General features: G+C 64.4%; 47 protein-coding genes. 13 read left to right on the top strand and 34 right to left on the bottom strand.

The window, feature by feature from the left end:
• A partial coding sequence (locus AC0L2F_RS32670; protein ID WP_473251193.1) for a hypothetical protein occupies positions 1-194 on the top strand: 194 nt, incomplete at its 5' end.
• Positions 195-201: 7 nt separating this feature from the next.
• On the opposite strand, the gene AC0L2F_RS32665 is transcribed toward AC0L2F_RS32670, so the two are convergent.
• Entirely contained in the window at positions 202-1,203 is a 1,002-nt protein-coding gene (locus tag AC0L2F_RS32665; protein WP_007603918.1) for a 2-hydroxyacid dehydrogenase, read from the bottom strand.
• Between the two features lie 330 nt (positions 1,204-1,533).
• On the opposite strand from AC0L2F_RS32665, the gene AC0L2F_RS32660 reads away from it, so the two are divergent.
• A complete protein-coding gene (locus AC0L2F_RS32660; protein WP_007603917.1) occupies positions 1,534-2,064 on the top strand; it encodes an SH3 domain-containing protein in 531 nt (176 codons plus the stop codon).
• A gap of 141 nt (positions 2,065-2,205) precedes the next feature.
• Here AC0L2F_RS32660 and irrA read toward each other — a convergent pair whose 3' ends face one another.
• Entirely contained in the window at positions 2,206-2,697 is a 492-nt protein-coding gene (gene irrA, locus AC0L2F_RS32655; RefSeq protein WP_035973469.1) for an iron response transcriptional regulator IrrA, read from the bottom strand.
• A gap of 355 nt (positions 2,698-3,052) precedes the next feature.
• Here irrA and fabA point away from each other — a divergent pair, with 355 nt between their 5' ends.
• From fabA to fabI, 3 genes are all read left to right on the top strand, one after another.
• The gene (gene fabA / locus AC0L2F_RS32650; protein ID WP_007603915.1) at positions 3,053-3,574 is read left to right on the top strand and encodes a bifunctional 3-hydroxydecanoyl-ACP dehydratase/trans-2-decenoyl-ACP isomerase; all 522 of its coding nucleotides are present in this window, start codon (positions 3,053-3,055) and stop codon (positions 3,572-3,574) included.
• Positions 3,575-3,613: 39 nt separating this feature from the next.
• Positions 3,614-4,837: a beta-ketoacyl-ACP synthase I gene (gene fabB / locus AC0L2F_RS32645; protein WP_007603913.1), complete on the top strand. Its 1,224-nt coding sequence runs from the start codon at positions 3,614-3,616 to the stop codon at positions 4,835-4,837.
• A 138-nt stretch (positions 4,838-4,975) separates the two neighbouring features.
• Positions 4,976-5,776 carry an enoyl-ACP reductase FabI gene (gene fabI, locus AC0L2F_RS32640; protein ID WP_035973468.1) on the top strand — a complete coding sequence of 267 codons (801 nt, stop codon included), beginning with the start codon at positions 4,976-4,978 and terminating at the stop codon, positions 5,774-5,776.
• Positions 5,777-5,829: 53 nt separating this feature from the next.
• Here the strand turns inward: fabI and AC0L2F_RS32635 are convergent, their stop codons facing one another.
• From AC0L2F_RS32635 to AC0L2F_RS32625, 3 genes are read right to left on the bottom strand one after another with little or no spacing between them, the layout of a single operon-like run.
• The gene (locus AC0L2F_RS32635) at positions 5,830-6,426 is read right to left on the bottom strand and encodes a glutathione S-transferase family protein (protein ID WP_473251192.1); all 597 of its coding nucleotides are present in this window, start codon (positions 6,424-6,426) and stop codon (positions 5,830-5,832) included.
• Entirely contained in the window at positions 6,423-6,887 is a 465-nt protein-coding gene (locus tag AC0L2F_RS32630; RefSeq protein WP_063992158.1) for a GNAT family N-acetyltransferase, read from the bottom strand. Before AC0L2F_RS32630 ends, AC0L2F_RS32635 begins: the two co-directional genes overlap by 4 nt.
• 7 nt (positions 6,888-6,894) lie before the next feature.
• On the bottom strand, positions 6,895-7,821 hold the full coding sequence (locus AC0L2F_RS32625) for a hydrogen peroxide-inducible genes activator (protein WP_473251191.1): 927 nt from the start codon (positions 7,819-7,821) through the stop codon (positions 6,895-6,897).
• A gap of 114 nt (positions 7,822-7,935) precedes the next feature.
• On the opposite strand from AC0L2F_RS32625, the gene katG reads away from it, so the two are divergent.
• Positions 7,936-10,104, top strand: coding sequence for a catalase/peroxidase HPI (katG, locus tag AC0L2F_RS32620; RefSeq protein WP_473251190.1), 2,169 nt, complete (start codon positions 7,936-7,938; stop codon positions 10,102-10,104).
• A gap of 76 nt (positions 10,105-10,180) precedes the next feature.
• Here katG and pnp read toward each other — a convergent pair whose 3' ends face one another.
• From pnp to rimP, 8 genes are all read right to left on the bottom strand, one after another.
• Positions 10,181-12,334 (bottom strand): polyribonucleotide nucleotidyltransferase, encoded by a 2,154-nt coding sequence (gene pnp / locus AC0L2F_RS32615; protein ID WP_007603907.1) that lies wholly within the window; start codon positions 12,332-12,334, stop codon positions 10,181-10,183.
• Between the two features lie 376 nt (positions 12,335-12,710).
• Positions 12,711-12,980, bottom strand: coding sequence for a 30S ribosomal protein S15 (gene rpsO, locus AC0L2F_RS32610; RefSeq protein WP_007598346.1), 270 nt, complete (start codon positions 12,978-12,980; stop codon positions 12,711-12,713).
• A gap of 3 nt (positions 12,981-12,983) precedes the next feature.
• The gene (gene truB / locus AC0L2F_RS32605) at positions 12,984-14,102 is read right to left on the bottom strand and encodes a tRNA pseudouridine(55) synthase TruB (RefSeq protein ID WP_473251189.1); all 1,119 of its coding nucleotides are present in this window, start codon (positions 14,100-14,102) and stop codon (positions 12,984-12,986) included.
• Entirely contained in the window at positions 14,099-14,542 is a 444-nt protein-coding gene (rbfA, locus tag AC0L2F_RS32600; RefSeq protein ID WP_007603905.1) for a 30S ribosome-binding factor RbfA, read from the bottom strand. Before rbfA ends, truB begins: the two co-directional genes overlap by 4 nt.
• Positions 14,543-14,697: 155 nt before the next feature.
• Positions 14,698-17,403, bottom strand: coding sequence for a translation initiation factor IF-2 (gene infB, locus AC0L2F_RS32595; protein ID WP_007603902.1), 2,706 nt, complete (start codon positions 17,401-17,403; stop codon positions 14,698-14,700).
• A gap of 70 nt (positions 17,404-17,473) precedes the next feature.
• Complete coding sequence (locus AC0L2F_RS32590) at positions 17,474-18,157, bottom strand: RNA-binding protein (RefSeq protein ID WP_473251188.1); 684 nt, start codon at positions 18,155-18,157, stop codon at positions 17,474-17,476.
• A gap of 22 nt (positions 18,158-18,179) precedes the next feature.
• On the bottom strand, positions 18,180-19,790 hold the full coding sequence (gene nusA / locus AC0L2F_RS32585; protein WP_007603900.1) for a transcription termination factor NusA: 1,611 nt from the start codon (positions 19,788-19,790) through the stop codon (positions 18,180-18,182).
• Between the two features lie 2 nt (positions 19,791-19,792).
• Entirely contained in the window at positions 19,793-20,572 is a 780-nt protein-coding gene (gene rimP, locus AC0L2F_RS32580) for a ribosome maturation factor RimP (RefSeq protein ID WP_473251195.1), read from the bottom strand.
• A gap of 358 nt (positions 20,573-20,930) precedes the next feature.
• Here rimP and AC0L2F_RS32575 point away from each other — a divergent pair, with 358 nt between their 5' ends.
• A complete protein-coding gene (locus AC0L2F_RS32575) occupies positions 20,931-22,013 on the top strand; it encodes a DUF2336 domain-containing protein (RefSeq protein WP_473251187.1) in 1,083 nt (360 codons plus the stop codon).
• Here AC0L2F_RS32575 and AC0L2F_RS32570 read toward each other — a convergent pair.
• From AC0L2F_RS32570 to murJ, 16 genes are all read right to left on the bottom strand, one after another.
• Complete coding sequence (locus tag AC0L2F_RS32570) at positions 22,010-22,720, bottom strand: tRNA (guanine(46)-N(7))-methyltransferase TrmB (protein WP_473251186.1); 711 nt, start codon at positions 22,718-22,720, stop codon at positions 22,010-22,012. The two genes, AC0L2F_RS32575 and AC0L2F_RS32570, sit on opposite strands and share 4 nt — an antisense overlap.
• Complete coding sequence (locus AC0L2F_RS32565) at positions 22,717-23,874, bottom strand: M20 family metallopeptidase (RefSeq protein ID WP_473251185.1); 1,158 nt, start codon at positions 23,872-23,874, stop codon at positions 22,717-22,719. Before AC0L2F_RS32565 ends, AC0L2F_RS32570 begins: the two co-directional genes overlap by 4 nt.
• An 85-nt stretch (positions 23,875-23,959) precedes the next feature.
• Positions 23,960-24,373 (bottom strand): helix-turn-helix domain-containing protein, encoded by a 414-nt coding sequence (locus AC0L2F_RS32560; RefSeq protein WP_007603895.1) that lies wholly within the window; start codon positions 24,371-24,373, stop codon positions 23,960-23,962.
• Between the two features lie 210 nt (positions 24,374-24,583).
• A complete protein-coding gene (gene lnt, locus AC0L2F_RS32555) occupies positions 24,584-26,197 on the bottom strand; it encodes an apolipoprotein N-acyltransferase (RefSeq protein WP_473251184.1) in 1,614 nt (537 codons plus the stop codon).
• Positions 26,194-27,312: a hemolysin family protein gene (locus AC0L2F_RS32550; RefSeq protein WP_063996518.1), complete on the bottom strand. Its 1,119-nt coding sequence runs from the start codon at positions 27,310-27,312 to the stop codon at positions 26,194-26,196. Before AC0L2F_RS32550 ends, lnt begins: the two co-directional genes overlap by 4 nt.
• Position 27,313: 1 nt before the next feature.
• The gene (gene ybeY, locus AC0L2F_RS32545) at positions 27,314-27,823 is read right to left on the bottom strand and encodes an rRNA maturation RNase YbeY (RefSeq protein ID WP_007603891.1); all 510 of its coding nucleotides are present in this window, start codon (positions 27,821-27,823) and stop codon (positions 27,314-27,316) included.
• Between the two features lie 61 nt (positions 27,824-27,884).
• Positions 27,885-28,943 carry a PhoH family protein gene (locus tag AC0L2F_RS32540; RefSeq protein WP_473251183.1) on the bottom strand — a complete coding sequence of 353 codons (1,059 nt, stop codon included), beginning with the start codon at positions 28,941-28,943 and terminating at the stop codon, positions 27,885-27,887.
• Between the two features lie 4 nt (positions 28,944-28,947).
• On the bottom strand, positions 28,948-30,336 hold the full coding sequence (gene miaB, locus AC0L2F_RS32535) for a tRNA (N6-isopentenyl adenosine(37)-C2)-methylthiotransferase MiaB (RefSeq protein ID WP_007603889.1): 1,389 nt from the start codon (positions 30,334-30,336) through the stop codon (positions 28,948-28,950).
• Positions 30,337-30,528: 192 nt separating this feature from the next.
• The gene (locus AC0L2F_RS32530; RefSeq protein WP_473251182.1) at positions 30,529-31,209 is read right to left on the bottom strand and encodes an HAD family hydrolase; all 681 of its coding nucleotides are present in this window, start codon (positions 31,207-31,209) and stop codon (positions 30,529-30,531) included.
• Positions 31,210-31,665, bottom strand: a complete 456-nt coding sequence (locus AC0L2F_RS32525) for a Fur family transcriptional regulator (protein ID WP_007598312.1) — start codon at positions 31,663-31,665, stop codon at positions 31,210-31,212.
• Between the two features lie 38 nt (positions 31,666-31,703).
• Positions 31,704-32,189 (bottom strand): ribosomal protein S18-alanine N-acetyltransferase, encoded by a 486-nt coding sequence (gene rimI, locus AC0L2F_RS32520; protein WP_473251181.1) that lies wholly within the window; start codon positions 32,187-32,189, stop codon positions 31,704-31,706.
• Positions 32,186-32,881, bottom strand: a complete 696-nt coding sequence (gene tsaB / locus AC0L2F_RS32515) for a tRNA (adenosine(37)-N6)-threonylcarbamoyltransferase complex dimerization subunit type 1 TsaB (protein ID WP_473251180.1) — start codon at positions 32,879-32,881, stop codon at positions 32,186-32,188. Before tsaB ends, rimI begins: the two co-directional genes overlap by 4 nt.
• A gap of 135 nt (positions 32,882-33,016) precedes the next feature.
• On the bottom strand, positions 33,017-33,586 hold the full coding sequence (locus AC0L2F_RS32510) for a NifU family protein (RefSeq protein WP_473251179.1): 570 nt from the start codon (positions 33,584-33,586) through the stop codon (positions 33,017-33,019).
• A gap of 172 nt (positions 33,587-33,758) precedes the next feature.
• The gene (locus tag AC0L2F_RS32505) at positions 33,759-34,253 is read right to left on the bottom strand and encodes a universal stress protein (protein ID WP_473251178.1); all 495 of its coding nucleotides are present in this window, start codon (positions 34,251-34,253) and stop codon (positions 33,759-33,761) included.
• Between the two features lie 114 nt (positions 34,254-34,367).
• Positions 34,368-35,435 carry a tryptophan--tRNA ligase gene (gene trpS, locus AC0L2F_RS32500; protein ID WP_473251177.1) on the bottom strand — a complete coding sequence of 356 codons (1,068 nt, stop codon included), beginning with the start codon at positions 35,433-35,435 and terminating at the stop codon, positions 34,368-34,370.
• An 81-nt stretch (positions 35,436-35,516) separates the two neighbouring features.
• Positions 35,517-37,073, bottom strand: coding sequence for a murein biosynthesis integral membrane protein MurJ (gene murJ / locus AC0L2F_RS32495; protein ID WP_473251176.1), 1,557 nt, complete (start codon positions 37,071-37,073; stop codon positions 35,517-35,519).
• A 125-nt stretch (positions 37,074-37,198) separates the two neighbouring features.
• On the opposite strand from murJ, the gene AC0L2F_RS32490 reads away from it, so the two are divergent.
• Positions 37,199-38,200 (top strand): adenosine kinase, encoded by a 1,002-nt coding sequence (locus AC0L2F_RS32490; protein ID WP_473251175.1) that lies wholly within the window; start codon positions 37,199-37,201, stop codon positions 38,198-38,200.
• A gap of 115 nt (positions 38,201-38,315) precedes the next feature.
• Here the strand turns inward: AC0L2F_RS32490 and AC0L2F_RS32485 are convergent, their stop codons facing one another.
• Together AC0L2F_RS32485 and AC0L2F_RS32480 are read right to left on the bottom strand one after the other, a co-directional pair.
• The gene (locus tag AC0L2F_RS32485; protein WP_473251174.1) at positions 38,316-40,010 is read right to left on the bottom strand and encodes an AMP-binding protein; all 1,695 of its coding nucleotides are present in this window, start codon (positions 40,008-40,010) and stop codon (positions 38,316-38,318) included.
• A gap of 78 nt (positions 40,011-40,088) precedes the next feature.
• A complete protein-coding gene (locus tag AC0L2F_RS32480; RefSeq protein WP_473251173.1) occupies positions 40,089-41,282 on the bottom strand; it encodes a serine hydrolase domain-containing protein in 1,194 nt (397 codons plus the stop codon).
• A 347-nt stretch (positions 41,283-41,629) separates the two neighbouring features.
• Between AC0L2F_RS32480 and AC0L2F_RS32475 the strand changes: the two genes are divergently transcribed.
• Positions 41,630-41,950, top strand: coding sequence for a hypothetical protein (locus AC0L2F_RS32475; protein ID WP_007603877.1), 321 nt, complete (start codon positions 41,630-41,632; stop codon positions 41,948-41,950).
• Between the two features lie 123 nt (positions 41,951-42,073).
• On the top strand, positions 42,074-43,567 hold the full coding sequence (locus tag AC0L2F_RS32470) for an NAD-dependent succinate-semialdehyde dehydrogenase (protein WP_063996513.1): 1,494 nt from the start codon (positions 42,074-42,076) through the stop codon (positions 43,565-43,567).
• A gap of 214 nt (positions 43,568-43,781) precedes the next feature.
• Here AC0L2F_RS32470 and AC0L2F_RS32465 read toward each other — a convergent pair whose 3' ends face one another.
• The 3 genes from AC0L2F_RS32465 to AC0L2F_RS32455 form a co-directional block, all read right to left on the bottom strand.
• Positions 43,782-45,998 (bottom strand): SLC26A/SulP transporter family protein, encoded by a 2,217-nt coding sequence (locus AC0L2F_RS32465; protein WP_473251194.1) that lies wholly within the window; start codon positions 45,996-45,998, stop codon positions 43,782-43,784.
• Between the two features lie 397 nt (positions 45,999-46,395).
• Positions 46,396-47,310, bottom strand: a complete 915-nt coding sequence (locus AC0L2F_RS32460; protein WP_473251172.1) for a phosphoribosylaminoimidazolesuccinocarboxamide synthase — start codon at positions 47,308-47,310, stop codon at positions 46,396-46,398.
• A gap of 77 nt (positions 47,311-47,387) precedes the next feature.
• Positions 47,388-48,305: a pirin family protein gene (locus AC0L2F_RS32455; protein WP_473251171.1), complete on the bottom strand. Its 918-nt coding sequence runs from the start codon at positions 48,303-48,305 to the stop codon at positions 47,388-47,390.
• A 274-nt stretch (positions 48,306-48,579) separates the two neighbouring features.
• On the opposite strand from AC0L2F_RS32455, the gene AC0L2F_RS32450 reads away from it, so the two are divergent.
• The 3 genes from AC0L2F_RS32450 (at position 48,580) to AC0L2F_RS32440 (ending at position 51,670) form a co-directional block, all read left to right on the top strand.
• Positions 48,580-49,641, top strand: coding sequence for an AraC family transcriptional regulator (locus AC0L2F_RS32450; RefSeq protein WP_473251170.1), 1,062 nt, complete (start codon positions 48,580-48,582; stop codon positions 49,639-49,641).
• Between the two features lie 146 nt (positions 49,642-49,787).
• Positions 49,788-51,215, top strand: coding sequence for a serine hydrolase domain-containing protein (locus AC0L2F_RS32445; RefSeq protein ID WP_473251169.1), 1,428 nt, complete (start codon positions 49,788-49,790; stop codon positions 51,213-51,215).
• A 143-nt stretch (positions 51,216-51,358) separates the two neighbouring features.
• Positions 51,359-51,670: a transposase gene (locus AC0L2F_RS32440; RefSeq protein WP_473251168.1), complete on the top strand. Its 312-nt coding sequence runs from the start codon at positions 51,359-51,361 to the stop codon at positions 51,668-51,670.
• The last annotated feature ends 13 nt before the right edge of the window (positions 51,671-51,683 follow it).

Below are 51,683 nucleotides of genomic sequence, written 5' to 3'. Positions count from 1 at the left end.
AAACAATTGATCGTCAGCCATCATCTGCCCCTGCTTCGCCCCGTCATCGAATCATAGCAAAGCGGCTACGGCAAATGGTGCTGAGTACGCTCAGCCATCTCGCGGACGGCGAGATCGTGGGTGTGGCCGGATGCCGTTTAGACGAAAGATTCTCACCCTCTCAGGATGAGGCAGGAGAGCTTGTCGCGCAGTAAGTTGAACTCACAGCATGCTCGGCAGCACGCGATCCGGCGGCTTGTGCGCGTCGAGGAAGGTGCGGATGTTGATGATCACCTTCTCGCCCATCTCGACGCGGCCCTCGATCGTGGCCGAGCCCATATGCGGAAGCAGCGTCACCTTGCCGGCCTTGGCGAGCCGCACCAGCTTCGGGTTCACCGCGGGCTCGTGCTCGTAGACGTCGAGGCCGGCGCCGCCGATCTCGCCGCCTTCGATCAGCTTGATCAGCGTGTCCTCGTCGGTGACCCCGCCGCGCGCAGTGTTGACGATGTAGGCGTCCTTGCGGATCAGCTTCAGCCGGCGCGCCGACAGCAGATGGTAGGTCGCCGGCGTGTGCGGACAGTTCACCGAGATGATGTCCATCCGCGCCAGCATCTGGTCGAGGCTTTCCCAATAGGTCGCGCCCAGCTCTTCGGCGATCTTCGGCGCCACCGGCCGGCGGTTGTGGTAGTGGATCTGCAAGCCGAAGGCGCGGGCGCGACGCGCGACCGCCTGGCCGATACGGCCCATGCCGATGATGCCGAGGCGCTTTCCGCCGATGCGATGGCCGAGCATCCATGTCGGCGACCAGCCCGGCCAGGGTTTTCCTTCCGTCAGGATCGAGGCGCCTTCGATCATCCGCCTGGGAACGGCGAGGATCAGCGCCATGGTCATGTCGGCGGTGTCTTCGGTCAGAACTTTCGGCGTGTTGGTGACGGTGATGCCGCGGGCATGCGCGGCCTCGACATCGATGTTGTCGACGCCGTTGCCGAAATTCGCGATCAGTTTCAGCCTGCAGTCGGGCTGGTTGACGATATCGGCGGAGATGTGATCGGTCACGGTTGGGACCAGCACGTCGGCCGTGCGTGCGGCTTCCGCTATCTGCTCGCGCGACATCGGCGTGTCGTCGAGATTGATCCGCGCGTCGAACAGCTCGCGCATCCGGGTCTCGATCGAGTCCGGAAGCTTGCGCGTCACCACGACGAGGGGCTTTTTCTTCACCGACATGTCCTGCCCTCATGAGGCGTTGCGAGCCGCCTCTGTCGCCAAAGGCCGGCCGTTGAGGCCTCATTAACCCGGTTGTTCGACACTGCGTTTGCCGTGTCGTCCCCGGCGTTTCCTTCAAGCTCTCCCGACATTTCCGGCCGGAAAATCGGGACAAACCGGTTGTTCAGACGTCCGTCCTCTCTAGCAGAAGGCCGGGCCAAGACAAGAACCACGGGTAAAGGGCTCGGGAACACCCGCATGGGGCGGGTCACAGGGGCGACAGCGGCCTGGTTTTGGAATTTTGAAGTGAGGGGGCCCGGCTCGGCCGGACCTTCGACAGGAGACGGGTTGATGGCGTTGGGGCGTTTTTGTTCGGTGATGGCGCTCGTTTGCACCTGGTTGAGCGCTTCGGTCAGTCCCGGGCATTCGGCAAAGGACAGCACACCCCAGACTGCCTCGGGCCTCCCGGTGCCGCGCTACGTCAGCCTGAAATCGGATCACGTCAACGTCCGCGCCGGCCCGACCAAGGACAATGACGTCGCCTGGGTCTACACCCGCTCCGGCCTGCCGGTCGAAATCACAGCCGAGTTCGAGAACTGGCGCCGGGTCCGCGATTCCGAGGGCGCCGAGGGCTGGGTCTATCACTCGCTGCTGTCGGGCCGCCGTACCGCTGTCGTCACCATGAAGCACAAGGACGAGCTCGCGCCGATCTACGATCGCGCCGATCCCGACAGCGCGGTTGCGGCCAGGCTCCAGGCCGGCGTCGTCACACAGGTGAAGAAGTGCAGTGCAAACTGGTGCCGCGTCAGCGGTAACGGCTTTGACGGCTGGATCCAGCAGGAGCGCCTCTGGGGCGTCTACTCGGACGAGCAGGTGAACTGACGGGGGGTGGGAGCGGAGCTGTTGCTCCACCGTCATGCCCGGGCTCGTCCCGGGCATCCACCCGCTTCTCGACCAGTCCAAAAACGTGGATGGCCGGGACAAGCCCGGCCATGACGACGAATTCAGCAGTTTTAGACGATCTCAGCGCTTCTTGCGCAACCGTACGACCATGTCGATGCGGGCGATCTCGTAACCCGCCGGCACCTCCGGCATCTTGGACAGCGCCAGATGCGGATCCTCGATGTCGACCAGCTCGTGGCTGTTTTCGAGATAGTAGTGATGGTGAGTCGTGACGTTGGTGTCGAAATAGGTCTTGGTGCCGTCGACGCTGACCTGACGAAGCAGACCGGCATCGGTGAGCTGGTTCAGCGTGTTGTAGACGGTTGCCAGCGAGACCGGCACCTTGGCCAGCGTCGCTTCCTCGTAGAGCATTTCAGCCGTGAGGTGACGTGCACCCTTGCCGAACAGGAGCCAACCAAGCGCCATGCGCTGGCGCGTCGGACGAAGCCCGGCGGACTGGAGCATTTCGTTGACGTCGTGCCACGGGCAACCGGTCAAAGCCGGCTGGCGGCCGGACATAAGAGCCGCCGCATGGGCCTCTTCGTCGCGATAGGGCGCGTTATTTTCGTTCATTTCCAGCTTCGGGCACGCGTGAACACTGTAATCCTGCAACATATATGGAGAGATAGATGCAGATGCAAGTTTCTCGCAACTAGAGTGGTTCTAATCAGCGAGGGAACCGGTCCCGCGGCCCGTCATTTTACCTTCATGAGAGCGCTTTGCTACCCGAAATGGCCTGTGTTAGAGAGCCCGCGGTTCCGCTTAACCGATTTTGGCGCGACCCGGCATTGAGGGCCGCTCGCTATCCATCCAGGGTCTTTCAGTATTCTCGTCTGACAATGGCAACAGATGTTGCCTTTCGAACAGGATGGGGCCCATTTTCGCCGGAAACGCCGCTCAATCGGGGTTTGAACACAAAGGCTTCCGCATGCTGAACAGGCGCAACGGTTACGAATATGAGGATCTGCTGGCATGTGCCCGCGGCGAGATGTTCGGCCCTGGCAATGCGCAATTGCCGCTGCCGCCGATGCTCATGTTCGACCGCATTACGGACATCAGCGAGACCGGCGGTGAATTCGGCAAGGGGGTGGTGCGCGCCGAGCTCGACGTGAAGCCCGACCTCTGGTTCTTCGGCTGCCACTTCAAGAACGATCCGGTGATGCCCGGCTGCCTCGGGCTCGATGCGCTGTGGCAAATGGTCGGCTTTTATCTGGGCTGGAGCGGCGGTGAAGGTCGCGGTCGCGCGCTTGGCCTGAACGAGCTGAAGTTCAGCGGTCAGGTGCTGCCGGAGGCCCGCAAGGTTGTGTACAACATCGATATCAAGCGCGTGATGCGTTCAAAGCTGGTGCTCGGTATCGCCGACGGATGGCTTTCGGTCGATGACCAGATTATCTATCGCGCGAAGGATTTGAAGGTCGGCCTGTTCAAGCAGGGCACGAGCCTGGGCTGAGCGCATCACCACGAAGACAACGATTGAGGCGAGGCTGTCATGAGGCGGGTTGTGGTCACCGGGATGGGCATTGTCTCCTCCATCGGAAACAACACCCAGGAAGTGCTTGCGAGCCTTCACGAGGCGAAGTCGGGCATTTCGCGGGCTGAGAAATATGCCGAGCTCGGCTTCCGTTCCCAGGTGCAGGGTGCGCCGACGCTCGATCCTTCGACGGTGGTCGACCGCCGCGCCATGCGTTTCCTCGGTCAGGGCGCGGCGTGGAATCACATCGCGATGGAACAGGCGATCCAGGATTCCGGTCTATCGCCTGACGAAATCTCCAATATTCGCACCGGCATCATCATGGGCTCCGGCGGCCCGTCCGCTCGCACCATCGTCGAGGCCGCCGACATCACCCGCACCAAGGGACCGAAGCGCGTTGGGCCTTTTGCAGTGCCGAAGGCGATGTCCTCCACGGCCTCCGCGACGCTTGCGACCTGGTTCAAGATCAAGGGCGTGAACTATTCGATCTCGTCGGCCTGCGCCACGTCGAACCACTGCGTCGGCAACGCCTATGAGACGATCCAGATCGGCAAGCAGGACGTCATCTTCGCCGGCGGCTGCGAGGAGCTGGACTGGTCACTGTCGGTGCTGTTCGACGCCATGGGCGCGATGTCCTCGAAGTACAACGACACGCCCGCCACGGCCTCGCGTCCCTACGACGTCAACCGCGACGGCTTCGTGATTGCCGGCGGCGCCGGCGTGCTGGTGCTGGAAGAGCTCGAGCACGCCAAGGCGCGCGGCGCGCGCATTTACGGTGAGATCGTCGGCTACGGCGCGACGTCCGACGGCTACGACATGGTCGCACCGTCAGGCGAGGGCGCCGAGCGCTGCATGCGCATGGCGATGTCGACCGTGAAGACCAAGGTCGACTACATCAATCCGCACGCGACATCGACGCCGGCCGGCGATCCGCCGGAGATCGACGCGCTGCGCAGGGTGTTCGGAAGCGGCGAGAAGTGCCCGCCGATCTCGGCGACCAAGGCGTTGACCGGTCACTCACTCGGCGCAACCGGCGTGCAGGAAGCGATCTATTCGCTGCTGATGATGAACAATGGCTTCATCTGCGAGAGCGCCCACATCCAGGAACTCGACCCCGTGTTCGCCGACATGCCGATCGTGCGCAAGCGCATCGACAACGTCAAAATCGGCACCGTGCTGTCGAACTCCTTCGGCTTCGGCGGCACCAACGCCACGCTGGTGTTCAGCCGGCTGGACGCGTGACGCCATTGTCGGCGCAGCGTTGATTTCCTCGTCATGGCCGGGCTTGTCCCGGCCATCCACGGCTTGGCCTCCGGCTTCGAAGGGCGTGGATGCCCGGGACAAGCCCGGGCATGACGAAAGCGGAAAGCGATCGAAACGATGCAGGAATTAATGAAAGGCAAGCGCGGTCTGATCATGGGCATCGCCAATGATCATTCGATCGCCTGGGGCATGGCGAAGACGCTGCATGCCCACGGCGCCGAGCTCGCCTTCACCTTCCAGGGCGAGGCCCTGGGCAAGCGCGTCAAGCCGCTGGCCGAGCAGCTTGGCGTCGATATGGTGCTGCCCTGCGACGTCGAGGACATCGCCAGCGTCGACGCCACGTTCACGGCCTTGCGCGAAGAGTGGGGCCGGCTGGACTTCGTGATCCACGCGATCGGCTTCGCCGACAAAAACGAGCTCAAGGGCCGTTACGCCGACACCAGTCGCGAGAATTTTTCGCGCACCATGGTGATCTCCTGCTTCTCCTTCACGGAAGTGGCAAAACGCGCTGCCGAACTGATGACGGAGGGCGGCAGTATGATCACGCTGACCTTCGGCGCCTCGGAACGCGCGATGCCGAACTACAACGTGATGGGCGTGGCCAAGGCGGCGCTGGAAGCCTCGGTGCGCTATCTTGCATCCGATTTCGGACCGCGCGGCATCCGCGTCAACGCGATCTCCGCCGGCCCCATCCGCACGCTCGCCGGCTCCGGCATCGGCGAGGCGCGCGCGATGTTCGCCTTCATGCAAAAACATTCCCCGCTCCGCCGCGGCGTCACGCTCGACGAACTCGGCGGCTCGGCGCTGTATTTGTTGTCGGATCTCTCCGGCGGCGTGACCGGCGAGATCCACTATGTCGATTCCGGCTACAACATCGTCCTGATGCCGCGGCCGGACGATATGAAGACGGAAGACTGAAGTGTGAGCACGATCTGTTCGGAAAACCGCTTCGCACTTTTCTGGATCATGCTCTAACCGGCCGCGATCTTCTCCGCGCGCTGGAACGCCGGCCTCGCCATGCAGCGCGCGAGGTAGGCATCGAAGGCCGGGCGCGACGGCACCATCTTGAACAGGCGCACCGCGAAGTTCAGGCCCGATCCGATCGTGATGTCGGCGGCCGAAAATTCCTCCCCGAGAATCCACGGCCCCTTCGCAAGCACGGCTTCCAGCACGTCGAAGACCTGCGTCGCGCTGCCCCAGGCCGCGGTCGATGTCGGGAGCTCGATCTTGGTGAAGATCTGGATGATGGCGGGTTCGATGCAGCCCGGCGAGAAGAACAACCATTGCAAGTAACGCGCGCGGCGCGGATCGGCCACGGCTGGCGCCAGTCCGGTCTCAGGATAGCGATCGGCAATGTAGGCGCAGATGGCGGCGGCCTCGCCGAGCGCGGCATCGCCGTCGGTCAGTGCCGGAACCTTGCCCATCGGATTGACCTTGAGAAAATCCGGCGCTTTCTGCGCGCCGGTCGAAATGTCGGTCAGCACGCGCTCATAGGGCAGGCCGCTTTCCTCCATCAGCCAGAGCGTCGTGAACGAGCGCGAGCGAGGCGACCAGTAGAGCTTGATCATCGAGCTTTTCCGTCTTTCTTCCACCGATAATACTTCATCACAAAACCGTTCGAGGGCTCGATCTCTTGCTTCTCGAACACAAAGCCCTCGCGCTCGTACCAGCGCCAGGCTTTCTCGTTCTCGCGGACGCAGCGCAGATACATTTCATCCGGCATTTGCGTGCGGGTGAAGGCGAGCAATTTTCGTCCGAGCGATTGGCCCTGATAGGCGGGCGCGACGAACAGCATGTCGAGATAGAGTTTTGGCAAATGCAGCGCCAGCATCGCGGCGATCGTGCCGTTGTCGTCGGCGACGAACAGGCTCCAGCCGTCCCCGATCTCGCGCCGGATGCGCGCACGCAAGTTTGCCAGCAGGAAGTCGCTCGCCTCGCCGAGCCCGGTCGAGATCCAGCTCTCCATCCAGACACGGCCGATCTCGTCGTATTCGTCCGCGCGGGCCGGGCGGATGATGGGATGGGACATCGAGGCCTCAGGTCCGCTGGCTGCGCACGGATGGCCGTGCGCGCACCTTGCCCGCCGACAGGCACACCACCTCGGAGATTTGCAGGAGTTGCCGCGCCAGCGGACTGGTCTTGCGCCAGACCATGCCGATGGTGCGCGACGGCTGCGGGTCGCGGAAGCGCGCCAGCGAGACCGAGGCCGATCGCGTCTCCACCTGCACGGCCATCTCCGGGATCAAGGTGACGCCGATGCCGGCGCTGACCATCTGGACCAGCGTCGACAGCGAATTGGCATCCAGCATCTCGCGCGGCGGCGCCGATTGCATGTTGCAGAATGACAGCGCCTGATCGCGGAAGCAGTGCCCCTCTTCGAGCAACAGCAGCCGCATCTCGCGCATCATCTCCCGGGATGGTGCCGGCGTTCCCTCATCCGCGCTCGGCCGCACCAGCAGGAATTTTTCCTCGAACAGGGCGACCTCGGTGAGCGAGGGCTCGGACACCGGCAACGCAACGATGGCGGTATCGAGCCGGCCTTCCACCAGTTCCTGGATCAGCCGCGGCGTCATCGTCTCGCGCACGCGGATGTCGAGCTCCGGATGCATGCGCGTCAGGTTCTTGGTGATCGTCGGCAGCAGATAGGGCGCGATCGTCGGAATCATGCCGATGCGCAGCCGTCCGGAGAACCGGTCCTGCGAGGCGCGGGCGAAATCGCCGAGCTCGTCGACCGAGCGCAAGATATCGCGGACGCGCTGCGCGAGCTCCTCGCCAAATCGGGTCAGCGCCACCTGCCGGGCGCTGCGCTCCAGCAGCAGACCGCCGAGCGCCTCCTCCAGCTCCTTGATCTGCATCGACAGGGCTGGCTGCGAGATCGAGCAAGACTCAGCCGCGCGCCCGAAATGACTGTGACGCGCCAGGGCGTCGAAATACCGGAGCTGGCGCAGGGTGAGGTTTAGCATCAGAAAATCTTATCGCTACGATCATTAAAGTCAACTTCCCCTGATCGAACGCGAAGCTTAGAGTGCCTCTACCTGGTCAAAGGCGCGAGTTCGACGCCACCAGAGGAGGTATTCATGGACGACACTTCAAAGTGCCCGTTTTCGGGTGGAAAACGTGTGCCGGCGAACCGTGATTGGTGGCCGACCCAGCTCAGCATCGAGATGCTGCACAAGAATTCGGCCAAGTCCGACCCGATGGACAAGGACTTCGACTACGCCAAGGAGTTCAAGTCGCTCGACCTGAACGCGGTCATCAAGGACCTGACCGCTCTGATGACTGAATCGCAGGAATGGTGGCCCGCTGATTTCGGTCACTACGGCGGCCTCATGATCCGCATGGCCTGGCACAGCGCGGGCACCTACCGCACCACCGACGGTCGCGGTGGCGCCGGCGCCGGACAGCAGCGTTTTGCGCCGCTCAACAGCTGGCCCGACAACGCCAATCTCGACAAGGCACGCCGTCTGCTCTGGCCGATCAAGCAGAAATACGGCCGCAAGATTTCCTGGGCCGATCTGATGGTGCTGGCCGGCAACGTCGCGCTGGAGTCGATGGGCTTCAAGACGTTTGGCTTTGCTGGTGGCCGCGTCGACGTCTGGGAGCCGGAAGAGCTGTATTGGGGTCCGGAAGGCACGTGGCTGGGCGATGAGCGCTACAGCGGCGAACGCCAGCTCGCCGAGCCGCTCGGCGCGGTGCAGATGGGCCTGATCTACGTCAATCCGGAAGGCCCAAACGGCAAGCCGGATCCGGTCGCCGCGGCCAAGGACATCCGCGAGACCTTCGCCCGCATGGCGATGAACGACGAAGAGACCGTCGCGCTGATCGCCGGCGGCCACACCTTCGGCAAGACCCATGGCGCTGGCGATCCGTCGCTGGTCGGACCGGAGCCGGAAGCGGGCGCGCTCGAGGATCAGGGCCTCGGCTGGAAGAGCAAGCACGCTTCGGGCATTGGCGGCGATTCCATCACCAGCGGTCTCGAGGTGACCTGGACGACGACGCCGACGAAGTGGAGCAACAACTTCTTCGAGAACCTGTTCAAGTACGAATGGGAGCTGACGAAGAGCCCGGGCGGTGCGCAGCAGTGGACGGCCAAGGGCGCCGAGGCCATCATTCCCGATGCCTTCGACAAGTCCAAGAAGCATCGGCCGACGATGCTCACGACGGATCTCTCGCTGCGTATGGATCCGGCCTATGAGAAGATCTCGCGCCGCTTCCTCGAGAATCCCGATCAGTTCGCGGACGCCTTCGCCCGTGCCTGGTTCAAGCTCACCCATCGCGACATGGGTCCAATCCAGCGCTATCTCGGCCCGCTGGTGCCGAAGGAAACGCTGATCTGGCAGGATCCGATCCCGGCCGTGAATCACGAGCTGGCCAGCGAGCAGGATATCGCCTCGCTGAAGACCAAGATCCTGGCTTCGGGTCTGTCGGTCTCGGAGCTGGTCTCGACCGCATGGGCGTCGGCCTCGACGTTCCGCGGCTCGGACAAGCGTGGCGGCGCCAACGGCGCGCGCATCCGCCTCGCCCCGCAGAAGGATTGGGAGGTGAACGAGCCGGCTCAGCTCTCGAAGGTCCTGGGCAAGCTCGAAGCGATCCAGAAGGACTTCAACGCGTCATCCGGTGCGAAGAAGGTCTCGCTGGCGGACCTCATCGTGCTCGGCGGCACCGCCGCAGTCGAGAAGGCCGCGAAGGATGCCGGCGTCGACGTCAAGGTCGGCTTTACGCCGGGCCGCATGGATGCCTCGCAGGAGCAGACCGACGCCGCTTCGTTTGCTCCGCTGGAGCCGCGGGCCGATGGCTTCCGCAACTTCATCGGCAAGCGGCAGCAGTTCATGATGCCCGAGGAGGCTCTGGTCGATCGTGCGCAGCTGCTCCGGCTTACCGGCCCGGAGATGACGGCGCTCGTCGGCGGTCTGCGCGTGCTCGGTGCCAATGCGAACGGTTCGAAGAACGGCGTCCTCACCTCGAAGTTGGGAACGCTGAGCAACGACTTCTTCGTCAACCTGCTCGACATGAGCACGCAGTGGACGCCGGCCGGCACCGACGGCACCTATGAAGCCCGCGACCGCAAGACCAATGCGGTCAAGTGGACCGGCACGCGTGTCGACCTGATCTTCGGCGCGCACTCGCAGCTTCGCGCCTACGCCGAGGTCTATGCCACGTCGGATTCCAAGGAGCAGTTCGTCAAGGACTTCGCCAAGGCCTGGACCAAGGTGATGAACCTCGACCGGTACGACATCGCGGCCTGATCCCAAGGCCCAGCAAGCGACCAATAAAAAGGGCGGCCGCGAGGCCGCCCTTCGTGTTTCTGGCAGGTAGCGAGATTTACTCGCCGGCCGCTTCGCGCGCGGGCTGCTGGCTCTCGCCCTTGCCCTCGAGGTCTTCGCCGGTCTCCTGGTCGACCACCTTCATCGACAGGCGGGTCTTGCCGCGGTCGTCGAAGCCGAGCAGCTTGACCTTGACCTTGTCGCCTTCCTTGACGACGTCGGAGGTCTTCTGCACGCGCGCCGAGGCGAGCTGGCTGATGTGCACGAGGCCGTCCTTGGAGCCGAAGAAGTTCACGAAAGCGCCGAACTCCATCACCTTGACGACGGTGCCGTCATAGATCTGGCCGACTTCCGGATCGGAGGCGATCGACTTGATCCACTTGATCGCGGCCTTCATCGCCTCGCCGTCGCTGGAAGCGACCTTCACGGTGCCGTCGTCCTCGATGTTGACCTTGGCGCCGGTCTTCTCGACGATCTCACGGATCACCTTGCCGCCGGTGCCGATCACTTCGCGGATCTTGTCGGTGGCAATCTTGAAGGTCTCGATGCGCGGTGCGTATTCGCCGAGCTCGGCGCGGGCGTTGGTGAGCGCCTTCGACATCTCGCCGAGGATGTAGATACGCCCATCCTTGGCCTGGCCGAGCGCGACCTTCATGATCTCCTCGGTGATGCCCTCGATCTTGATGTCCATCTGGAGCGAGGTGATGCCCTGCTCGGTACCGGCGACCTTGAAGTCCATGTCGCCGAGATGGTCCTCGTCACCGAGAATGTCCGAGAGAACCGCGAAGCGCTTGTCTTCGAGGATCAGGCCCATCGCGATGCCCGCGGTCGGCCGCTTCAACGGCACGCCGGCGTCCATCAGCGCGAGCGAGGCGCCGCAGACCGATGCCATCGACGAGGAGCCGTTGGATTCGGTGATCTCCGACACCACGCGCGTGGTGTAGGGGAATTCGTGGTGCGGCGGCAGCACCGGGTGGATCGCGCGCCAGGCGAGCTTGCCGTGGCCGATCTCGCGGCGCTTGGTGCCGCCGAGGCGGCCGGTCTCACCGACCGAGTAGGGAGGGAAGTTGTAGTGCAGCAGGAACGTCTCTTTGTACGTTCCCGACAGCGCGTCGATGTACTGCTCGTCCTCGCCGGTGCCGAGCGTGGTCACGACCAGCGCCTGGGTCTCGCCGCGGGTGAACAGCGCCGAGCCGTGGGCGCGGGGCAGCACGCCGACTTCGGCGACGATGTTGCGCACGGTCTTGGAATCGCGGCCGTCGATGCGCTTGCCGGTGTCGAGAATGTTCCAGCGAACGATCTTGGCTTCGAGCTCCTTGAACACGCCGCCGATGCGCAGCTTGTCGTATTTCGGCTCCTGGCCTTCCGGGAAGTAGTGCGCGATCACCTTCTCCTTGACCTTGCCGACCGCGGCGTAGCGATCCTGCTTGACCGGGATGGCGTAGGCGGCGCGCAGTTCCTGCTCGACCATGCCGAGCATTTCCTTTTCGAGCGCCGAATTGTCGATCGTGGTGACCTCGCGCGGCTCCTTCGCGGCCTTTTCGGCGAGCTCGATGATCGCGTTGATCACCGGCTGGAAGTGGCGGTGACCGAACATCACGGCGCCGAGCATGATCTCTTCGTTCAGCTCCTTGGCTTCCGATTCCACCATCAGCACGGCGTCCGCGGTGCCGGCGACGACGAGGTCGAGCTGGGTGTCGACCATCTCGTCGAGCGTCGGGTTGAGGATGAACTCGTCATTGGCGAAGCCGACGCGCGCGGCGCCGATCGGGCCCTTGAAGGGAGCGCCCGACAGGGTCAGCGCAGCCGACGAGGCCACCAACGCGACGATATCCGGATCGTTTTCCATGTCGTGCGAGAGCACGGTGACGATCACCTGGGTCTCGTTGCGCCAGCCGTCGACGAACAGCGGACGGATCGGACGGTCGATCAGGCGGGAGACCAGCGTTTCCTTCTCGGTCGGACGACCCTCGCGCTTGAAATAGCCGCCGGGAATGCGGCCGGCTGCGTAGGTCTTCTCCTGGTAGTCGACGGTCAGCGGCAGGAAGTCGACGCCTTCGCGGGGCGACTTCGCGGCAACGACCGTGGCGAGCACCACGGTCTCGCCGTAGGTCGCGACGACGGCGCCGTCGGCCTGGCGGGCGATCTTGCCGGTTTCGAGCTTGAGAGGGCGTCCACCCCAGTCGATCTCGACTGAATGCTTATTGAACATAGAGGTCTTCTTTCATGGGTTCTCGAAAGAAGGACGGGTCGAAAAACAAAAACCATGCGCAAGATTGCGGGACGTTGATCGAAGCGGGCGATCAGCGTCCTGCGATCCTGCCATGGTTTTTGGATTTCGGATGGCGTCCATCCCTTCGGGTCATACGGGCGCCTTGCCCGTTGTGCCCAGCCGCCGGATTGCTGCTGGACTGTCAGTCGGCACGAACGCGAACACCGAAGCGCGGTGTTCGCCCATCATGCCCGGATGCTCGCCGTCAACGGCTCGCATCCGACGCGCACGCAGCCTCGACGAAAAACCTTTAAACAAACGCTTTCGTTCGAAATCACGCGCGAAAACGCGCGCCGGTTGGCGCGCGCAAGAACTCTTAACGACGAATGTTGTGCTTCTCGAGCAGCGCCTTGTAGCGCGCCTCGTCCTTCTTCTTGACATAGTCGAGGAGCGAGCGGCGGGTCGAGACCAGCTTCAAGAGGCCGCGACGCGAATGGTTGTCCTTCACGTGGGTCTTGAAATGGTTCGTGAGGTTGGCGATGCGTTCCGACAGGATCGCGACCTGAACCTCTGGCGAACCGGTATCGCCGGCCTTGTTGGCATTCGTCTTGATGACTTCCGCTTTGCGTTCTGCGGCAATCGACATCGGTCAATTTCTCTCGTTGCGATCGGCGCTGGCAGTCAGGCCGGTCAGGTTGAACACACGCTTGGGGATGATTTCGCCATTGCCGACTTCGGCAAGCGCGAGAAGCCGGCCTGCCACCGTGACATAGACTGTGCCGCTACAAGTGGGCGCATCCCGTCCGCGCAACAAAACGGCCTGGCCCCGATGGAGCCTTGCCGCATCAGCCCGAGTGACGGCCAGTGCCGGGATGTCGTCCAGCGCGGTCTCAACGGGCATAAGCGCGTCGGCGAGGCTACCCTCGCCGGACGCGGCTCTATCGCACAAAGCCTCCAGTTGATCCAGCGGAATCATGTCGTTCTCGCCAAATGGGCCGACCAGGGTCCGCCGGAGCGCGCAGATATGGCCGTAAGTGCCGAGAATCCGGCCCATATCGCGGGCCAGCGCGCGGACATAGGTGCCCTTGCCGCACTCGGCCTCGAACACGGCCCGGTCGCTATCCGATTGATCTACAAGGCTTAAACGATGAATCTCGACCGGACGGGGGGCCAATTCCACGATCTCGCCGTCGCGGGCGAGGTCGTAGGCGCGCTCGCCCTGGACCTTGATGGCGGAGTAGCGCGGCGGGATCTGCTGGATCACCCCGGTGAAACGGGGCAGCAGGGCCTCGATGGCCTCCCGGGTCGGGCGCTGGTCCGAGGTCGCGGTCGCCCGGCCCTCGATGTCGTCGGTGTCGCGCTCCTCGCCCCAGCATACCGTGAACCGGTAGCGCTTGCGGCCGTCCATGACGAAGGGGACGGTCTTGGTGGCCTCGCCAAGCGCGATCGGCAGGCCGCCGGAGGCCAGCGGATCGAGCGTGCCGGCATGGCCGGCGCGTTTGGCGTTGAACAGGCGCTTGAGCACGGCAACGGCCTGCGTCGAGGTCATGCCGATCGGCTTGTCGAGCACGACCCAGCCGTGGACGTCGCGGCGGTCGCGGCGCGGCTGGTTGCCCTTCTGCTTGTTGGCGCGCGGATCGTTGTTGACGCGGCGCGGCTCCTGATGCGGCTGAGAATTGCCGCTCATGTCCGCAGAATTATTTTTCTGCACGTCGAGCTGATCGGCCTCTTCGCCGCCGATCGTGCCGTGAGCCGGGTCCATCGTCATCGTTCTTCTTCCCGATCCGTATCCGGATCCTGTTCCAAGTCCTGTTCGAGGTCCTTCTGCACCGCGGGTGTTCGCAAAAGCTTCTCGATCCGTTCCGCTTCGTCGAATCGTTCGTCGACGCGGAAGCGAAGGTCAGGTGCAAATTTCAGGTTAACGCGCCGCGCGACCTCGCCGCGCAGGAATTTCTTGTTGCGCTCGAGCGCAGCGAGGACGATCTCGGTGTCGCGGCCACCGAGCGGCATCACATAGACTGTTGCGAGCTTCAGGTCGGGCGACATCCGCACCTCCGGCACGGTGATGATGTGGCCTTCGAGGTCAGCATCATGCACGCTGCCTTGCGCCAGAATCTCGGCTATCGCATGGCGAACCTGCTCGCCGACCCGCAACTGACGTTGCGAGCCGCCGGACGCGGAACTCTTTTTCTGATGATGGCGGGGCATGGTCTGAAAATCACCTCGTCATGCCCGCTTTTGGGACACGGGCATTGTCATTTGTCTTGCTGAAACGAAGAGGGGTGGATGGCCGGAAAAATCCGGCCATCGCACTCCCGCAATTCAGTTCAAAAAAGATCCAGGCGCTTCGGTAAGATTTGGACTTACAGGGAGCGCTGGATCGTCTCCACGCGGTAACACTCGATGACGTCACCGGCGCGCATGTCGTGATAGTTCTCGAAAGCCATGCCGCATTCCTGACCGGACTGGACTTCCTTCACTTCGTCCTTGAAGCGCTTCAGCGTCGACAGCTTGCCTTCGTGCACGACGACGTTGTCGCGGATCAGGCGCACGTTGGCGCCGCGTTCCACGGTGCCGTCGGTGACGCGGCAGCCGGCGACCTTGCCGACCTTGGAGATGTTGAAGATCTCCAGGATCGCGGCATTGCCGAGCATGGTTTCCCGCAAGGTCGGCGCGAGCAGGCCGCTCATGGCCTTCTTCACGTCGTCCACGAGGTCGTAGATGATGTTGTAGTAACGGATCTCGATGCCGTTGCGCTTGGCGGCCGCAGCGGCCTCCTTGTTCGCACGAACCGAGAAGCCGATGATCGCGGCGTTGAAGCCTTCCGCGAGCGTCACGTCCGATTCCGAGATGCCGCCGACACCCGCATGCAGGATACGCGCGGCGACTTCGTCGGTGCCGAGCTTCTCCAGCGAGCCGAGGATCGCTTCCAGCGAGCCCTGCACGTCGGCCTTGATGATCAGCGGGAATTCCTTGCGGCCCGCCGTCTTCAATTGCGACATCATCTGCTCGAGCGAGCCGCGCATGCCGGAGATCGAGGCAGCCGCGTTCTCGCGCTTCTGGTGCGCGCGGTAGCTGGTGACCTGACGGGCGCGGGCTTCGTTCTCGACCACGGCGAGACGATCGCCGGCTTCCGGCGGACCGTTGAAGCCGAGCACCTCGACCGGCACTGACGGACCTGCCTCCTGCACCGTCTCGCCCTGATCCGAGATCAGCGCGCGGACGCGGCCCATTTCGGCGCCGGCGACGATGATGTCACCGACACGGAGCGTGCCGCGCTGGACCAGAACGGTCGCGACCGGACCGCGGCCACGATCGAGCTTGGCTTCGATCACGGTGCCTTCGGCCGGACGATCGGAATTGGTCTTGAGGTCGAGGATGTCGGCCTGGAGCGCGATCATCTCGAGCAGCTTGTCGAGATTGGTCTTGTTCTTCGCCGACACTTCGACGTCGACGACTTCGCCGCCGAAGGATTCCACCTGCACCTCGTGCTGGAGCAGCTCGGTGCGCACGCGCTCGGGCTTGGCGTCGGGCTTGTCGATCTTGTTGATGGCAACAATGATCGGCACCCGCGCCGCCTTGGCGTGGTTGATGGCTTCGATCGTCTGCGGCATCACGCCGTCGTCGGCAGCAACCACCAGCACGACGATGTCGGTCACCTTGGCGCCGCGGGCGCGCATCGCGGTGAACGCGGCGTGGCCGGGCGTGTCGATGAAGGTGATCTTCTTGCCGCTTTCGGGCGACAGCACCTGATAGGCGCCGATATGCTGGGTGATGCCGCCGGCTTCGCCGGAGACCACGTTGGCATGACGGAGTGCGTCGAGCAGCGAGGTCTTGCCGTGGTCGACGTGACCCATCACGGTCACCACCGGCGAGCGCGGCTCGGTATCGGTGGAATCGTCGATGGCGTCGAACAGGCCTTCTTCAACGTCGGACGCGGCAACGCGCTTGACGGTGTGACCAAGCTCCTCGGCGATCAGCTGCGCGGTGTCGGCATCGATCACGTCGGTGATCTTGTGGATCGCGCCCTGCTTCATCAGCATGCGGATGATTTCCACCGCGCGCTCCGACATGCGGTTGGCGAGCTCCTGGATGGTGATCGCTTCCGGAATGACCACCTCGCGGATGAGCTTTTCCTTCGGCTCGTTCGCGGCATGGCCTTTCAGGCGCTGGGTGCGGCGGCGGAACGAGGCGATCGAGCGCTCGCGGACGTCGTCGGCATTGAAGGCGGTGACGACCGTCAGGCGGCCGCGCTCCTTCTGCGGGCCGGGCTTGTGGGTGGGCTTGGGAGCGACCACAGGCCGCGCAGCGCCGCCGGGGCCGCGACGGATCTGGCGCGGACCCTCGTCCTCGTCCGGTCCGGCTGCGACAGCAGGGGCGCGGCCCACCGGGCCTCCCGGCCGCTGCGTGGTCGTTCCGGGCCGCGCGGTCGTTGTTCCCGGGCGTGCCGTGGTGGTTGTGCCGGGGCGCGCCATCGGCGCTCCGGGGCGCGCTGCAGGAGCGGCCGAGGTCGCGGTTGCAGGGCGCACCGCGGATTGCGGCTGCTCGCCTTCGCCAAAACGCTTCTTGGCCTCGGTTTCGGCCTTCCGCTTGGCTTCCTCTTCGTGACGGTGACGCTCCTCCTCGGCCTTGCGGCGGGCCTCGGCGGCCTCGCGATCGGCACGCTCGGCGCTTTCGCGGACCGCGCGGCGCTGGGCCTCTTCCTCGGCATGGCGGCGCTCTTCGACTTCGCGCACCTTGGCATCGGCCAGCGCGCTGGCGCGGGCGGAACGTTCGTCCTCGGTCAGCGTGCGCAGCACCACGCCGGAGCCGGCGTTGCGCGGCGGCGCGGGGCGGGCCGGAGCAGGCTTGGGCGCGGCGGCGGCCGGCGCGGGCTTCGCCACCTCGGCCACCTGCGGCTCGGGGCTGCCGTCGACACGGCGCTTGCCACGCTTCTCGACCACGACCTGCTTGCTACGGCCATGACTGAAGCTCTGGCGCACGGTGCCCGTTTCGACGCGCGGCTTGAGCGATAGCGTCTTGCTCGGAACGCTCAGCTTCTTGTCGCCAGGGGTCTTGGTATCAACCATTAAGCAGTCCTAATCCTGATCTTGTTGTCTTGTGCGTTGCCGCACCGTGCTATCGGGTGGTCGTTGTCTCTCAGAAATCCTGGCCGGGCTTTTCGGCAGTCCTGTCAGCGTCCGCCATCCGGTATCGGACCAGCATCTGGCTACGTGACAGGAATGACTTGCTCGCCGGGCCCGCGAGCACGGCAGCATGTATCACATTTGACCGGGTAAGTGCCAAATCCAATTCTGTCGATTTTAGTGCGGTGACGACGGGAATCGGCGGCTTGGCGCCGCGATTTCCCTCATTTTGACGCGCCAGCATGTCCAATTTGCGGATTCCGTCCGCGGCCCCGTCGCTGGCATGGATCAGGACCTCGACCGTACCCTCCCGAAGCGCGCTTTCGACCTTGCCGAAACCGGCCACGATCTGGCGCGCCTTGGCGGCAATCCCAAGGGCTTCGACCACGCTCCGGACCAGGAGCGCCTCGACGTCGGCGGGAAGCGTCTGAGGGATGCGCAGCTCGCGCTTGAAGGCTTTGGTAAAATGGTGACGCCGAACGGCTTCCGCAACCACCTCGCGCGAGGCGGTGACCCACATGCCGCGTCCGGGCAGCTTGCGCTTGAGATCGGGAACTATGTGCCCTTGGGGCGAGACGACGAAGCGGATCAGCTCGTCGATCGGCCGGACCTCGCGGCTGACCGCACACATCCGCACGGTCGCGGACCTTTCGGTCCGCGGTCCATGGTCGAGTTCGGGGTCAGTATCGGCGAGCATCCGGGTGACATCCTCCTTCGCCTTAAGCCGGCTGATCTTCGGTCGCCTCGGCCTCTTCGGCGGGCTTGGCGAGATCGGCCTCGGTGATCCAGCCGGCCTTGACGCGGGCCTGCATGATCATCGCTTCAGCATCGTCACGGGAAATTTCCAGGCCATCGAGCGCGCCCGGATATTTGGTCTGCTCGCCGCCTTCCTTGCGCTCGGTCCAGCCGACCAGATCGTCCGTGGCGCAGCCGGCGAGGTCGTCGACCGTCTTGATGTCGTTCTCGCCGAACTTCACCAGCATCTTCGAGGTGACGCCGGGCACGTCCTTCACGGCGTCCTCGACGCCGAGCTCCTTGCGCCTGGCCTCGAGCTCGGCTTCCAGCTGTTCGAGATATTCACGGGCGCGGTTCTGGAGTTCCTGCGCGGTCTCCTCGTCGAACCCCTCGATGCCGGCGAGTTCCTTGACGTCCACCATCGCGAGTTCCTCGACCGAGGTGAAGCCTTCGGACGCCAGCAATTGGCCGACCACTTCGTCGACATTGAGCGATTCCATGAAGACGCGGGTGGAGTTCTCGAAATCGGCCTGGCGGCGCTCCGATTCCTCCTGCTCGGTCAGAATGTCGATATCCCAGCCGGTGAGCTGCGAGGCCAGACGCACATTCTGGCCGCGGCGGCCGATCGCCAGCGAGAGCTGGTTGTTGGTGTCGGGCACGACGACCTCGATGCGCTCGCGGTCTTCGTCGATGACGACCTTGGAGACCTCGGCCGGCGCCAGCGCGTTGACCACGAAGGTCGCGATATCGGGCGACCAGGGGATGATGTCGATCTTCTCGCCCTGCAATTCGTTCACCACCGCCTGCACGCGCGAACCGCGCATACCGACGCAGGCGCCGACCGGATCGACCGAGGAATCACGGGAAATCACGCCGATTTTTGCGCGCGAGCCGGGATCGCGGGCGACCGCCTTGATCTCGACGATGCCGTCATAGATCTCGGGCACTTCCTGCGCGAACAGCTTTGCCATGAACTGCGGATGGGTGCGGGAGAGGAAGATCTGCGGGCCGCGAGTCTCGCGGCGGACGTCGAAAATGTAGGCGCGGACGCGGTCGCCGTTGCGGAACACTTCGCGCGGCAGCATCTCGTCACGGCGGATGATGGCCTCGCCACGGCCGAGATCGACGATGACGCTGCCGTATTCGACGCGCTTGACGACGCCGTTGACGATGTCGCCGATGCGGTCCTTGAATTCCATATATTGCCGGTCGCGCTCGGCTTCGCGCACCTTTTGCACGATCACCTGCTTGGCCGACTGCGCGGCGATGCGGCCATATTCCAGCGGCGGCAGGGTGTCGGCGATGGTGTCGCCGACCTGGGCACCGGGATTGGCGCGCTGCGCATCCACCAGCGAGATCTGGTTGGAATGGTTTTCGACCGTTTCGACGACCAGCATGTGGCGCGACAGCCGGAGCTCGCCCTTCTTCGGGTCGATCTCCGCGTGGACGTCGGTCTCGCTGCCGTAACGGGCCCGCGCCGCCTTGGCGATTGCATCCTCCATCGCCGCGATGACGATGCCGCGGTCGATCGATTTCTCGCGCGCAACGGCGTCGGCGATCTGAAGCAATTCAAGTCGATTGGCGCTGACTGCCATGGCTAGTCTCCTTCGTCAGGATCGATTTCGCCCCGTCGCGCGCGTTCGGCGGCCAGGCGATGTTTCTTGGTGTTGGTCGGGGCCGGCTTCTTCGTAGGGGCCGGCGCCGGCTTCTTAGTCGGCTTGGTGATCTTGGTCGTTTTTTCGCTGATGCTGGCGTGCGGTGCCGCCGGCGGCTCCAGGCCGAGATTGCGGCGCATCTCGCGTGCCTGGGCCTTGCCGCGGCGCATGGATTCCGCGATCAGCTCGTCGGTCAGCACCAGTCGCGCCTCGGCGATATCTTCCATCGTCAGGAGCACCTCGGCAGCCTCGCCCGCCTTGACGTCGTCGCGATGCAGATGCACGCGGTCGCCTTCGACGGGGCCGATCGTGCCGCGGAACCGCTTTCGGCCCTCATGGGCGACCGCCATCTCGACCTTCACCAGATGGCCGGCATAACGCTCGAAATCGGAGCGGCGCACCAGCGGGCGGTCGATCCCCGGTGAGGAGATTTCCAGCCGATAGGCGCGATCTACGGGGTCGGCGACGTCGAGCACGGGCGACAGCGCCCGCGAGATCGCCTCGCAATCCTCGATCTGCATGGAGCCGTCCGGCCGCTCGGCCATAACCTGCACGGTGCAGCCTGATTCCCCGGAAATGCGGATCCGCACCAGGCGGTAGCCCATGCCTTCGAGCACCGGCCCCGCCACCGCGGACACCCGTGCCGCGACGCCCGGCTCGACCACGAGCCTCGGCTCGGCCAGCAATTCGGCATCCGTGGAACCAGGGTTCGGTTCGGTCATGTCAGAGGTCAAGGCGCTCGATATGGTTAAGGCTTGGTTTAAGATCTCAAAGCTCGCTTCGGAACTCTCCCGACAGATCACCGGGCCGCACATCTTCTTCCACCAAGCCGCGTTCAGGTAATAAAAAAGAGCGGGTCCTTTCGGGCCCACTCTCACTACGCGGATCGTATGAGAAGATGAATTGGCGGTGATATAGCGCCTTCCGCCCTCTCGGACAAGGCCCATTGCGGGGCGCGCGAGGCTTTTTGCCGCCCGCCGGAGCAACGCTTCCTTCACCTCCGAGGCCTAGATTCCCTGATTGTGGGGCGGCTTGGACCAGGGCGCACCCGCGGCGTGCCTCGTACGAGTTTGCGTTTTCATGACCGTTGCCACGTCGCTCATCCCCGGACTGGACGATATCGTCAAACGCGGCGACCCGCGGCGTCGCGGCGAGATCGCGCACGCCATCTCCCAATTGTTCTTTCAGGACGCCGCGAACCTCCGTCCCGATGTCGTCGATCTCTTCGACAATCTGCTGATCGATCTCGTCCCGCATGCCGAACTCGCCTCGCGCGTCGATCTCGCCGAACGCTTCTCGCGCCTGAACAACGCGCCGCGGCATCTCGTGAGTCAGCTCGCGCGCGAAAACGAAATCGCGGTGGCAGGCCCCGTGCTGCGCCATTCCCCCGTGCTCGACGACGACGCTCTCGTCGAGATCGCGCGACTGAAAGGCCAGGGCCATCTGCTGGCGATGAGCGAGCGACCCACGCTGTCGGCTGTCATCACCGACGTGCTGGTCGAGCGCGGCGATCGCGACGTGGTACGCCGCGCCGCGGGCAATGCCGGCGCGGAGTTCTCGCCTGGCAGCTATTCCGAGCTGATCAAGCGTGCCGCGCAGGATGGTGTGCTGACGCTCAAGATCGGCCAGCGTAGCGATCTTTCGGGTGAGAACCTGAAACAGCTTCTCGACGGTACGCTCGACGTCATCCGCCGCCGCCTCTCGAGCGTGGTCAATCCCGTGCGTCAGGTCGAGATCAAGCGCGCCATGGAGGCCATCGAGGAAGCCACGCTGCCGCCGGGCCCGCGTCGCGATTTCTCGGGAGCGCAACGTACGGTGCTGGCCTTGCATCGTGGCGGCCACCTTGGCGAGAGCGCGCTGTTTGGCTTCGCGAAGGCCTACAAATACGAGGAGGCGATCGCTTCGCTCTCGGCGATGTCCGGAGTCCGCCTCTCGGTCCTCGACCGCCTGATCACGGGTGACCGCTACGATCCAATCCTGGTTCTGGGGCGTGTGCTGAATGTCAGCTGGCCGACGGTGCGGGCGCTGATCCTGATGTGGCACGGCCCGAATCGCACGCCAGCCGACGCCGATCTTGAGCAGGCGCGCGCGAACTTCACGCGCTTGATGCCGACGACCGCCGAGCGCGTCGTGAATTTCTGGCGCAACCGGCAGACGATCTAGACCCGCCTGAATCGCAGATACGCGGCCTTGCGGCCTTCGCGCGTGGCCTTTCGGCCGTAGCGCGTCATCGTGTATCCGTCCCACGGCAGGCGAAAATCATCGGCGCGCTCCGCGAGCCAGACAAAGTCCTGCGAGCGCGACAGATGCGACAGCGTCCAGGCGCAGTATTCGTCGATGTCGCAGACGAAGCGAAATTCGCCGCCGGTTTTCAGCACGCGCGCCATCGCGGCGATGGTCCGGTCCTGGACGAAGCGCCGCTTCCAGTGCCGCCGTTTCGGCCACGGATCGGGATGGATCAGGTCGATCCGCGACAGCGACGCCTTCGGCAGCCAGGCCAGGAGCTCGGCGGCATCGCCCGCGAACAGGCGGATGGTGCCGATCTCGGCGGCCTCGATCTGCGCGAGGATCTTCGCCATGCCGTTGACGTAAGGCTCGCAGCCAATGAAGCCGGTTGTGGCGAAGTTTTGCGCTTCCGCCGCAAGATGCTCGCCGCCGCCGAAGCCGATCTCGAGCCGCAAATCGTCGACGGCGGGACCGAAGATCTCGCGGGCATCCGCCGGTGCTGCGCGGTCGATGGCGAGCGCAAGACGCGGCAGCAATTGATCGATCAGCTCGGCCTGGTGCTGCCTGAGCTTGTGGCCCTTGCGGCGTCCGAAGAAGGCGCGCTCGCCCTCCTCGCGATCGGTATCTGATTTGCGCTCACTCATCGTAGTGTTTGATACAGGCGATGGAGCAGCCGCGCGCGCGGTTCGAGCGACGAGACATAGAGCTGCTCATAATGAGTGTGCGCGCCCTTGCCGTCGACGCCGAGCCCGTCGAGCGTCGCGGTGTGGGCGGCGGTGAAATTACCGTCCGAGCCGCCGCCGGTGTGAACGTCGACCAGCTCGAAGCCGATCTCCGTGGCGACGGTCTTTGCATGTTCGTACAGCGAGGCGCCTGCATTGCTCTTCTCGTAAGGCGGACGATTGAGCCCGCCCGTGACCTTGACGGTGACGCCATCCGTCTTTGATGTCAGGGCGAGGATCTTGCCGACGAATTCATCCGCGTCCTTGAGGCTCAGCACGCGCAGATCGATTTCGGCATGGGCTTCTTCCGGCGTCACGTTGGGCCGCGTGCCGCCGCGCACCACGCCGACATTGACGGTGACGCCGCGCGCCAGGTCGTTCATCGCTTCCAGCGCCAGGATGACGTTGGCGAGCTCGCGGATCGCGCTGCGGCCATCCTGGGGCCGCGTGCCGGCATGCGCCGGCACGCCCTTGATGAAGACTTCGAATCGCCCGACGCCCTTGCGGCCGGTGACGATCTTGCCGCCGTCGCGCGCCGGCTCCGTCACCAGCACGTATTTGGCCTTGCGCCCTTCGGTCTCGATGAGTGCGCGAGAGGTCGGGCTGCCGATCTCCTCGTCGGAGGTGAACAGATGGGTGATGCCGAGCGGCGAGCGATCGGCCGTGGCACAAAGCGCGCGAAAGGCGTGGTGGGCGATGTAGGCGCCGCCCTTCATGTCGTAGATGCCGGGACCGAACGCGCTGTCGCCTTCGACCTTGAACGGCAGGCGCTCGATGAATCCCATGGGATGAACGGTATCGAGGTGGCTCAGCACCAGGATGCCGGGCCGGTCCTGGCCCCAGGTCGAGCGCGCCACGAGATGATCGCCGCAGCCATCGACGCCGGAGACGCGCTCGAGTGTAACGGGGAGATCGCGGTATTGCTCCGCGACCATCGAGACCAACTTGTTGACCTGTCCAGGCGCATCCGTTGGCGTCTCGACCTCCACCCAGCGGCGGATTCCATCGAGAATAGTTTGAGAATCGAACCAATTGGAGCTGACCATGAGCGCATCTGTGCCTTTGAATCGCATCATCAGGGAGGACGCGCATCAAAGCGCGGCCACAAATGACGACATAGGCCAGATTTGACGCAGTCTCAAATCGGATCGAGAGGGCGCGTCAGCGCTTGTCGGGGCCTTCGCGGGCCGCGATCTGCTCGACGAGATCGACGATCGAGCGGCGCATCTTCGAATCGGTGATCCGGGTGAACGCCTTGGTCAAGGCGAGTCCTTCGGAAGTCGCGAGGAAGTCCGAGACGTAAGACGGCGATGCGCCTTCGCTGAAGCCATCCGGCCCCGGCACGCCGCTCGGACCGCCCTCGAACAGGAACGACACCGGCACCTGGAGTATTTCGGCAATTTGCTGGATGCGGCTCGCGCCGACCCGGTTGGTGCCCTTCTCGTATTTCTGAACTTGCTGGAAAGTCAGGCCCAAAGCTTCACCGAGCTTTTCCTGGCTCATGCCCAACATGATGCGGCGCATCCGCACGCGACTGCCGACATATTTGTCAACAGGGTTGGGCGCTTTCGACATTTCCTCAGCCCTCCAAACATCACCTTCGGCGCAATCAGGAATGCCTCAGGTGTAAGCAACGTCAAAATCAGACCCTGTTATTGGGAAACATTGCGGAGAAATTTAGCAATACCCACTGTCTTTTGCAGCCGGTGCAGAATGAGGAGGCCGCGTGCAGTCTGTCAACCGTGGGACTACGGTTGTCAAAAGTTATCGGCCGCGGCTGCGTGATCAGGGATGCCGTTTGGCAACACGTCGGCGGACCGCCCAAAACACGGCGAGCGCGACAAGCATGGCCGCGGGTACATCGCCCACGCGCGCATAGACAGTCGGCGGGATCGCCGCGGGCAGATTTGCATCCAAAATGCCTTCGATCCCGAGACCGAGACTGGCGACGATGCGTCCCACCGGATCGATCACGGCGGAAACGCCGGTATTGGCGGAGCGAACCAGCGGCAATCCGAGCTCGATCGCGCGCATCCGCGCCTGTTCGAGGTGTTGGTAGGGGCCGGTCGAGATTCCGAACCAGCCGTCATTGGTGAGATTCACGATCCAGCCCGGACGTTCATTGGGTCCAGCCACCTCGCCGGGAAAGATTGCTTCGTAGCAGATCAGCGGCAACGCGGACGGCGCGCCGGGGACCGCCAGCGCATGCCGCACGGTGCCGGCAATGAAGCCGCCGCGCACACGCGTGAGTTGCTCGAAACCGAGCTTCTCCATCAGGCCCTGGTAGGGAAGAAATTCGCCGAACGGCACCAAATGCAGCTTGTCGTACACAGAGAGCACGCTGCCGTCGTGGTCGATCACGTAGATCGAATTATAGGCGCGTGTGATCGGCGTGCCCCGTGGCAGGTCGGGCGCGCGGACCGAGCCCGTGATCAGCACCGTGCCCTTGGGCAGAAGCTCCGCGATTTGCGCCATCGCATCGGCTTCGCGAGCGAGGAAGAACGGAAAGGCGGATTCCGGCCAGATCAGGATGGTGGCATCGCGCACGCCGGTCGATTGCGGTCCGGAGGCGCGGTCCGACAAGGCCAGATATTTCTTCATCACCTCCGCCTTGGCGGCGTAGTTGAATTTCGCGTCCTGCTGGAGATCGGGCTGCATCAGGCGCAATTTGGTACCCGCGACCATCGTGGTCGGATGCAGCGACAGGCGGATCGCGCCGAAGATGCTCATCGCAAGCAGGAGCGCCAGGGCCGCGGCCGGTGCGCGCCACGCCAGGCGGCGATCGGGCGTGCGGTCGATCAGCGCCGCCGGGCTCGCGAAGATCGCGACCGTCAGGAACGTCATGCCCCACAGGCCGATCAGCGACGCCGTTTGTGCCAGCGGCAGCGGCTCGGACAGCGCATAACCGAACGCGTTCCATGGAAAGCCGGTCAGCGCATGACCGCGCAGCCATTCGGTGATGGTGAGGCTTGCCGCGAGCGCAAGCACGCGCGTCGCGTTCTTGGTCCAGAGCAGGCGGGCGAGCGCAAAGCCCATTGCCGTGAAGATCGACAGATAGGCCGGCAGGCCCAGCACGGCGAACGGCGTCAGCCAGGCGAATACATCGGCGTCGACGAAGAAGGCGTAGCCGATCCAGTAGAGGCCGGGCACGAAATAGCCGAGGCCGAACCAGTAGCCGGTCAGCGCCGCAGCCGGGACGCCGCGATATCGGCCGGCGCCGGCGCCGTCAATCAGCCAGACCAGCACCGGGAAGGTGATGAACAGCACCGGGAAGGCGTTGAACGGCGCCAGCGCCAGCACCGAGAGCGCGCCGGCAGCCATCGCGACGAGCGCGCGCTTCCATCCCCAGGTCAGGATGATGGCAAGCGCGATCTGGCGAAATCGCTGGAACTGGCTCACTGCGGACCGGTCCCGTCGCTTGGCGGCGGGGTGGGCGTGTCGCTGGCCGCCGGCTGGCTGCCGTCCGGCGCAGCCTCGCGGCGTCGGCTCTCGCGCTGGGTGCGCGGTGCGGGACGCTCCTTCCGCGTCGAGATCCGCAGCCGCTTGACCCGGCGCGGATCGGCATCGAGCACCTCGATCTCGTAATGGCCGGGGCCCGAGATCACCTCGCCGCGCACCGGCAGGCGGCCGACGAAGCTGACGAGATAGCCGCCCAGCGTCTCCACTTCCTCGCCGGCCTCGCCGGTGACGAAGTCCTCGCCGATCACGGTGCGGACGTCGTCGAGGCTGGCGCGGGCGTCGGCGATGAAGGCGTTGTCGGGCAGCCGCACGATCGAGGGCGGCTCGTCGCTGTCATGCTCGTCGTCGATCTCGCCGACGATCTGCTCGACGATGTCCTCGAGCGAGACCAGCCCGTCGCTGCCGCCATATTCGTCGACCACCAGCGCCAGATGGATGCGGGTGGCCTGCATCTGCGCGAGCAGGTCGATCGCCCGCATCGACGGCGGCACGTAGAGCAGCTTGCGGATGATGCGCGCTTCTTCGAGCGGCAGCGCGAGATCGACCGTACGCAGATCGAGCCCGGCCGGCAGCGGTTTCTTGCGCTTGGTTTTCGTGACCCCCGACACGCGCGCACGCGCGGTCATGAAGGCGAGCAGATCGCGGATATGGACGATGCCGACGGGATCATCGAGCGTCTCGTTGTAGACTACAAGGCGCGAATGGCCGGCGCTCTCGAAGCGGTCCATCAACTCGCCGAGCGGGATGTCGCGCTTCACCGCGATGATGTCGGCGCGATGCACCATAACGTCGGCGATGCGACGCTCGTGCAGGCCGAGGATGTTGCGCAGCATTGTGCGCTCGACCGTCGAGAAGCCGGTGTCGTCGGGCGTCGTGGCGTCGAGCACGACCTGGAGGTCGTCGCGTACCGAACCCGCCTTCCAGCCGAACAGGCTGCGAATGGCACGCAGCAGCCAGCCTTCCGCGGTCGGGCGCATCACCTCGCCTGAGGTCACCACGACCGGTAAATTGGCCGTGTTGCGCGGATTGTCCTGAATCGGGTCCGAATCCGGCATCTCAATGCGTCCCCGGGCGGTCGGCATAGGGGTCAGGAATGCCGAGATGAGCCAGGATCTCTCGTTCGAGCGCTTCCATTTCCTCGGCGTCGTCTTCGTTTTCGTGGTCGTAGCCGACCAGATGCAGGAAACCGTGCACGGCGAGATGGCTCAAATGATGATCGAACGGCTTTTGTTCCTCGTCCGCCTCACGCCGCATGGTCTCGTAGGCGATCGCGATGTCGCCGAGCATGCGCGGCGCATCGCCCGGCTTCCAGTCGCCTTCCGGCTGCAGCGCGGGAAACGACAGCACGTTGGTCGGCTTGTCGATGCCGCGCCAGTTGCTGTTCAGGGTGCGGATGCCGGCATCATCGGTCAGCATCACCGCCACTTCCGCCTCCGCAACATCTTCGTCGACATTCTCGGCGGCGGCCGCCACGGCGCGCTGGATCACGGTCTCGGAATCGGGCTCCCGCTGCCAGCAATCGGCGACGACGAGGACCTCGGTGATGGGAAGGTTGGGGTGTGACATTGTCCTTGTTCCGAACGAAGGGGCGCCGTGTCCGCGCCCATATGGTCCGGTTGCTGCCTCGTCAGGATTTACCGGCGGCCGGCCGCTGCGGCGCCCCTTCGTAGGCGGAGACGATCCGCGCCACGAGTTCGTGGCGGATCACGTCTTCGGCCTTGAAATGAACTTGCGCAATGCCTTGGACGCCGCTCAGCAGGCGCGTCGCCTCGGCGAGGCCCGAGGTCTGGCCGTTCGGCAAGTCGATCTGCGAGGGATCGCCGGTGACGATCATGCGGCTGTTCTCGCCGAGGCGGGTCAAAAACATCTTCATCTGCATCGACGTGGTGTTCTGCGCCTCGTCCAGGATGATGGCCGCGTTGGTCAGCGTGCGACCGCGCATGAAGGCGAGCGGGGCGATCTCGATCTCGCCGGTTTGCAGCGCGCGCTCGACAATGCGCGCGTCCATCAGGTCATAGAGCGCGTCGTAGATCGGGCGAAGATAAGGATCGACCTTCTCGCGGAGATCGCCGGGCAAAAAGCCGAGCCGCTCGCCGGCTTCCACCGCCGGGCGGGACAGGATGATCTTGTCGACTTCCTTGCGCTCGAACAGTTGCGCGGCATGCGCGACCGCGAGCCAGGTCTTGCCGGTGCCGGCGGGGCCGATGCCGAACACCAGCTCGTGCCGCTTCAGCGCGCGGATGTAGGAATCCTGCGCCGCCGTGCGCGCACGCACTGGGCGCTTGCGCAAATTGATGCTGTCGAAGGTGGATTTGGCCGACTTGGCGTCGAACTCGAACAGCGAGCCCTGCGCGATCACAGCCCGGATCGCGCCCTCGACTTCGCCCTGGTCGAGATCCTGTCCCTTCACGGCCTGGGCGTAGAGCGTCTCCAGCACGCGGCGCGCGGCATCGCAGCCGTCGCGCGAGCCGCCGATCGTGATGTGGTTGCCCTTGGAATCGACGACGACGCCGAGCCGCCGTTCGATCTGTGCCAGATGCTGGCCGTAAGGGCCGACCAGCGCCGACGCGGCGCGGTTGTCGTCGAAGTCGATGACGACCTGGGTCTCGGGCGGAACCTGCATGTCGCGGTCAAATTTGCGGCTGGGAGCGATGGAAGAAGACGAATCCGATGCGCTTTTTGGCAAGGGTTCAGGCTCCAGTGGCGATGGGCGATAAAGCGGGCACGCGCGCCATGGCGAGCTCGCCGAGGAAGCTGTAGCGTTCGAGACTGTCGATCCGGACCGGCAGGATCTGTCCGATGATGTCGGGCGAGGCCATCACATGCGCGGGCTGGAGGAAGGCGGTGCGGCCGACGATCTGGCCGTCCTTGCGGGCCGGACGCTCGAACAGCACATCGACCGTTGAGCCAATCGCAGCCTTGTTGAAGGCCGATTGCTGGCTGTCGATCAGTTCCTGGAGCCGCTCCAATCGTTGGTCCATCTCGGAGGGGGACACCGTCTCCTGCATATCCGCGGCCGGCGTTCCCGGCCGGGCGGAGTATTTGAACGAATATGCCGCAGCGTAGCCGATTTGCGTGACAAGCGCGAGGGTGGCGAGAAAATCTTGCTCGCTCTCGCCGGGGAAGCCGACGATAAAATCTGATGAGAAAGCAATGTCTTGGCGTGCGGACCGGAAACGGTCGACGACCCGCCGATAATCATCGGCGGTATGTTTCCGGTTCATGGCAGCCAAAATCCGGTCCGAGCCCGACTGCACCGGCAGGTGCACGAACGGCATCAAGGCATCGAGATCGCGATGGGCTGCAATCAGACTGTCATCGACATCGCGGGGATGGCTGGTCGAATAACGCAGCCGCGCGACCCCCGGGAGCGCCGCGAGGTGCTCCAGCAGTCTGCCGAGCGGCCAGCTTTTTCCGTCCGGTCCCTCGCCGTGATAGGCGTTGACGTTCTGTCCGATCAGCGTGAGCTCGCGCACCCCGTTCTCGGTGAGCCGCTTCACGTCGTCGACGATCTTTGCCACCGGCCGCGAGACTTCCGAACCGCGCGTGTAAGGCACGACGCAGAAGGTGCAGAACTTGTCGCAGCCTTCCTGCACCGTGACGAAAGCGGAAATGCCGCGGGCGCGGATCGCGCCGGGTTTGGGCTGGGCGAGGAAGCCGAACTTGTCCTGAGCCGGGAATTCGGTCTCGATGGCGCGGCCTTCATGGCCGGCGCGCTTCAACAGCTGCGGCAAATGATGATAGCTCTGCGGTCCCACGACGACGTCGACCGCGGGTGCACGGCGCACGATCTCCTCGCCCTCGGCCTGTGCCACGCAGCCCGCGACCGCGATCTGCATGGTGCGCCCGTCGCGTGCGGCTGCGTCCTTGGCGACGCGCAGGCGTCCGAGCTCCGAATAGACCTTTTCCGAGGCCTTCTCGCGGATATGGCAGGTGTTGAGGATGACGAGGTCGGCGTCATCAGCGCTGGCCGTCTCCACGAATCCTTCGGGGGCCAGCGTGTCCACCATGCGCTGGGCATCGTAGACGTTCATCTGGCAGCCATATGATTTGATGTGCAGCTTGCGCGGCGGCGTCATGGAATCCGGAATTGAGGTGGGAGGACCGCCCTCAGATATAGGCTGGGGAGGCGAAAATCCAGCGATTGGGGGGGCTTTTCGGTCGTCATTCCGGGCGCGACGCAGTCGCGAACCCGGAATCCAGAGGTTTTGGCATGAGATTCCGGGTTCGATGCTGGCGCATCGCGCCGGAATGACGCCGAGAGGAGGGATTCAGCCCGCCAGAGTGTCCGCCGCGACCTGCCGGACCAGCTCCGGCAATTGCCGCATATCGTCGAACGTCAATCCGGCCCCGGCGGCCCGTAGTCTTTCAGCGTGGCCTGGCGGGCAATGGCTGCCACCGTGAAAGCCCAGCACGGTCATCCCGGCGGCATGCGCACCGGTCACCCCGGGGACGCTGTCCTCGATCACGAGGCACCGCTCCGGCGCGACATTCATCTGCGCGGCGGCGAACAGAAAGAGATCGGGCGCGGGCTTGCCGCGTGCGACCTGGCTCGCGGAAAAGATGTTTGGAGCGAGCAGATCGTAGAGGCCGGCGCAGGTCAGGCCATGGTGGATCTTCTCCGGCGTGCCGCTCGACGCAACGCATTTGGGCAAATCGATTGCGCCAATCGCTGCGGCCACATGGGTGATCGGCTGCAAATCGCTGGCATAAAATCGCAGCGTCGCCGCATTCACCTGGCTCTCGAGATCGTCGGGAAGGTTGCGGCCGATCTCCTGTTCGACCATTCGCCGTGCATCTTTCTCGGATACGCCGAGAAAGCGGACCAGCACCTGCTCCGATGTGATCGGATAGCCGTGTCTGGACAGCACATCCGCATGCGCGCGACAGGAGATCACCTCGCTGTCCACGAGCACGCCGTCGCAATCGAAGATGATGAGATCGAGAGGCACTTAGCTTGTGGGTTTGTCGTCGTCGAGCGGGACGCAATAGAGTTCGAGCCGATGATCGACCAGCTTGTAACCGAGCTTGCGGGCGATCTCCGCCTGGAGCTTCTCGATCTCCTCGGAGGTGAACTCGATCACCTTGCCGTCGCGCAGATTGATGAGGTGGTCGTGATGGCTGTCGCGCATCTGTTCGTAGCGCGCGCGGCCTTCGCGGAAATCATGGCGCTCGATGATGCCCGCATCCTCGAACAGTTTGACGGTACGATACACCGTCGAGATCGAGATCTTGTCGTCGACGGCGACACAGCGGCGGTACAGTTCCTCGACATCGGGATGATCGACCGCTTCCGCGAGAACGCGGGCGATGACACGGCGCTGCTCGGTCATGCGCATGCCGGTGGCGGCACAGCGCGCCTCGATGCCGGACGCCTTGGAAGCGGGGGAAGGTTTAAGACCAGTCATGTGATGTCCGCCTGACGGGGCGCTTTCTGCCATCAATGTTACGACAAGTCACGTCGCATCAGAAGTGCGTTCAATTGTTCCCCGTTCGGCTGCTTATAGTAGCGTTCGCGGCGTCCGACCACCATGAATCCGGCTCGGTCGTACAGCCGCCGCGCCGGCTGGTTATTTTCCTCGACCTCGAGAAATATCGTGCGCACGCCGCGTCCTGCCAGGTGGCCGAGATGGGTCATCAGCAGCGTGCGAGAGAGGCCGCGGCCGCGATGGGCCTGGTCGACCGCGATCGAGAGGATCTCCGCTTCGTCCGCGCCGATCCGCGACACCGCGAAGCCCACTGTCTTGCGGCCGAGGCGCAACCGGTGCACCAGCGTGTTGCGCTCGCTGAGCATGCTCTCGAACTCGCCTTCGCCCCAACCGCGCGCGAAGGAGGCGCCGTGGAGCTGCGCGAGCCGTGCGACGTCGCGCGCGACAGCCGGCTCGACGACGGCCGTGCCGCCGCGCCACCATTCCGAGAACCATCTCATCATGAGCTTGCGGCTTGTGCTGCAAGCGGCAGTTGTGTGGACGGCTTTGCGTCGGGCGCTCGCAGGTAGAACGGCCGCGCCGGATTAGTCGCGGGATCGGCCGCGGCACCAAGCCATGCGACCCAGCCGATGTCGGGCGCGGGCTGCGCGTCCACCGCGACCGGCTGTGGCATGTCTTTCGGCCAGCGCTCGGCGAGGATGTTTGCGGCATTGCCGACCAGATGCGGCGCGCCGAATTGCGAAGCCGCGATTGCCTCGTCGATGGGAGCGACGCCCGGCCGCACCAGCTGACTGCCGTCACCGGCCACGATCTGGAAATAGACGTGGTCGTGCCGCGCGTCGATCGCCGAGATCACCGGCGCCGCTCCGCTCTGGCCGACGACGGCGGCGGCATAGGCCGACAAGGTGGTCACGCCGACGGCAGGCCGCTTCGCAGCAAGCGCAAGGCCGCGGGCCGCCGAAATGCCGACACGCAGGCCGGTGAAACTTCCGGGGCCCATGGTGACCGCGATGCGGTCGAGCGCGGTGAAGGCGAGATTGGCTGAGTGCATCACGCGCGCGATCATCGGCATCAGCGCCTCGGCGTGGCCGCGCTTCATCAGAAGCTGCTCCTGCGCGAGGAGCTGGCCGGAATCGGTGTCGAGAACGGCGACCGCGCACGCTTCCAGCGCGGTATCGATGGCAAGGATCAGCATGGGGCCATCATAGCATCATCCCGGTCGTCATGGCCGGGCTTGACCCGGCCATCCACGACTTTGCGCCCCAAGAACGTGGATGCCCGGGACAAGCCCGGGCATGACGGAGTCCAATTGATGGGTCGCGCGTGCAATTTACATCGGCCGGACTTCGACCACGTCGGGGACGAAGTGCTTGAGCAGGTTCTGGATGCCGTGCTGGAGCGTCGCGGTCGATGACGGGCAGCCGGCGCAGGAGCCCTTCATGTTGAGATAGACGATACCGTCCTTGAAGCCGCGGAAAGTGATGTCGCCGCCGTCATTGGCGACCGCCGGGCGCACGCGGGTCTCGATCAGATCCTTGATCATGTCGACCGTCTCGGCATCGGCCTCGTCGAAGAATTCGTCCTCGTCGTCGAGCTCGACATCGCTCGCGGTAGCACCATCGGCGAGCAGCGGCGCGCCCGACATGTAGTGCTCCATGATGGCGCCGAGGATCGCGGGCTTGAGCTGTTGCCATTCACCGTTCGCCTTGGTCACGGTGATGAAGTCCGATCCGTAGAACACGCCGGTGACGCCTGGGACCTCGAACAGCTTTTCGGCGAGCGGCGAGCGTGCGGCCGATTCGCGGTTGGAAAATTCCATCGGTCCGCCGTCGATCACGACGCGGCCGGGAATGAACTTCAGCGTGGCGGGATTGGGAGTGGCTTCGGTTTGAATGAACATGGTTTTCTCCAGACGTCGCCGGTTCAAGGCCGGCGCGTGCTCTATCCACTAGCAGATGGCGACGGCGAACGCACGGTCAAGGGGCAAGCTGGCCGTTCACCTGTTATATCAGCGGGTTAAGGTGCCCGCTTCTCCTCTGCCGGCCAACGAGGCGAGGCGAAAGAGCGGCAGTCTAGGACAGCGAATCCACGCTTCGGTCGCTCAGCGCGCCGGAAATGACCGTCACCGGTACCGGGAACGTGCCAAGCGCGTGCGCGAGCAGCGAGACCAATGGCCCCGGGCCTTCAGCGCCCGGGCTCGCGGCGAGCACCAGCATGGCGATGTCAGGGTCCTCGTCGATCACCGCCAGCAGCTGTTCCATGGCGGCGCCCGCGCGGATCACCCGTTCCGGCGTGATCGCAGCGATGCCGTTGGCCCGGCCGGCGGCGCGGTCGAGCGCGGCTTCCGCCGCTTCCTGCGCTTCGGCGCGCATGATGTCGGCGACCCCCAGCCACTCCTGGCTCTGCTGTTCGGGCTCGATGATGCGGAGCATCACCACGCCGCCGCCGGCACGGATCGCCCAGCGGCTGGCGTAATAGACCGCGCGATCCCATTCGGCGGTGTCGTCGACGATGACGAGGCATTTGGGCTTGTGACCCGGCTCGAAGCAAAGTCGCTTGCTGGTCATGCATGTCCCGGAATGTACAGGGACGGCATGCTGCCACACTTGCTCAATCTATGGGAGAGGGAAGTCCCATTGACGCGGCCCCTTTCAAGCTTGTGCACTGAGCTGCGGGAGCGTCTACCACGGACCCGCTCGGCGCTCCTGAATGAAGCCTACGATCTCCTTAGTTCGCACCATGGTCTCGTTAGCAATTCGACCCGCGCGCTCGGCACCCTCTGCTAGCACAGAGTCAATGTACCTAGGATCAGCAGTTAGCCGCTTCATCCTATCCGCGATCGGCGAAAGCTTATCAACGCACAACTCTACCAGAGCATTCTTAAAAGTAGAAAATTGACCGCCGCCAAAATGGTGAAGCACGCCCGCTTTGCTGTGGCCAGACAGCGCAGCAAAAATGCCGACCAAATTGTCCGCTTCGGGTCGCGAGGCCAGTCCTTCCTCTTCAGTGGGAAGCGGTTCTGGATCGGTTTTGGCTCTGCGAATCTTCTGCGCGATGGTATCGGCATCGTCAGTTAGGTTGATGCGCGAGTTGTCTGATGGGTCCGACTTAGACATCTTTTTGGTGCCGTCGCGTAGGCTCATCACGCGGGTGGCGGGCCCAGTGATTAAAGGCTCAGGCATCGGGAAGAATACGTCATGACCATAGCCGTGACCGTGGATGGACTCGCCAAAGTCGTTGTTGAACTTCTGCGCGATGTCGCGCGCTAGCTCGAGATGCTGCTTCTGATCCTCTCCGACCGGAACATGAGTGGCACGGTAGAGCAGGATGTCAGCCGCCATCAATACGGGATAGTCATAGAGCCCGACCGAGGCATTCTCCCGGTCCTTGCCAGCCTTCTCCTTGAACTGCGTCATGCGGTTGAGCCAGCCCATGCGGGCGACGCAGTTAAAGATCCAGGCAAGTTCGGCATGGCCCGAGACCTGGCTCTGGTTGAACACGATGTGCCTATGAGGATCGATACCACTGGCGATGAATGCCGCGGTCACCTCGCGCGTGTTTCGTCGCAGCTCCGCCGGGCCTCCCCAGACGTCCACGCCTTGGGTGATCGCGTGCATGTCGACGACGCAATAGATGCAGTTGTGGGTTTCCTGCAGCCTCACGAAGTTGACGATCGCGCCGAGGTAATTGCCGAGGTGCAGATTGCCCGTCGGCTGGACGCCCGAAAAAACCCGTTCAACGAATGGCATGGTTAGCTGTCCTGGCAAGCCTTCCTGGAGATAATCGGGCGTCGTTTCCAACAGCGGCGCTGCCCCGTCAAGGGTATTTCGCTAACCTAAGGCGCCGGGATCGGGCTGGGCAGGGCGCTTCAAGGCACCGGCCGCCTCGCGCCAGGACGCGACGCGGAGGATTTGCAGGAGCAAGCCATAGACGACGATTCCGGCGGCGATCTGTAATCCCAGCGCCATGAAGCGGATGAGCCCATGGGCCTCCGAAGGCAGGAGGCCCGTGGTCAGCCACAGCAGGCCGCCCATGGCGAGCGCGGCGAGCACGATTCGCGGCAGCCGGTTGCGGGCGGCGGCATCGACCGAGAAGCCGAATTCACGCGTGCCTTTCCGGAGCAGCGAGATCGCACTGCTCCAGGCGCCGGCGGCAATGCTGGCGGCGATCCCGCTCGCGCCGAAGAAATGACCGAGCAGGATCGCGAGCGCGACCGCGACCGCGAACCCTTTGGCAGTCGCCAGCAGCGGCGTCATCGTGTCGCTGCGGGCAAAATAGGCTGGCGACAGCGCCTTGATCAGCACATGCGCCGGCAGGCCCAGCGCCAGCCACATCAGGGCGCGCGCCGTGGCCGCGCTGTCCTCCGCGCCAAAGGCGCCATGTTCGAACAGCATCCGCACGATCGGCTCCGCCAGCACGATCAGGCCGAGCGTCGCCGGCAGTGCCAGCCCGGTCGCGAGTTCCAGCGCGCGCGATTCCGCATGCGCAACCGCATCGCGATCGCCGCTCCTCACCGCGCGCGTCAGCTCCGGCACCAGCACCGTACCCATGGCGACGCCGACAATGCCAAGCGGCAGCTCGATCAGGCGGTTGGCGAAATAGAGCCAGGAGACCGCGGCGGGCGTGGCGGAGGCAATGATCGCGCCGGCCACCATCAGCCATTGCGGGCCGGAGCTTGCGATCATGCCCGGGATCGCCTTGGCAAAGAAGCCGCGCATGTCCTTGTCGAAGCTCACGCGCAGCGGTGTCGCCAGACGCGCACTTCGCTGCGACAGCAGCATCAGGAGCTGCAGCAGGCCGGCGATGCCGACGGTGGCCGCCAGCATCCACGCGGCGACGGTTGCATCGGCGTGCCACAGCAGGAGTGCTGCGATCGCGGCGATCAAGGCGATGTTGAACAGCAGCGGCGAGAACGCGGTAAGTGCAAAGCGCCCCTGCGCGTTGAGCAGGCCCATCAGCACCGTGACGGGTCCCGCGAAGGCGAGATAAGGCAGCATCAGCCGTGCATTCTGGACGGCGAGATCGAGCGATGCGCTGCCGACGAAGCCCGGCGCGATGATCATGATGATCAGCGGCATCAGAAGTGCAATCACGATCGAGATTGCGATCAGGCCCGCGCTGACGGTGCCGAGCACGCGTCCCGCGAACGCCGCCGCAGCCGCCTCGCCATCGCGGTCACGAACGCGCAGCCAGGCCGGGATCAACGCCGCATTCAGGGCGCCCTCGCTGAGTAGACGCCGGACCACATTGACGAGCTGAAATGCCGCCAGAAACGCGTCCGCCACGGCGCCGGTGCCGAGCAGCGCCGCGATCAGGGAATCGCGTGCAAAGCCCAGCAGCCGTGAAGCCAGTGTCCCCGTCGAGACGGTCAGGAAGGAGCGGATCATCGGAACTGCATAATACCGTTGCTTGCCCGCGAAGGGCCGGTCGTGATAGGCCGCGAGCCAGATTTCAGACCGACAGGAAGCGGATTTTCGCGGGTATCGCAATCCGCCAAACAGGATCAAGGTGAATGGCTGACGTGAAATATGACGTTCTCGGCATCGGCAACGCGCTGTTCGACGTGCTGGTCAAGACCGATGAAGCCTTCCTGGGCAAGCACGGCATGACCAAGGGCAGCATGTCCCTGATCGACGAGGCGCGGGCCGCCGCCATCTACGAGGACATGGGCCCGGCGACGGAAGTTTCCGGCGGTTCGGCTGCCAACACCATCGTCGGCATCGGCAGCCTCGGGGCGCGCGCAGCCTATGTCGGCAAGGTCAAGGACGACCAGATCGGGAAGCTCTACGTCCATGACATCCGCGCTGCCGGTGTCGCCTTCAACACGCCCGCGGCGAAGGACGGTCCTGCGACCGGCTGCTCCTATATCCTGGTGACCGACGACGGCGAGCGCACCATGAACACCTATCTCGGCGCCGCGCAGGATTTGTCGCCCGCCGACATCGACCCGGCCGAGATCGCCGCGGCCGGCATCGTCTACCTCGAGGGCTATCTCTGGGATCCCAAGAACGCCAAGGACGCCTTCGTCAAGGCGGCCAAGATCGCCCATGATGCCAAGCGCAAGGTGGCGCTGACGTTGTCGGATTCCTTCTGCGTCGATCGCTATCGCGACGAGTTCCTGGGGCTGATGCGCAACGGCACCGTCGACATCGTGTTCGCCAACGAGTCCGAGCTGCATTCGCTCTACCAGACCTCGGATTTCGACACCGCGCTCAAGCAGCTGCGCAACGACGTCAATCTCGGGGTGGTCACCCGCAGCGAAAAGGGCTGCATGGTGGTGTCGGTGGAAGACGCCGTCGCCGCCCCTGCATTCCCCATTGCCCGGCTGGTCGACACCACCGGCGCCGGTGATCTCTTCGCGGCCGGCTTCCTGTACGGTCTGGCGCGCAACCTGCCCTACAAGCAGTGCGGCGAGCTCGGCGCGCTGGCAGCCGCCGAAGTGATCCAGCACATCGGCGCGCGTCCGCTTGTCTCGCTGAAGGAACTCGCCGGGCAGCGCGGGTTGACGGTGTAACGCTCGTCTCTCTCCCGTCATTGCGAGGAGCGCAGCGACGAAGCAATCCAGACTGCCTCTGCGGAAAGAGTCTGGATTGCTTCGCTGCGCTCGCAATGACGATTGGGTTGGCAACCTACGCAGTCTTCGCGGCTTTCAGCCCCAGCCGCTGCTCGACCTCATCGCGCATCAGGAATTTCTGGATCTTTCCGGTCACGGTCATCGGAAACTCGTCGACGAATTCCACGTAACGCGGGATCTTGTTGTGGGCGATCTGGCCGTCGCAGAAGGCGCGCACCTCTTCCATCGTCAGCGTCTCGCCGGACCTGACGCGGATCCAGGCGCAGAGCTCCTCGCCGTAGCGGGTATCCGCAACGCCAAAGATCTGCACGTCCTGAATCTTGGGGTGACGGTAGAGAAATTCCTCGATCTCGCGCGGATAGAGGTTCTCGCCGCCGCGGATCACCATGTCCTTGATGCGGCCGACGATGTTGCAATAGCCCTGGTCGTCGATGATGGCGATGTCGCCGGTATGCATCCAGCCGTTGGCGTCGAGCACATCCGCGGTTTTCTCCGCCTCCTCCCAATAGCCCAGCATCACGCTGTAGCCGCGGGTGCAGAGCTCGCCCCGTTCGCCGCGCTTGACGATCTTGCCGTCGAGATCGACGACCTTGACCTCGACATGCGGATGGATTCGTCCGACCGTCGAGACGCGGCGATCGAGCGGATCGTCGACGGCGCTCTGGAAGCTGACCGGGCTCGTCTCGGTCATGCCATAGGCGATCGTGACCTCGCCCATGTTCATCTCGCTATTGACGCGCTTCATCACCTCGATCGGGCAGGGTGCACCGGCCATGATGCCGGTGCGCAGCGATGTCAGATCGAAGTTCGAGAATTCGCCGTGGTCGAGTTCGGCGATGAACATCGTCGGCACGCCGTACAGCGCGGTGCATTTTTCCTGCTCGATCGTCCGCAGCGTCGCGAGCGGATCAAACCCCTCGCCGGGATAGACCATCGTTGCGCCAAGCGTGACGGAGGCGAGATTGCCCATGACCATGCCGAAGCAATGATAGAGCGGCACCGGAATGCAGATGCGGTCCTGTTCGGTCAGGCGCATGGCGCGGCCGACGAAATAGCCGTTGTTGAGAATGTTGTGATGGGTCAGCGTCACGCCCTTGGGCGATCCCGTCGTTCCGCTGGTGAACTGGATGTTGACGGCATCGTCGAATTGCAGGGAGGCACCGAGCGTGGCGAGCTGCTCGCTATGCAGGGTCCCGCCCATGCCGGCGACCTCCTCGAACGGGATCGTGCCCGGGCAGGCGGGGCCGCCGATCTGGATCACGATGCGCAAGGCCGGTAGCCGCGCGGCGCGCAATTGCCCGGGCTTGGCGCTCGCAAGCTCCGGCAACAGCGTGTTGAGCATGTCCATGTAGTTGCTGGTCTTGAACGCCGTCGCGGTGACGATGGCGCTGCATCCGACCTTGTGCAGCGCGAATTCCAGCTCGCTCAGCCGGTAGGCCGGATTGATCGTCACCAGGATGAGACCGGCCTTGGCGGCGGCGAACTGGGTCAGCGTCCATTCCGGCCGGTTCAGCGACCAGATGCCGATCCGTTCGCCGCGTTCGAGGCCAAGCGCGACAAAGCCGGCGGCGAGCGCGTCGACCCGTTCGGCAAACTCCGTCCATGTCCATCTCACGCCGTGGCTGGGCGAGACCAGCGCCTCGCGATCGCTCCAGCGTCGCGCGGCCTGATCGAGGCTGCGCCCGATCGTGTCGCCGAGCAGCGGCGTGTCGGAGATTCCGCAAACGTAACTGTCGGCTTTGTCTGCCAAGATCATGTCCTCCAGCCAGCTGCGTGACGGACGGGACAACAAGCCCGGCCGTCACGTGTCGTGAGAGTTAGGCGCGCGTTACGCCGCCTTCTGCCCGCTGCCGGCATCGAGCCCGGCATAGACGCCGCGCTCGAAGCCGGCAAAAGCCTCGAGACACTTTGCGTCGGCGAATGGCAGCAACTGCATCAGGATCACGCCGGTGACGTCGCGCGCCGGGTCGATCCAGTAATAGGTGTTGGCGAGGCCCGCCCAGGCGAGGCTGCCCGCGCTGCGCCCCTCGGCGGTCTTGGCGGTGTTGATCATGAAGCTGAGGCCCCACTTCTTCACCTGCTCGGGGTAGAGATCGACGTCGTTGGTGTACATCGGCGCCGCCGTGGTCATCTTGCCCATGGCGAGGTCGCCGATGTGGTTCTGCCCCATCGTCGTCACGGTCTCGGCCTTCAGCACCTGATTGCCGTTGCCGCGGCCCTTGTTCAGGATCATCTGGGTAAACCTGATATAGTCGGCCGCGGTCGAATAAAGGCCGCCGCCACCCATGTGGAATTCCGGCTCCTGCTCGAGCTCGAACGGGATCGCGGCGAGCTGGCCATCCTCGCCGCGCGCATGCATGCCGACCAGACGCTTGCGCATGTCGTCGGTGATCTTGAAGGCAGTGTCGCTCATGCCAAGCGGTGCGAACAGATTGTCGCGCAGATAGGCATTGAGGCGCTTGCCGCTGACGGCTTCCACCGCCTTGCCGACGAAATCGATATTGGTGCCGTATTCCCAGCGCGTGCCGGGGTCGGTCATGATGGGCGTCTTCAAGGCCGCGTTCTGGCAGGTGGTGATGGCGGGGATGCCGTTCTTGTCCAGATAGACCGCGAGATCGCCATTCCACATGTTGTAGCAGAAGCCTGCGGTGTGGGTCATGAGCTGGCGCAGCGTGATCGGCCCCTTGGCCGGCCGCAGTTTTGGTTCGCCCTTGGCATCGAAACCTTCGAGCACCTGCGGCTTGGCGAGATCGGGCAGCACCTCGCCGATCGGCGCATCCAGCGACAGCTTGCCTTGCTCGACAAGCTGCATCGCGCCCGCTGATGTCACCGCCTTCGTCATCGATGCGATCCAGAACACGCTGTCGGCGGTCATCGCATCCGGCTTGGACAGGTCGCGCTTGCCGAACGCGCCCTGATACAGCACGTCGGTACCGCTGGCGGCGATAGCGACGACGCCCGGAATCTCCCTGGCTTCGCTCTTCTGGCGCAGAATCTGATCGATCTCAGCTTTGCCTTGCATACGCGTTTCCTCCGGTTTGATTATTGTTGGAAGCGATCGATTGTCCTCCCGCGTGCGCCGCGCGGCAAGCACATCCACATACCTGCCGCGGTCGCGATGTCGTGACTTGACGGTCGGCTCCCTGCGCCCGACGACAAGGCGGCTGAACTACAACACTCCGTCACAATCTGCGGTGGATGGCCGCAGCCAGCGGTGACCGTGGATGGCTCCTGGCGATATGTTTCGACTGTTTGAAGCACTTGAAACATTTTGTGAGCTGCGGCGTTCAGTTCTCGGCCGATCGACGGCCAACGTTAAGACTTGATGCAATTTTGGCGGCCGCCCACCGGCCGTGATGGGGACCTCAGATGATTTCGACCTGGAGCGAATGGAAGCGCTATCCCCGTCCCGGACGGGGCGAGAACCTGGAAGCGCCGATTGCGCCTGGAATCTATGAAGTCCGCATCGCCGGCACCGGTGCGCTCTATTCGTTCGGCGCGGTCGACAATCTGGCGCAGGCGCTTGCGCTGCTGCCGGTCGGTTCAAAGTCCTGGTTCGGCCGCCGCAACGCCTCCGACGTCCCCGATCTCGAATACCGGACCTGCGCGACCTCTTCGAAGGCGGACGCCAAGGCCGCCGCCGAGCGTATGATCGGCCGGCGCGAGACCTATCTGAGCGGCGCGGCGTAAGGACGCGCCGCTCCCAGCCTGGCTCCCAGCAGATGTGCGTTGCGGGACGGTGCATTGCTCGCCGCTTCTCCCTATATTCCGGCCGAACCGGAACAGCCCGCAAAAGCCTTTGGGAGTAACGCCATGACCCCGACCGCCACCGCTCGTGCCCAGCACGCCACGTCCAATCTGCGCGACCGGTTGAAGGACCCGTCGCTTCTGAAGGAGGCCTGCTACATCGACGGCGCCTGGGTCGGATCGCCGGTCTTCGCCGTCAACAATCCCGCGACCGGCGTCGAGCTCGCAAAGGTTCCGCAGCTTTCGGCCGATGACGCCACCAGGGCGGTCGAGGCCGCCGAGCGCGCCTTCCCGGCCTGGGCCAAGCACACCGCCAAGCAGCGCTCCAACATCTTGCGCAAATGGTTCGAGCTGATTATCGCCAATCGCGAGGACCTCGCGCTGATCCTCACCTCCGAGCAGGGCAAGCCGCTCACTGAAGCCCTCGGCGAGGTCGACATCGGCGCCGCCTATATCGAGTTTTTCGCCGAGGAGGCCCGCCGCGTCTACGGCGAGACCATCCCGACCCAGCGGCCGGATGCGCGCCTGCTCGCGATCAAGCAGCCGATCGGCGTCTGCGGCGCGATCACGCCGTGGAATTTCCCGAACTCGATGATCACGCGAAAGGTCTCGCCGGCGCTGGCTGCGGGCTGCACCGTGGTGCTTAAGCCCGCCAACGAGACGCCACTCTCGGCCTTGGCGCTGGCCGTGCTTGCCGAGAAGGCCGGCATCCCCAAGGGCGTGCTCAACATCATTACCGGCGATGCAGCGCCGATCGGCAAGGTGCTGTGCGAGCATCCGGCCGTGCGTTTCGTCGGCTTCACCGGCTCGACGGCGGTCGGCAAGATTCTCTACCGGCAGGCCTCCGTCGGCGTGAAGCGGCTCGGCCTCGAGCTCGGCGGCAACGCGCCGTTCGTGGTGTTCGACGACGCCGATATCGATGCGGCGGTCGAAGGCGCGATCGTCTCGAAGTATCGCAACATGGGCCAGACCTGCGTCTGCGCCAACCGCCTTTACGCCCAGGACAAGATCTACGACGAGTTCGTGCAGAAGCTGTCGAAGAAGGTCGCGGCGATGAAGATCGGCGACGGCACGGAAACCGGCGTCACGCAGGGCCCGCTGATCAATCTGAAAGCGGTCGACAAGGTCGAGCGCCACATTGCGGACGCCGTGAAGCGCGGCGCCAAGGTCGTCACCGGCGGCAAGCGCAGCGAGCTCGGACGCTCGTTCTTCGAGCCGACCGTCCTTGCCGACGTCAAGCCGGACTCGCTGGTGGCGCAGGAAGAGACCTTCGGCCCGCTCGCGCCGGTGATCCGCTTCAAGGACGAGGCCGACGTCATCGCGATGTGCAACGCCTCGCCGTTCGGGCTCGCCTCCTACTTCTACTCCCGCGATCTCGGCCGCGTCTGGCGTGTCGCCGAGGCACTGGAATCCGGCATGGTTGGCGTCAACACCGGCCTGATCACCACGGAAGTCGCGCCCTTCGGCGGCGTCAAGGAAAGCGGCCTCGGCCGCGAAGGCTCGCATCACGGCATGGAAGAATATGTCGAGATCAAATACGTGATGATGGCGGGGGTTTAGGGGCTCGCCGTCATTCGCGGATGTGATGAAGGCAATGCCTCCTCCAGGGTCGTCCTGGCGAAAGCCAGGACCCATTACCCCAGCGAGGCGGTTGGCGAAGATTGGTGGTCCGGTACTTCCACCGCCTGCGATAGATAGATTCCGCGGTATGGGTCCTGGCTTTCGCCAGGACGACATCCAATGTGTGTGGTGCGATCGTTGCCCTACGGCCTCGCTAGCGCCTCAACACCGCGATCGTCCGGTTCGCAAACGTCAGCCGCTCCGCCATGACCGACACGAAATAGGTCAGCAGCTTGTGGCTGAGCTCCGGATCCTCGGTCTTGATGGCGTCGAACTGGTGTGTGTTCAACACGTAGAGCACGCTATCGACTTCGGCCTGGATCGTCGCGCTGCGCGGTGTCTGTGACACCAGCCCCATCTCGCCGATCGTGGTGTAACGGCCGAGGCTGCGCACGCGCGTGGTGCGGTCGTCGTCGGCCGGGATCATGATGCCGACGCGGCCGTCGAGGATGAAATGCATGGAATCGGCGGGATCGCCGGCCTGCACGATGACCTCGCCGGCTTCGACCTCGATGCGCTGGCAGCGGCGGATCAGTTCGTCGGCGCCGTCCTCGCTGCCGAGCATGCGCGTGAACCAGTCGCGCAGGCTGGCTTCTTCCTGCGCCAGCTCCTGATGCTGCGAGATGAGCTCGTTCTCGCACCATTCCAGCGCGCGATCGAGTTCGGGGATGATGGTGACGCCGTCGCCGACGAAGTCGCTGGAGCGCAGCACCTTCTCGGCCGCAGCCGACAGATGCACCAGGATCAGCTCGACGCCGAGTTCGCCAGCGCTGCGCTTGATCTGGGCAAAGCTATAGGCAGCCGATGAATCCACGCCGGTGACGAGCTTGAAGTCGAACAGCAGATAGCGGCATTCGGGGCGCTCCTGAAGCAATCGCTTGACGTGCTGGTAGAGCCGGTTGGCGGAGCCGAAGAACAGATAGCTCTGGAGATTGAGGCCCTGGATCTTGCCGCCATGGGCCAGCAGCACGTCCTGGTCGTCGCGCGAGCGGTCGAGCGAGGAGCGGTACTCCGAGCCGTCGAAACTGTATTTGATCGATTCGACCCGCGCGGCGCTGAACGCAAACGTTGCGCAGCCGATGATGACGCCGATCAGGATGCCCGGTACGAAACCCCAGGCGACGATGATCGCGATGATGGCGATCAGCGACAGATATTCGAGCTTCGACAGACGCTTGCGCGACTCGATGATCCATTTGTGCAACTGGTCGGCGCCGAGATAGAGCAACAGGCCGCCGAGCACGAATTTGGGGATGAAGCCGAGCAACTCGGGTGCGACGGCGAGCACCAGCAGGGACAGCGCTGCGGCCGTGAGGCCGGACAGGCGCCCGCGGCCGCCGCTGGAGAAATTAAGCATCGAGCGGCTGGTCGAGCTGCAGCCGGCGTAGCCGCCCAGCAGGCCGGTCAGGATATTGGCGGCGCCGGTGACGTTCAGCTCACACTCCAGATTGGCTTCGCGATGCGTGGCCACCTCGATGCCGGTGGTGTTGAACAGCGTGCTCGAGGCCGTGACGAAGATGACGGCAACGACATTGCCAAGCAGGTCCGGGATGGCAAACCAGGGATAGCGGACGAGATCGTCGGTGTGCCAGGGCAGCATGAAGACCGCTTGCGGCGGGGCCTGAAAGGTCCAGCCCAGCGTGCGCGCCTCATCGAAGGAAACGCCGGTGAGCCAGAACGCCAGATGCGCGGTGAGCACGCCGCCGACCAGGATGATGGGCAGTCCGAACGGGCTGCGCGAGCGGTGCCAGGTGAGATACAGCACCAGCGCCATGGCGCAGGCGGCACCGAGCTCCAGCACGATGGTGCGGTTGGCGAAGTGCGACAGCGTCGCGAATTGCAGCGGATGGTCGGTGATCACCCGGACCGCACCCATGACAATGAGAAGTCCGGTTGCGCCGAGGAAGCCGCCGACCACCGGATAAGGCACGTAGCGGATGGCGCGGCCAAGCCGCGTCAAGCCGAGGCCACACAGCACCAATCCCGTCAGCATCGTCGACAGGCCGAGCGTGATCAGGATCGGTGACAGCAACGGCGTCGACAGGTTCGCGATCTCGATACGTTCGACCACCGAGGCGGCCAGGATACCCGTCACCGCGGCAGTCGAGCTGTCGGGGGCTGCAATCGCGAAGGGCAGGGAGCTGCCGAGCGCGACGACGGCCGCAAGTACCGCGGAGCTGACGAAAGTTGCCGTGATGCCGTAGGACAGATAGGGCGACAGCGGCCCCGCGAAGATCAGCAGCGAATAGGACAGTCCGAACGTGACGGTCAGGACACTGGCGGCGCTGCCGCCCAATATATCGTTCAGCGCGCGCTTGAGCGCCGGATTAAGCCCGGTCGACGGAGTGAAGCCAATTGCGGGATCGGTCACGCCGTGACACTCGCTCATGAAAATTCCTGTTCGAGACGTAGACGACTGCGAGCCTAGCGCAACAGGATTCTTGCAAGTATGAGCTATCCGACAGGTCTGGCGGCGCTTATTGCTTCAACCATCAGCAGGTTCCGCTCCGAGCGGACGCGATCCATCGTGTGTGAACGGCCAATCATACACGGCAGATGGAAGAAACTGGAGCGCCCGCCATTCGGCGTCGTCCTGGCGAAAGCCAGGATCCATTACCCCAGGGAGCAGTTTGGCGATGATTGTGCCTTTGGGATTTGTACCGAACGCACGGGATAGACCTCACGGTATGGGTCCTGGCTTTCACCAGGACGACGCCGGGGAGGCATCGAGCCGGCGGGCAATGACGGCGCGGGACGAAACAGCCGAGCTAAAGCTTTAGCTCACTTCCCGTCACGCGGCGATACGCTTCCAGATACCGCTTGCTGGTCGCGTCCACCACGCTTGCCGGCAAAGGCGGCGGCGGGGCGTCGCCGTTCCAGCGGCCGGCGCGGCGTTCGACGTCGAGATAGTCGCGCAGCGGCTGCTTGTCGAAGCTCGCCTGCGGCTGGCCGGGCTTGTAAGCGTCGACGGCCCAGAATCGCGAGGAATCAGGTGTCATCACCTCGTCGATCAGGATGATGCGGCCGTCCTTGTCGCGGCCGAATTCGAACTTGGTGTCGGCGATGATGATGCCCTGCTCGCGGGCGAGCTCCTCGCCGAGCGTGTAGATCGCGCGCGTCATGCTCTCGAGCGTATAGGCCGTCTCGTCGCCGACGACCTCGCGCATCTTCGCGATGGTGATGTTCTCGTCATGGCCGGTCTCGGCCTTGGTCGCCGGGCTGAAGATCGAAGGCTCCAGCTTCTCGCTCTCGACCAGTCCCGCTTTCAGCTTTTCGCCGGCCAGCGTGCCGCTTGCCGCATATTCCTTCCAGGCCGAGCCCGAGAGATAACCGCGGATCACGCATTCGATCGGAAATACCGTGGTGCGGCGGCACAGCATGGCGCGGCCGAGAATCTCGGCGCGATGCGGTCTCAAGGCCGGCACGGCGGCGACGATCTCGTCGGTGTCGGCGCTGATCATGTGATGCGGCACCACGCCTTCGAGCTCGTTGAACCAGAACGCGCTGATTTGCGTCAGGACCGCGCCCTTCATCGGGATGGTCTCGCCCATCACGACGTCGAAGGCGCTGATGCGGTCGGTGGTGACGAGCAGCAGGCGGTCGTCGTCGACGGCGTAGATATCACGTACCTTGCCGCGCCCGATCTTGGGCAGCGGCAGGTCGCTGGAGAGCATGGTAGTCATCGGCAGAACTTTCGGAGCAAGGCCTTGCGACAGGACATCCGGCCGCGCCTGATCGCGCGACCGGAAACCGGGATAGCCTATTCCGGCAGCGGAATGAACTCATGTTCCTGCGGAACCGCCGCGAAGCGGCCGGTTTTCCAGTCCTGCTTGGCCTGCTCGATCCGCTCCTTGCTGGAGGAGACGAAATTCCACCAGATGTGGCGCGGGCCTTCCAGGGCGTCGCCGCCCAGAAACATCATCCGTGTGGCTTTGAGCACCTTCACCGTGATGCGGTCGCCCGGACGGAAGATCAGCAGTCGCGGCCCCTCGTAGCGCTCGTTCGCGATCTCGACCTCGCCGTCGACGACGTAGATGGCGCGCTCCTCGTGATCAGGATCGAGCGGCACGATCGCGCCCGCGACCGCCGTGACCTCGGTATAGAACCAGGGCGACACCATCGAAACAGGTGAGGCGACGCCGAAGGCCGAGCCCGCGATCACCTTCGCGGTGAAGTCGCGCTCGGAGACCATCGGCAAGTCACCAGCGCCGTAGTGCTGGAACGACGGCGCGATCTCTTCCGATCCGGCCGGCAGCGCGATCCAGCTTTGTAGGCCGAGCATCTTCTGCCCCGAGGCGCGTTGTACATCCGGGGTGCGCTCGGAATGCGCGATGCCGCGGCCGGCCGTCATCAAATTCATCGCGCCGGGCTGGATCTCCTGGATGTTGCCCTCACTGTCGCGATGCATGATAGCGCCGTCGAACAGATAGGTGACGGTGGCAAGCCCGATATGCGGATGCGGCCGAACATCCATGCCCTTGCCGGAGACGAATTGCACCGGCCCGAAATGGTCGAAGAAGATGAAGGGACCGAGCATCTGGCGCTTGCCGTGCGGCAATGCGCGCCGGACCGCGAAGCCATCGCCGAGATCGCGCGTGCGCGGCACGATGACGAGATCGAGCGCATCGCAGGACATGGGATCGCCGAGCACGGGATCGTTCGAGGGTTGCCAGCTCATGTGGACTCCTTTTGGCTTTTTCGAGCTAAATCCTAGCAGGATTTCGCGCGGCCGTCGCGGCTAAGCCCGGACCACATACTCCGCCGTCATCGCCCGCGAAAGCGGGCGATCCAGTACGCCGCGGCCTACCTGTTCGATCATGACCGTCCCGGAACACTGGATCGTCCGGTCAAGCCGGACGATGACAGAGTGCGCGGCGCGCGATGGTCCTTGAAAAAATAGGCGCAACGAAGGATGTTCGGCTGATGTCAACCGCGACCCATCGCAGCACCCGATGACCCTTGCCGCAACCGAGCTCGCGTTTCGTGCTGCCAGCGTCGCGCTGCTGCTGGTGCTAGCAGCGTCATTGCTCTCGGATTTCCGCAATGTTCTGGCAGCCCGGCTCGGTGCGGCCTTTGCGCTCGGCTCGGCAGCGCATGCCGCGAGCTATTCCGTCGGCGTATCGTCGCTGGTCCCGGCATGGCATGCGCCGCTGATCGCGGTGTCGACCGGCAATATCGTGGTGTTCTGGCTGTTCACGCGCGCGCTGTTCGACGACGAGTTTCGCCTGCACCGGTGGCACGGATTGACCTGGGGGCTGGTGACAGCCTTCAGCTTCGCCAGCTGTCTCTGGATCGCACCCGGCGGACATGTCCGGTCCGCCGTCACCGCGGTGAACATGATCGTGCTCGGCTTCATTGCGCTCGCGATCATGCAGACGATCGCCTCATGGTCGGCCGATCTGGTCGAGCGCCGCCGCCGTGTTCGCATCTTCATCGTCTGTGCTGCCGCGCTCTATGGCGGATTGAACGCGGTGCTCCAGATCCTCGTCGTCGGCAGCGACGTCGGCGACGTCGCCAACACCGTCAACGCCGGCGTGCTTGCCAGCATCGTTGCGGCTATCGCCTATGCGATGATGCGCGTCGATGGCGCCGACCTGTTTCCAGCTGCCGCGGAGGCTGCGCCGGCGATCACGGCGAGCCAGCCTGCGGCCGACGATGCTGCCGACCAAAAGCTCATCGAGGCCCTGATGCGGCTGATGGCGGACGAACGGATCTATCGGCAGGAGAACATCAGCATCGGCGTGCTGGCGGGCCGGCTGAAAATTCCCGAATACCGGCTGCGCCGGCTGATCAACCAGGGGCTTGGCTACCGCAATTTCAATGTGTTCCTGAACAACCACCGGATCGAGGAGGCCAAAGCCGCGCTGGCCGATCCCGCCCAGGCCGAAGTCCCCGTCATCACCATCGCGATGGATTCCGGCTTCCAGTCGCTCGGCCCCTTCAACCGTGCCTTCAAGGCCGTGACCGGCGTGACGCCGACGGAATATCGGCGGCTCAAGGTCAATGCCGTCTAATTCTTTAGTGTACTGAAATATTTGGATTATTTCAGAATCGGCGAGCGTCTCGCGGTTTTCGGCTGCGCCGTTTTCCAAATCCGGCGAGCGGGCATCGCGTGAATGCCGCTTCGTCTCCGGCACGCGCCTCAAGCCGGAGCAAGCCCGTGACCCGCCGCCGCAAGATCGTCCTACTCGCCGCCACCACCGCCATTGCGGGCCTCGCGCTCGGCGCGGTTCGCGCCCATGACGTGCCCAAGGTCGCGACCGGCTTCATCGCCGACGTGCTCTGTTCCGAGACGTTTGTCTCGGGCCTCGATATCAGGCGTAATTTGACCGAGACCGCCGATGCGATGCCGGGCGCCGGTCTGCTCACCTGGGCGATGGATTATCAGGTCGATCGCGCACGCAAGGACGTCACGGTGACGTTGTTCGGCATTGGCCGCAGCCATGCCGTCTATCGCGAGGGACTCGGCTGCACGCTCGAGCACGGTGCGGAGATTGCCGAGGTCAGGCTGCCGCCGGATGACAGGCAGCCGTCGTTGCTGCCCGAGATTGCCGGCCCCGCAATCGTGTCGCCGCAAAGCCCGGAGCTGTCAGCCGCGCTCGATCATGCCTTCGCCGAACCTGCGCAGCCGCCATACCGCCGCACCCGCGCGATCGTCATCATGAAGTCGGGCCGCATCATCGCCGAGCGCTACGCGGACGGCATCGGACCGGAGACGCCGCTGCTCGGCTTCTCCATGACCAAGTCCGTGATTTCGGCTCTCACCGGGATCCTCGTGCGCCAGGGCCAACTGAAGCTCGACGGGCCCGCACCGGTCGCCGCCTGGACAAATCCGGACGATCCTCGTCACGCCATCACCGTCGATCAATTGCTGCGCCACACCGCGGGTCTGGCGCTCGGCAGCTCGCTGCAGGCCTCGCTCGGCTCCGCCTTCGAGCCGGTCAATCGCATGAAATTCACCGAAGACGACATGGCAGCCTATGCCGCGAGCATGCCGCTTGCGACCGCGCCGGGCACCGTGTGGAATTATCACGATGGCAACACCATCCTGCTCGCGCATCTGATCCGCAACGCCGCCGGCGGCAATCCCGAAGGAGCGCTTGCCTTCGCGCGCCGCGAATTGTTCGCGCCGCTCGGCATGCGCCATGTCACGCTCCAGCTCGACGGCGCCGGCACGATCAAGGGGTCGAGCGAGATGCTCGCATCCGCGCGCGACTGGGCGCGCTTCGGCCAGCTCTATCTCAACGACGGCGTCGCCGGCGGCAGGCGCATCCTGCCTGAGGGATGGGTGAATTACTCGGCGTCGGCGACGCCCAATGCCTGGGTCGGCATCGGCACCGGCTTCTGGACCAACCAGGGCGACAGTTTTGGCGCGACCTTCCGCATCGATCACGGCTGGCCGCGCGATGCCTTCTTCGCCAAGGGCACGATCGGGCAGTACACGATCGTGATTCCGTCGGAACGCTTGGTGATCGTGCGGATGGGCCGCTCGCCGAACTGGCCCCCGGAAGCGGACGGTGTGTTCGATCTGGTGCGCGATGTGGTTGCGGCAACGCGCGAGAAGGGGAAGGTGGCGAGGGGGAATTGAGAAGATAGTGAGGAGTGCGCTGCCTTCCTCCCTTCTCCCCTTGGGGGAGAAGGTGGCGCGAAGCGCCGGATGAGGGGTATCTATTGAACCTCCTCCGAATGGGTGGACACCTGTAGTAGGCTCGTTGAGCCCGGAGGTGTCGAATGGAACGTCAACGTCGGTCGTTTACTGAGGAGTACAAGCGCCAGGCCGCCGAACTGGTGGTATCAAGCGGACGCTCGATCGGGGCGGTTGCCAAGGAGCTCGGTCTGCGCGACTCGGTATTGCGACGCTGGGTCGATAAGCTCCGGCAGGAGCCGGCATCGGCGGCGTGGCGCCCCACCACGCAGGCGACGCCGATGTCGGCGGACCAGGCTTCGGAGATCGCCCGCCTGCGCCAGGAGAACGAACGGCTGCGCATGGAGCGCGACATTTTAAAAAACTGTCCAGCGGGATGGCGCGCCTGTGCGGGGTAGAAACAGCCTTGTG

The organism is Bradyrhizobium sp. Ken64 (genome assembly GCF_055807555.1).
Note: the sequence above shows the minus strand (reverse complement) of the source record. Positions and strands in the feature narration are given on the sequence as shown.

Bases quoted from the DNA above. Each gene is read 5' to 3' on its own strand.
- AC0L2F_RS32665 (WP_007603918.1), bottom strand. From the start codon at position 1,203: ATGTCGGTGAAGAAAAAGCCCCTCGTCGTGGTGACGCGCAAGCTTCCG.
- AC0L2F_RS32660 (WP_007603917.1), top strand. From the start codon at position 1,534: ATGGCGTTGGGGCGTTTTTGTTCGGTGATGGCGCTCGTTTGCACCTGG.
- irrA (WP_035973469.1), bottom strand. From the start codon at position 2,697: ATGAACGAAAATAACGCGCCCTATCGCGACGAAGAGGCCCATGCGGCG.
- fabA (WP_007603915.1), top strand. From the start codon at position 3,053: ATGCTGAACAGGCGCAACGGTTACGAATATGAGGATCTGCTGGCATGT.
- fabB (WP_007603913.1), top strand. From the start codon at position 3,614: ATGAGGCGGGTTGTGGTCACCGGGATGGGCATTGTCTCCTCCATCGGA.
- fabI (WP_035973468.1), top strand. From the start codon at position 4,976: ATGCAGGAATTAATGAAAGGCAAGCGCGGTCTGATCATGGGCATCGCC.
- AC0L2F_RS32635 (WP_473251192.1), bottom strand. From the start codon at position 6,426: ATGATCAAGCTCTACTGGTCGCCTCGCTCGCGCTCGTTCACGACGCTC.
- AC0L2F_RS32630 (WP_063992158.1), bottom strand. From the start codon at position 6,887: ATGTCCCATCCCATCATCCGCCCGGCCCGCGCGGACGAATACGACGAG.
- AC0L2F_RS32625 (WP_473251191.1), bottom strand. From the start codon at position 7,821: ATGCTAAACCTCACCCTGCGCCAGCTCCGGTATTTCGACGCCCTGGCG.
- katG (WP_473251190.1), top strand. From the start codon at position 7,936: ATGGACGACACTTCAAAGTGCCCGTTTTCGGGTGGAAAACGTGTGCCG.
- pnp (WP_007603907.1), bottom strand. From the start codon at position 12,334: ATGTTCAATAAGCATTCAGTCGAGATCGACTGGGGTGGACGCCCTCTC.
- rpsO (WP_007598346.1), bottom strand. From the start codon at position 12,980: ATGTCGATTGCCGCAGAACGCAAAGCGGAAGTCATCAAGACGAATGCC.
- truB (WP_473251189.1), bottom strand. From the start codon at position 14,102: ATGACGATGGACCCGGCTCACGGCACGATCGGCGGCGAAGAGGCCGAT.
- rbfA (WP_007603905.1), bottom strand. From the start codon at position 14,542: ATGCCCCGCCATCATCAGAAAAAGAGTTCCGCGTCCGGCGGCTCGCAA.
- infB (WP_007603902.1), bottom strand. From the start codon at position 17,403: ATGGTTGATACCAAGACCCCTGGCGACAAGAAGCTGAGCGTTCCGAGC.
- AC0L2F_RS32590 (WP_473251188.1), bottom strand. From the start codon at position 18,157: ATGCTCGCCGATACTGACCCCGAACTCGACCATGGACCGCGGACCGAA.
- nusA (WP_007603900.1), bottom strand. From the start codon at position 19,790: ATGGCAGTCAGCGCCAATCGACTTGAATTGCTTCAGATCGCCGACGCC.
- rimP (WP_473251195.1), bottom strand. From the start codon at position 20,572: ATGACCGAACCGAACCCTGGTTCCACGGATGCCGAATTGCTGGCCGAG.
- AC0L2F_RS32575 (WP_473251187.1), top strand. From the start codon at position 20,931: ATGACCGTTGCCACGTCGCTCATCCCCGGACTGGACGATATCGTCAAA.
- AC0L2F_RS32570 (WP_473251186.1), bottom strand. From the start codon at position 22,720: ATGAGTGAGCGCAAATCAGATACCGATCGCGAGGAGGGCGAGCGCGCC.
- AC0L2F_RS32565 (WP_473251185.1), bottom strand. From the start codon at position 23,874: ATGATGCGATTCAAAGGCACAGATGCGCTCATGGTCAGCTCCAATTGG.
- AC0L2F_RS32560 (WP_007603895.1), bottom strand. From the start codon at position 24,373: ATGTCGAAAGCGCCCAACCCTGTTGACAAATATGTCGGCAGTCGCGTG.
- AC0L2F_RS32550 (WP_063996518.1), bottom strand. From the start codon at position 27,312: ATGCCGGATTCGGACCCGATTCAGGACAATCCGCGCAACACGGCCAAT.
- ybeY (WP_007603891.1), bottom strand. From the start codon at position 27,823: ATGTCACACCCCAACCTTCCCATCACCGAGGTCCTCGTCGTCGCCGAT.
- miaB (WP_007603889.1), bottom strand. From the start codon at position 30,336: ATGACGCCGCCGCGCAAGCTGCACATCAAATCATATGGCTGCCAGATG.
- AC0L2F_RS32525 (WP_007598312.1), bottom strand. From the start codon at position 31,665: ATGACTGGTCTTAAACCTTCCCCCGCTTCCAAGGCGTCCGGCATCGAG.
- rimI (WP_473251181.1), bottom strand. From the start codon at position 32,189: ATGATGAGATGGTTCTCGGAATGGTGGCGCGGCGGCACGGCCGTCGTC.
- tsaB (WP_473251180.1), bottom strand. From the start codon at position 32,881: ATGCTGATCCTTGCCATCGATACCGCGCTGGAAGCGTGCGCGGTCGCC.
- AC0L2F_RS32510 (WP_473251179.1), bottom strand. From the start codon at position 33,586: ATGTTCATTCAAACCGAAGCCACTCCCAATCCCGCCACGCTGAAGTTC.
- AC0L2F_RS32505 (WP_473251178.1), bottom strand. From the start codon at position 34,253: ATGACCAGCAAGCGACTTTGCTTCGAGCCGGGTCACAAGCCCAAATGC.
- trpS (WP_473251177.1), bottom strand. From the start codon at position 35,435: ATGCCATTCGTTGAACGGGTTTTTTCGGGCGTCCAGCCGACGGGCAAT.
- murJ (WP_473251176.1), bottom strand. From the start codon at position 37,073: ATGATCCGCTCCTTCCTGACCGTCTCGACGGGGACACTGGCTTCACGG.
- AC0L2F_RS32490 (WP_473251175.1), top strand. From the start codon at position 37,199: ATGGCTGACGTGAAATATGACGTTCTCGGCATCGGCAACGCGCTGTTC.
- AC0L2F_RS32480 (WP_473251173.1), bottom strand. From the start codon at position 41,282: ATGCAAGGCAAAGCTGAGATCGATCAGATTCTGCGCCAGAAGAGCGAA.
- AC0L2F_RS32475 (WP_007603877.1), top strand. From the start codon at position 41,630: ATGATTTCGACCTGGAGCGAATGGAAGCGCTATCCCCGTCCCGGACGG.
- AC0L2F_RS32470 (WP_063996513.1), top strand. From the start codon at position 42,074: ATGACCCCGACCGCCACCGCTCGTGCCCAGCACGCCACGTCCAATCTG.
- AC0L2F_RS32460 (WP_473251172.1), bottom strand. From the start codon at position 47,310: ATGACTACCATGCTCTCCAGCGACCTGCCGCTGCCCAAGATCGGGCGC.
- AC0L2F_RS32455 (WP_473251171.1), bottom strand. From the start codon at position 48,305: ATGAGCTGGCAACCCTCGAACGATCCCGTGCTCGGCGATCCCATGTCC.
- AC0L2F_RS32450 (WP_473251170.1), top strand. From the start codon at position 48,580: ATGACCCTTGCCGCAACCGAGCTCGCGTTTCGTGCTGCCAGCGTCGCG.
- AC0L2F_RS32440 (WP_473251168.1), top strand. From the start codon at position 51,359: ATGGAACGTCAACGTCGGTCGTTTACTGAGGAGTACAAGCGCCAGGCC.